Origin of the sequence: Serratia odorifera (assembly GCF_041448735.1) — a bacterium.
Classification (GTDB): Bacteria; Pseudomonadota; Gammaproteobacteria; order Enterobacterales; family Enterobacteriaceae; genus Serratia_F; species Serratia_F odorifera.
This window is the reverse complement of sequence record NZ_JBGMUT010000017.1, coordinates 1-50,411: the sequence shown is the minus strand read 5'-3', so window position 1 is coordinate 50,411 and position 50,411 is coordinate 1. Positions and strand designations below refer to the sequence as shown.

The following is a 50,411-nucleotide window of genomic DNA, read 5'->3' as shown; positions in this document are numbered from 1 at the left end:
GTGGCGGTCTTAGCCCGGAACAGTTTGAAAACCAAAACCTCGCTTAGGGCCGTGTCCACATTACGTGGGTAGGATCAGGCCGCCATGGGCCCCCTGCTGCTGGGTAAAGTGCATGATTGGTCCGGCGGCTGAGCTGTGCCGCTGCTGGTGACTGCGGCGGTCGCGGTGGCCGGCGCCGGTACCGGCATGGCTGCAGGACGAAACGCACATCTGGAACCCGCATCCTCATGGAGTTGAATCTTGGCCTCTGTCTTCAGGAGACAGGTCGTCCTCCTGATGTTTTCCAGGCTGGAGGATGGCGACTGTGTGACCCCGCTTTCTTCCCTGTGTTTGTTCAAACACGCTTACATTTATCCCCTTCTGAGCGCAGAGGGGATGCTCTTCGTATTTACTGGCCGGGGCTGGCGTTGTGGATCAGCCCGGCTACCCAGTCAGCAAAGACGCGCACGGCGGGAGAAAGAAAACGCTGATGCGGATAAAGCAAATTCACCGGTATTGACGGTGGCTGCCAGTCAGCCAGAACCTCGATTAACTTCCCCGCCTGCAGATACTCTGAGACCACGCTCTCGGCAAGCTGCACCAGTCCGAAACCATCAAGACACATTTTGATGTAGAGGCCCGTTTCATTAACGGCGGTCCCCCCATTCATAGGTATGGATCGTGTTTCAGCGCCGCGGGCAAAGCGCATTTCGTTCGCACGTTTGGCTTGACCGGAAAAATAGTGGATCGCCCGATGCCGGGACAATTCTTCAGGCGATTGCGGAATGCCGTATTCCCTGAGATAGTCCGGCGATGCACAGGTGACCCAGCGAAACCGGCCTAGCGGGCGGGCGACCAGCGTTGAGTTATTGAGCTCTCCAACCCTGATCACACAGTCCACGCCCTCCTGAATCAGATCGACCTGACGATCGTTTACCCCGACCATCAGGTAGATATCCGGATAACGTCGGAAAAAGTCTTTCAGGTTTGGCATGACAATGAAATGGGCGATTCCACCGGGCATATCTACCCGCAAGCGCCCCTGCGGCCGCTTTACCGAATCCGTCAGACTGGCTTCCGCATGGTCGATCAAGAAGAGTATTTCCCGACACTGCGCGAGATACTGTAACCCTTCAGGGGTGAGGCTCACCCGCCGCGTTGTCCTGTTAAGCAGACGCACCTGCAGGTATTTCTCCAAGCCTTTTATGGTGCTGGTTACCGTCGACGGAGGCAGTGACAGCGTTTCCGCCGCGCGCACGAAGCTTCCGGCTTCGGCCACCCGCGTAAAGATCTGCATAGCCTGAATACGATCCACATTCCTTCTCCCCAGTGCCGATAAATCTGCCCATAGTTAACATCATTATTCGTGAATTATGAATAATGAAAACGCGTTAAGCATCTTTTTCATATTAATAGAGTGACGTATCTTTTCCCTGTTGATGAGAAAAGAGACACTTTAAATGACCGATTACATTAGAAATATTGTTAATAATCAGACTGAAAACCCACCGGTAACGTTGATCCGTGGCGCAACCATACTGAGCATGGATGATAATGTGGGTAATATTGAGCGCGGTGATATTCTTATCACCGGATCAACCATTACCGCCGTGGGTCAGAACCTGGACGCGCAAAGTGCCCACGAGATAGATGCCACGAACATGATTGCCATGCCGGGGATGGTGGATTCTCACCGTCACGCATGGGAAGGACAGTTGCGCCGCATCAACCCTAATGCCACCTGTCTAGACGACTACAGCAACGCCACGCATTTCTCTTTCGCCAAATACTATCGCCCCGGCGATATTTATATCGGTAACCTGCTGACTGCCCTGGGAGCTATTGACGCGGGCATAACTACAATCATTGATAATTCCCATAACAGTCGTACCGCTGCGCATTCGGACGCCGCCGTAGAGGCCTTGCTTGACTCGGGCATTCGTGCCATCCATGCCTCCGGAGCGCCGGTATCAGGTGACTGGGACAGAGCGCACTGGCCGGGTAACTGGCAGCGTCTACAGGAAAAGTATTTCACGAACAATTCTGAAAGCCTTGTTTCTCTTGGTGGCATGGCTCAGTTGGAGCCAGAGTTGTGGGCCGAAGCTCGCAGGCTGGGACTGCCAATCGTCACTGAATTCTTTGGCACTGAGATGGCGTCAGAGCTTGAATCGCTGCATCAACAGGGCCTTCTTGGCACAGACAATATTTTCAATCACTGCACAGCGCTGCCTGACGAGGGATGGAAGATCCTGCGGGAAGCGGGTGTGCGAGTGAACGTCTGCCCGCGCTCCGATGCGCACTATGGCATCGAAGACGGTATGTTTGCTATTGAAGCTGCGCAACGTCATGGCATCAACCCCGGTCTGAGCGTTGACAATGAAACGTCCTACAGTACCGACATGTTTATGGAAATGCGCGTGGCATTTTACCTACAGCGGGTGATGGGCATGCATAAGCAGCACTGCTGTGATTCAGAGCATTCGCTGACAACACTCCCGGCAGCGCAACTTCTTAACGCGGCGACCGTCGATGGCGCTGCCTGCGCAGGACTGCAGGACAAGATTGGCAGCCTGACGCCGGGCAAACAGGCTGACCTGATCCTGATTAACGCCGGCGACATCAACCTCTATCCGTCCGGCAATGCCTTTGGCACGGTGGTACATGCTACAGAACGCAGTAACATTGATACCGTCATGATTGGCGGGCGCATCGTCAAGCAGAACGGAAAAGTCCAGGGCGTGGACAGCGCGCGTCTTCGCGCCGCGATTGATGAATCGCGTGAACATCTGTTTGCCGCCGCCGGGCATGCGCCTGACATTTTTGCGGAAACCTTCCTGCCGCTGAAGCCGGCGCACTGACAGGGACAACACGCATGGGCATGACCTATTACGTAATCGCTTTTGCCGCAGGTCTCGGGATTACCCTGCAGACGACGTTGAACAGCCAACTGGCTCAAGGACTCGGAGGCGATTCGGTCACCGCCGCACTGTTCTCCTTCGCGGCCGGGGCATTTAGCCTTGGGGTTTATTCGCTGCTGCGCGGGGGATTATTCACCTCGCTGACGACCATTCCGTCTCAGCCTTTGTGGAGTCTGACTGGCGGTCTGATCGGTGCCTGCGCATTGTTCAGTTATGTCGTGCTCGCGCCGAAAATCGGTTTTTCAGCCCTACTCGGGCTGGCAATTGTCGGACAGTTGATCTCGTCTCAGATGATCGACCATTTTGGTCTGCTGGGCGCCATACGACGACCGGTTTCGTTGCTCAAGCTGGGGGGAATGCTGGTCATGCTGACCGGTCTTGTCATCATGTTGTTCGGCGATCGGCTGTCTGAGCGTTTTCTGCACTGACAGAGTGCAAGACTGGCCTCTATGATCTGAATCCCCAGATTTTTACCGCTGTGACGGCATCAGCAGGGACTGGCGGAACACGAATAGACGATGGGCGTTGCGATCGCTCGGGAAATTTTGTCTTTAGCACCATGGATGAAGGTTATCCGCTGAAAGTCGTCGGTAAATTTCACAGACTTATTAACATGGCTACGCTAACGATTGAGACGCCTCCTCAGCCCGAAGTCGCTATCCCGAACAGCGTCTGGTTCAGGCCGGATGGCGGCACGATGTATTACTGCGACGTATTCAGACTCCCCCACCCAATCCCCCCAGTCCAGACAGACCCGGTGGCAATAACGAAAAAGCCCGCATTCCTATGGTTTGCAGGCTTTTTTGTGCCTAACGCCTGGCATTACTCACTCCGACGCCTCCAGCAACGCCGGTGCGACCGCCGCTGCCAGCATGCCGCCATGGCCCTGCTGTGGCCATGCGTGATAATTCACCCGTAGCCCGTTGAGCGTCGACAGCCGCTGCGCCAGTTGCTGTGTCCCCTCGGACGGCGAGGCGTTGCCTGCCCCGGGAGGTGCATCTCCGCTCGCCCTTTGCTGCTGACGCCGGGTACCCTCCCATAATGCCAATTGCACCCGTAGCGCCGGCCGCTGTTGCATAAAGGCCTGCGCCTCTTTGAGGATAAAACCGTTTCCCCACCACAGCGACGGCTCCACGGCGATATAGCGCTGGAACGCCTGCGGTTGATTGAACAGCGTGTGCAACACAAAAACGCCGCCATACGAATGGCCCCACAGCGTCTGTCGCTGGGGATCGACCGCCACCTGCGCAGCTACCGCCGGTTTTATTTTCTGTTCAATCAATTGCAGGAACTCATCGGCTCCGCCGTTGGGCCAATGCGGCATCGGCACAGGCTTTTGCTGCGCTTCCTGCGGGGGTTGCGGCGTGTAATCGTACGCCCGGCTCGGCGCGTCAATCCGCAAGTCATTGTCATAACCCAGCATCACCAACAGCGGTGGATGCGCCCCGGCCGCCAGGCGGGATAGCAGCTTGGTATTTAACTCCATTAATACCGCGTTGCCATCCAGAAAATACACCACCGGATACCCTTGCGCCGGCGGCGCCTGGTTCGGCTTGGCGATACGAATGCGATAGTGGCGCTTGCCGTCTGCCGAGTCCAGGCGCAGGTCGCTGAAGCGGTAATCACGCGCGCCGGTATCCGCCACGGTCACGCCTATCTTGCGCTGCAGATCGGGCTTGGCCATGGCCATTGCCGGTAATAGCGTCCCCAACAGCAAGCTGGTTACTACCCACTTAAAACGACAACAAAACAACGGCATAAGATTTCCTGATCGGTACGATTCATTCGGGGGGAGCCCCGACAACAATGCTAATGAGACGTAATATCAGTTAGCTATTCCCTCGTCAATGCGAAAAAGACCTTGCAGAATCCAGGTTATTTCCGCAGCGTCTCCAGCATATCCTTTTCAAAATTGCCGTTTGAGCGACATTCGGCCGGTTTAATCTTGTCGTTACCATCTGCAGCGGTTAACCGTGCCGTTCCACTGGCCTGCGCGCTGACTCGGCTGCCCTCCCCAGCGCTGTACGCCTGTACCACCAGCCGATATTGTCGCTGCAGCGGCTGCGATTGTCCTAACGCAGAGCAATCAAGATAGCTCTGCGCCAGCGCCGGGGAGTCGCCAATCGTGGCAATGATGCCGCTCTGCTCATTGCTGACCACCGGCGTGATCCCTTTACTGGCAAACCATGCTTCCGCCTTGCTGAACAGTTCGTCCGGCCGCCGGTTGCCAATCAGCGTTGTCGCGTCAACGGGCGCCACCGCCGGAGAGGCACTCGCATCAGACTGCGGCACGTTGCCGCTTTTGGTCGGGCCATACACGCAGACGCAGCCGCTTAACCCCAACGCGGCAAACAGTATGATTTTTTTCATTCGTTCACCGGTAATAAAGCGAGGCGCAGGCCGTTAATGACAGCACCAGGCACAATAATAAAAAATGACGCATCCTTGCTCCTTAGCGATAATACGCAGCGACGCAGCCAGATAATGTCAAGCAGCCCGCCAGCAATAGATAAATATAAAGTCGCATCCCGTTCTCCCGTGATGTATTGGTACGTAATCCGTTAACGCCCGAATAAGGTAACGTGCCAGCGGAATAACAAACCAGCCAAAGCCGACCTGTCAGCGCTGGCACAACCTAATCAGAACGCTACCCTGCCGGCATGATTGAGAACCAGGATGCCAACGCGTATTCTCTGGCAGCTGCCGCAGCATGCGGCACGGTAAAAAAGGAGTCTCTATGTCACAAAATATCTATGATAATCAGCGCTTCTTTGACGGCTACGCCCAACTTGAGCGTTCGGTCAACGGCCTCGACGGCGCGCCGGAATGGCCAACCATTCGCCGTATTCTGCCGGACCTGCACGGCAAGCAGGTGGTCGATCTTGGCTGCGGCTATGGCTGGTTCTGCCGTAGCGCGCGCGAGCAGGGTGCCGCCAGCGTGCTGGGGCTCGATCTGTCGCAGAAAATGTTGAATAAAGCGCGGAAAATGACCAACGATGCGGCGATTGACTATCGCCAACAGGATCTGGAGGCGCTGCAACTGCCGGCGGAGCGTTTTGATCTGGCCTACAGCTCGCTAACGCTGCATTACATCGTCAACCTGCAGAAACTGTTCGCCACGGTATTTCAGTCGCTGGTACCGGGCGGGCAGTTTATCTTCACCGCCGAACACCCGATTTATAGCGCCCCCAGGCAGCAGGGCTGGCTGGTCGCCGAAGATGGGCAACAATCGTGGCCGGTCAATAGCTATCAGCAGGAGGGCGAGCGTATTTCCAACTGGCTGGCGGAAGGGGTGATCAAGCAACATCGCATGTTGGGCAGCTACGTCAATATGTTGATACAGCAAGGATTTACTATCACCTATCTGAATGAATGGGGGCCTTCAGCACGGCAAATCCACGACAACCCGGCGCTGGATGAAGAAAAGGAGCGCCCGATGATATTTATTCTTGCCGCGCAGAAACCCGCTCAGTAATGCTCGCCATAAACTAAACACCATTAACACATCCATTATTGGGGAGGTCGCCTCCCCCAGTATTCGGCCGCCTTGGCAAGTTTATGCGCGAATATCCTGATAAGCCGGCGTGGTGTCAAACTCATGTTTGGCAAATGGGCACAGCGGAATAATCTTGCGCCCTTGCTGGCGCATTTTTTCCACTACCCGAGCCACCAGCACTTTCCCTACGCCCTGACCCTTTAGCTTTTCGTCTACCCAGGTATGATCGATAATGGTTAATCTGTCACCGCTAGGCACAAAAGAAATCTCGGCAATAGCGTTACCCTGCTGGTCATTAATAAAGAAACGGGTGTCGTCTTGTAATATTTCCAGGTCCATATTTTCATCTCACGGTTTAAAGGATGCTGCCGGCTGAGTGCGTTTACCCAGTGCTGAATTGGTTTAAGTATAGCCAACAAACCCTCGGCCCCGTCAGCGGCGTAAAAACGTGCGCAATCCCCTGCTGTGCCTAGAAAAACCGGCCAACTGGTCTACGCTTTAATCAGCAGTGCAACAATAATTTTCAGCAGTGGCTAAGGAGTTCAACATGGGTGATAGCTCAAAAGACGGCGTTATTCTGCTCTCCAGAATATTGCTGATGATCCTGTTCATTATTTTTGGCTGGATGAAACTGACCAATTTTGGCGGCACGGTCACGTCAATGGAAGGCTACGGCACGCCAATGCCGTATTTTGCCGCGATTATTGCCGTGGTGGTTGAATTTATTTTCGGCATCGCGTTAATCGTCGGCATTTTCACGCGACCTATCGCGGTTATTTTTGCTCTGTATGTTTTGGGTACGGCGTTTATCGGCCACCCGTTCTGGAATATGACCGGTGCGGAGATGATGGGCAATGAAATAAACTTCTTTAAAAATATCAGCATCATTGGCGGCCTGCTGCTGTTGGCGGTTACCGGTGCCGGGCGTTATTCCCTGGATCATAAACTGTTCGATAAATAATTAGCCACGGCCAATAGCCGAGCACGCTATTGGCCGATTTAATCCACCTCAACGACGACGCGCTTTACCATGAAGATAAATAAACTGGACCACCTGGTGTTAACCGTGGCAGACATTGAACGCAGCTGCCGCTTTTACCAACAGGTATTGGGATTCGATATCATCACTTTCGCCGACGAGCGCAAGGCGCTGGCCTTCGGTCAGCAAAAGATCAATCTGCATCAGGCTGGCAACGAGTTCGAACCAAAGGCCTATCGCCCGACGCCCGGCTCGGCGGATCTGTGCTTTATCGCCGCCACCCCGCTGGCGCTGGTCATGGAGGAGCTGGACGATCTGGGGGTGATTATTGAAGAAGGTCCGATAGAACGCACCGGCGCCAACGGGCCGATCGTCTCGATCTACCTGCGCGATCCGGACAACAACCTGATCGAAATAGCCAATCCGCTGCCGGCCTGACGCGGGTTGCCCGCTTAGCGGCTGCGCTTGGCATGGCGCTCAAAGTTATCCGCTTTGGCCTGCGCCGATTTACGCAGCGTTACGTAACAGGCTCCATCGCCGCCGTCGCGCGGCAGTGCGCGACAAAACGCCTGCACCGGTTCCAGTTGCGCCAGCCATTTGGCCAGGTAACTGCGCACAATGTTGGCATGACTTTCATCTTCACGACCACGGCCATGCACCACCAGCAGCGAACGCAGGTTTTCCTGCTGCGCCAGTACGATAAAGCGGAACAGCTCCTGACGACAGCTTTCCACCGGGCGTTTCAGCAGGTTCAGGCTGGCCTGCGGCGCATAACGGCCATGGCGCAGCTTCTCCAGCACCCCTTGCTGAATACCCTCGCCCCGGTATTCGAGTGGCACATCGCAGGGAATAATCTCCAGCAAGTCGCTGCTGAGCGGATTTTCCTGTTGCAGCGCCTGCGCGGCGCGGCGCGCGCGCTGGTCCTCCCGATGGTCGGCTTTTAGATACAGCGTCTGTTGCCGCCCAGATAAGGGGGTAACGTCGGCCATTGCCTGCTCAAAAAAACCTTTTTCTTCGTTGTTCATCTCGCTGCCACTCACCTAGAAGTTAATACCGAAAACGACCGAGGTTCCTGTATTGCGGGGGGATGAGCTTGATTGTAAGACGCCATGGCGAGGTTGCAAGTGACGATTTATCGCTGGGGATTGTCTGCTTTTGTCACCAGCGGGTGAGCTTGCGCGTAGTTTTCGTTATACTGCCAGCCAATATTGAGTGCCGCAAAGGATCGAGCCCATGACAATGCGCGAACTGGAAATCCAGTTTCAGAATGCAATGAATGAGTTGCAGGCCAGCTTCGAAAAGCAGCACCGCGAATGGCAACAACGCTATCACGCACTGCAACAACAATTGCTGGAAGCTCAACAACGCGAAGCTGCCCTTCGTGCACAGAACGAACAGCTGGCGCGGAAACTGAGCACCGCCAGCTCGGTGCCGGAACAGCATGCGCTGGTGAAGCAAATCAAAATGCTCGGCGCCCACCTGGATGCGCTGGCCAAGGATGCCGCCACCTTCAATCACCGTGTGCATAATCAGCCACCACGGGCAGCGGATAATTTCAGCGGCGAACAACACTGACATCACCGGCGCCGTCAGCGGCGCCCCTGGCCAGTTGCTGGCAACTAACGAGTACAAGACACCCCAATGACGTGGATTATTATCGCCGCCCTGATCGTGGTCTTTATTGTCGGTTACCGCCTGCTGACCTCCGATACCCGCAAGGCCATTGATTCTCTGGCGAACTGGCTGAAGGTCAAACCGATGCTGGTTGAATCGATGGTGCAGGAAATGGGCGGGCACAACGGCCAACGCTTCATCCGGATGCTGAACAACGGCTACACCGAAGAAATGCACCGTGCGGCCTACCTGCTGTTTATTTATGTCACCTTTATCAAACAGGCGGACGATACGCAGATAGGCCTGTGGCGCGAAACCCTGATCCGCGCGGGTCTGTCGCCGCAGTTGCACGCCGAACACACCGAGTCGGCGCTATTTTACTTTGCTGAACTGGATTTGGATGCGTTTGAACTGGCGCAGTTTCGCCGCGCCTATAACGAGCGCTTCAATCTGGATGCCATCGTCAACGGGTGAGCCATGGGCGCAGCGGACTGCGCTCCCTGGTTACAGGAACATACTGTAAAGATAGCGGGACAGCGCTTCGCGCGAGCTGAAGCCGTGCGGAATGCCGTAACGCAGGTTTGGCGTGTCGCCGGTGAGATCCAATGGGAATTCAGTATATTGTTCGCTGGTACGCACTGGCGACGTCGGGGTCGCAAAGTGCACGCTGCGCTCTTTTAACGCAGGGTGTATCACCAACGCAGTTCTGCCCATCCGCGCTTCGCGGTTAACATACACATAGTGATCGCCCTTGCGGTAGCCGTAGGCTTGATCGGTGACATAATCACGTTCAAAACCGGTACTCTCCAACACTCTAGCCACTTCATCCGGCCGTAAATACATCGATTCCTCCTCTCATTCTGAACCGCAGTGCGACCTTACCGGAATCATTGGCTGAAACAATAAATTTCTCAGAGTGCATCCGGGTTTCGGAATAATCCTTAATCATCAGCTTGAGCCAAGGCTGGCGTGGCTGTTTCACGCATCGCAGGCAGCTAACGATACACGGTCATTCCCCAATGGGAGCGAGGATTGCGCAGGCAACGCTTTGGTTGGCAACGACAGCGCTGGCTACCTGCCACCGGGAATCCCCCCTCGCCCCCAAGCGGCGGTAAACCGGGATCATAGCGACGGCCAGACCATTATTGCTTGGCTAACGCATGCCGTTTGCGCCATTCGCTGGGGTTGAGGCCCAAAATGCGCTGAAATTCGCGGTTAAAATTGGATTTAGTGGTAAAACCGGCCTCCAGCATAATGTCGGTAATCGGCCGATCGCTTGCGCTTAGCCAATGAGCTGCCTGATGAATGCGCATTTGGTTCACAAATTGCGATACGTTCATCCCGGCATGCTGATTAATCGCCTGGGACACCTTGCGTGCCGGCAAGCCAACCTTACGCGCCAGACGAGTCAGGTTAAGCTCAGCGTCCAGATACAGGCCATCCTGCCTGAGGCGGCGCTCAATCAGCGCGAACCATTCCTCGGTCGGCTTGTGCTGCTCGGCTTCAACTGGAGGCTCCTCCACCGTATGCGCAGGTAAATGCGCCCGCAGCAGAATGGCGCCAAGCCCCAGCACCACCAGCAGGCTGCTCAAGGTAGCGATGGCACCAGCATGCTCCCCGGCGTGAAAGGCAAAATCCCAGGCGATGGCCGTTTCAGCTAAGCCACCGGCCAATAAAAGCATGCCAAGCGCGCGCCAAAGGCGCAGACTCAGCCAACTTTCCGTCAGCGCTACCCTGGGTAAGCTGTTTTCCCCCTGCCGTAAAAACAACAGCATGGCGAGGGCAAACCCCAGATAGGCCGCAATGATCAGACCATCCAACAGCCAGGGTGCCCACAGCTGCGCCCAACCAGCAATCGCCAACGGCATCGCCACCACCAGACCATAGTGCCAACGCCCGCCTTGCGCGCTCGCGGTAAGCGCCAGATAAATCAGCGCGGGAATGGCGATAGCGCCATAGGGTTGTAGCGCGTTGAACTGGTTGAAATGATAGCCATAACGCACTCCGACCAACAGACTTTGCCAGATGCACAATAGCAGTAACAGATGAAATACCCAGCGCTGACGCTGGGGAGCCCCCAGGCGAATCAACAGTGCCAGATACACGGCAGCAAAGACAAATGTCAGTGGAATAAGCGGCATGGCCAGGGTTCGCAATAACCGGGAAGGTGTCCGCGAGTGTAAAATCTTAAGCTTGCAAAAACAAACCGTTAACGACCTAAATCGCGATCGAGGTCGCCACAACCTATCCCCCTGCTGCAAATTGGCCGCTTTCCCTGTCAAGGAAGCATCATGAAGACATTCGTTATCTTGCTGGCATTGATCGGTTCATTCGCCAACGCCGCCCCTTATCAACTTGCCGACGCACAACACACCTTTCATGCTAACGGCAGAGCACTCGACAGCCGCATTTACTACCCCACCGAGGATAGCGGCCCGCAACATGTGCTGGCAGCCAACCCGGTGTTTGCTGGTATCCCGAGTAGGATTAATGCGCCCGTTGCCCAGGGCCGATTCCCGCTGGTGATCCTGAGCCACGGCAGCGGCGGTAACAACGCCAGTCAGGCCTGGCTGGCCAAGGCTCTGGTTGAACAAGGGATAATCGTAGTGGCGGCCAATCATCCCGGCAGTACTACCGGCAATTCTCTCCCGGCGCAGTCTGCCCGCTTATGGTTGCAAACCGAGGATATGTCCGCGCTGATCGGCGCCATGCTCGACGATGCGCGCTGGAGCCAACGGATCGATGCCAACGCCATTGGCGTTATCGGGCATTCCAAAGGCGGCTACAGCGCCATTGCACTGGTCGGCGGGCGCCTTGATCTACGCCAGTTTATTCACGGCTGCCATCGCGCACCGCATTCAGCCAACTGCCAGTTTTATACGCAGGCCAAGGTTGAGTTGCGGCAGCTGTCAGCCCAGCGCTTCAACCATGACTATCAGGATCGCCGCGTTCGCTTTGCCATTGCGCTCGATCCCGGCATGGCACCCTACCTGTTGCCCGCCAGCCTGGGCTCGCTTTCCGCCCCGCTGCTGATTGTCGAAGCGCAGCGCTATCTGGCAACGGCGGACGGTCTGGGGGGGGCGTCGCTGGCGAAGTATGCCGGCAGGCACCCCATTACCAGCGTGCAAATCCCTGACAGCAGTCATTTTGATTTCTTGCCCTTATGCACCCCACGGGCAAAAACCGTGCTGGCGCAGGAGGGGGAAAGCTTTATTTGTGACTCGACAACGGCGCAGCGTGCAGCAGTACATCAACAGACCATTGCCACGGTATTGCAGTTTATTCACCCTTGGCTAACCAGGACCGCAAAAAATCGATAAATGCCCGCACCTTCTCCGGTACGTGGCGCGTATTGGGGTAAAGCGCATAAATACTCTGTGTCGGGAAGCGGTGGTCTGGCAACAGCTGACATAATTGCCCGCGCTGCAGTGCCGGGCGAGCCAGCCAGTCCGGCAGCAGGGCAACGCCGGCGCCGTGCAGGGCGAACGCCAGCAGCGCCGTCGCGCTGTCGGCCGTCAGCGCGGCAGGGGTTTCAACGTCGAACAGCACCGCCTGCCGTTGCGGCGTTACCACCTGCCAACTGAGCGGAGATGCTAATCGGCTGTGAACAATCCACTGCGCCTGCGCCAGTTGCGCCAGCGAAACAATCTGCTGTCGCGCCAGATAGTCCGGTGACGCGACCGGCAAAATGGCGAAATCGTCGAGGCGTGCCGCACGATGGTTTGAATCTGCCATGCGCCCCAGACGAATCGCCACGTCAAAGCGCTCGGCAATCAAATCCGCATGCTGAGAAGAAGAAACGTGCTGGATACGTAACCGTGGGTGCAGCTGGGCAAAAGCCGCCAGCGCCGGCACCACCGCGTGAGCGCCATATTCCGGCGTGCTGGTAATGCGCAAGGTGCCGCTCAGGCCGTGGTGGTCGCGCCGCACGTCATCCAAGACGTTTTCTGCCTCTTGCAACAGGCGCAGACTGCGCTGATAAAACCGTTCGCCGGCGTCGGTCAGCGACAGTTTCCGCGTGCTGCGCGCCAACAACGATACGCCAAGCTCGCTTTCCAACTGCTTGATATTAAAGCTGACCACCGCTTTGCTTTGCCCCAGCGTGTTTGCCGCCGCGGTGAAATTACCGGCCTCGACCACGGCAACAAAAATAGCCAGCCGCTGTAAATTGAGCATGGAATCCTCGATGACTGTCAAAATTATTTTGACAGTGTAACCGCCTGGCGCCGATTTATCCGCTGCTTTCCCCCCGCTACACTGCACGCCTTCAACCGGAGGCCCTATGCCGTATCGTACTCGCGTCGCGCTCGTCTATCTGCTTGGTTTTTTTGTCGATCTGATCACTATGTTCATTGCCAACATCGCCTACCCGGCGATTGGCCGCGCGCTGCACGCCAGCGTCAACCAACTGGCCTGGGTCAGCACCGGCTATATTCTCGGCCTGACGCTGGTCATTCCCCTCAGCGCCTGGCTGGCGCAGCGCATCGGCGCACGACGGGTGTTTCTGTTGTCACTGACCGTATTTATCCTCGCCACCGCCGCCGCCGGTTTTGCCGGCACGATTGGCGCGCTGATTGGTTGGCGAGTATTGCAAGGCATCGGCGGCGGCCTGCTGATCCCGATCGGTCAGACGCTGACCTATCAGCTGTATCGCAGCCATGAACGCGCCCGGCTGTCTGCCGCCATCATGCTGGTGGGTCTGCTGGCGCCGGCGCTGTCCCCGCTATTGGGGGGGCTCATCGTCGATCGCCTGGAGTGGCGCTGGGTATTCTTCGCCAATCTGCCGCTGGCGCTACTGGCGTTGCTGCTGTCCGCCCTGTGGCTACGCCGTGATGCACCGTCGCCGCAGCGTTCGCCGTTGGATGTCTGGGGATTGCTCAGCGCCTGCGCTACCTTGAGTTTATTGCTGCTTGGTCTGAGCCGGTTGGGCGAACCACAGACGCAACGCTCGGCGGCGCTGCTGCTGGTCGGCGCTGGCGTGGCTATGGCTATCTATCTGCGCCATAGCCTGCGCCACCCGCACCCACTGCTCGATCTGCGCCTGATGCAAAACCCGCTGCTACGTATTTCGATGCTGGTTTACCAGACCATTCCCGGACTGTTTCTCGGCGTCAATCTGCTCGCCATGTTGTACCTGCAAAATCAGCTGGCGATGTCGGCCGCCGCGGTGGGCGCGCTGATGATCCCCTGGTCTCTGGCCTCTTTGCTGGCGATTACGCTGACCGGCAAAAGCTTCAACCGTCTTGGCCCACGCCCGTTATTTATTCTCGGCTGCATCATGCAGGGGCTGGGGATCCTGACGCTGGCGCACATCAGCGCCGCCGACCAGCTCGCATGGCAACTTGCCGCCTTTGCGATGATGGGATTTGGCGGCAGTTTATGCAGCAGTACCGCACAGAGCAGCGCCTTCCTGACCCTTGACGACGCGCGTCTGGCCGACGCCAGCGCACTATGGAATATCAATCGTCAGCTCAGTTTCTGCTTTGGCGTGGCGCTGCTGAGCCTGGCGTTCAACCTGCTGCAACGTTATGCCCCCGGCGTTAACGCTTACCAAACCAGTTTTTATCTGGCCGCCGCAGCAACGCCAATCCCATTGCTGCTGTGCCTGCGCATCGCCAATCGGGCGGTGGTGCGCCATATCCATCTGCAACAGGAGATATCATGAACCGTTATTTTAACGAAGTGTTGGACGCCCACGTGGCGATCGAAAACTGGCTGGGGCAAGGCGAAGGCCAGCTCGACGCGCTACTGGCACGATTTGATGCCGATTTTACCCTGATTGCGCTCAACGGCAGCAAACTGGATTTTCCAGCGCTGCGCGGTTTTTTTCAGGCTCATCATGCGGCCAAGCGTGGCTTGCGCATCGCCATTGAAGAGATGACGCTGCTGGCGCAATGGCCGGGCGGCGCGGTGGTGAACTACCGAGAGCGGCAAACGCTGCCTGGCCAGACGGCTACGCTGCGTTATTCTACCGTAGTATTTACCCAGCTTGACGCGCAGATTCAGTGGCGACATCTGCACGAAACACCGCTGGTTGGCTAATTACAGGAAGTTCTCGGCGAACAACGGCCAGGCGACGATCGCGCCGCACAGCGCCACCGCGCTAAACATCAGCTCGAACAGATAGCGGTTTATCATAGACGCTCCAATAAAAAACACCCGGAAGGGGCCGGGTGTTGGCATCGGGCTATATCAGACGACGCCCTGACGGCGTCGTTGGGGCCGAGAGATTAAGCGGCAGGTGCTGCGGCTTTCTTGGTGGCTTTTTTATGGTGCTTTTTTGCTGCCTGTGCTTTTTGAGCAGGTGCTTTTTTGCTGTGTTTCTTGGCTTTGGCGGCCTGCGCTTTTTGCACAGCGGCTTTCTTGCTCGACTTCTTGTGGGTTTTCTTGTGGGTGGTTTTCGCCGGAGTCTTGCTCACGGCAGCTGCGCTGGTCGTGGTGGTCGCAGCCGGTGCGCTAGCAGGCGCCGCGGTGGTTTCGGCAGCGAAAGCCATAGAAGACAGACCCATAGTGGCGGCAACAACCAGTGCTAATACTTTTTTCATCTTTGCTTCCTCAGAGTGTTTTTCGGCAAGCCCCGGTGGGGCCGTTGCAGCAGATACTAGTGCAAGCGATGTTGCCGTTCAGTGAGTGATTGGTTTCGCCGAGTAACCAAATGTACAACCTGACAGTCCGCGCCAGGCCTCAAAATAAAATTCGGTATTTTGTGCGATCGCCGACACATTTTAAGAAATGGTCTACACTTAAAGGACATGTGTCCAAACGGAGAGTCGAATGTTTAAGAAAACAGAAAAAGTTGAACGAGACATCGATCAGGACCTTACCTTGTTGGCCGATACACTGGATGAAGTGTTAAAAGCTTCAGGCGACAAGACCAAAGAGGAACTGAGTGAGCTGCACAATAAAGCCAAAGGCGTATTACGCGACGCCCGTGCGCGTTTTAATGGCTCCACCAGTTTGACACAGCACGCACGCGATGCGGTCGGTCACGCCGACGATTATGTGCATGACAAACCTTGGCAGGGCGTGGGTATCGGAGCCGCTGTTGGCATCGTACTCGGCGTTCTGCTCGCCCGGCGTTAACACCCCTTGCAGTCATCATAAAGATAAGACAAATGTGCGTCTGGCCCGCGGGAAACCGCGGGCCGTTTAATTAAGGCTGACCAACGCCGCCGCCAACCTCGCCACCGCCTGCTCCGCCTCCCACTGCTGGGTAAAATTGGTAAACCCCAACAAGATGCCCTGCTGCAGCGCGGACGTCTGCTGCCAGTCAGACAGCGCCTGCACCGCCAACCCGTCACGCCATGCCGCCGCCGCCAGCGCGCTATCGCTTCCCGCTGTCAATCGCGCCAGCAATTGGATCCCTCCCGCCTGCGCCGCCACGCTCAAAACGCTGCCTAACTGCTGCTGCAATGCGTCAGCCAACCATTGTCGGCGTTGGCGGTACAGCGGCCGCATGCGCTTCAGATGTCGGTAAAAATGCCCCTGGCTGATAAATGCCGCCACGCTGGCCTGTATCAACGGAGGACTGCCGCACAGACGCTGGCGGGCAACCTGCTCAAACGCCGCCACCTGAGCTGCCGGCACGACCAGATAAGACAGACGCAACGACGGGAACAGCGTTTTGCTGAACGAACCGGCGTACAGCACCCGCTGCTGGCCATCAAGACTCTTTAACGGTGGCAATGGGCGGCCGACATAACGAAACTCGCTGTCATAATCATCCTCGACAACCCACGCCTGCCGTTGCTGTGCCCATTCAAGCAGCGCCATACGCCGAGCCAGACTGAGCGACACACCTAACGGGCTTTGGTGAGTCGGCGTCAACACCGCCATGCGGGCGTCTGGCCGCCGGGCCATACCGAGGTCTATATTCATGCCTTGCGAATCAACCGGTACTGGCACCGTCTGTATGCCGGCGGCGTGTAACAACGGTCGCGTAATCGGGTAACCGGGATCCTCCAGCCACACCGCATCGCCCGGCTGCAACAGCGTATTGACGATCAGATCCAGTTGAGCCTGATAGCCGCTGCAGATAAAGATCTGATCCGGACCACAATGAATACCGCGCGACAACGCCAGATAGTGGCTAATCGCCTCACGCAAGGCGCTCAAACCACTGGCTGGCGGGTGCGCCAACGACAGCGCCGTGGTAGCGCGCAGTTGCCGCGCGACGATCCGTTGCCACACCGCACGTGGAAAGGCGTCCAGCGCCGGCAATCCCAGTTGGAACGGCGCCAGCGTTGCGCCATCCGGGCTGAACGGCGACGCAGGCGGTTTGACCGTCGGCATCGCCATCGCCGCCGCCAACGTCAATTGCCGCGCTAGCGGCGGCAATTGCGCCGAGACATAGGTGCCCGCCTGGCCGCGACTTTGTAAAAATCCTTCGGCAACCAGTTGCGCATACGCGCTTTCCACCGTCGCGCGCGCCACCCCCAGATCGCTCGCCAAACCACGCACCGACGGCAAACGGCTGCCTGCCGGCAGCGCGCCTTGTCCTATCGCCTGTTTGATACGTAGATAAATCTGCCGATACAGCGGTTCAGCCAGTTGGCTGTCCAGCCGCAGGGAAGCAAAGAATGGTCGCATTATGGCCTGGTTAAATAATCATTTTATGGCTCTATAGCATAGTCCATATCGTGGTTAAAGTGGCTGCCGACACCTAACCGAGAAGAGAACTCCGATGATTACGCCACGTTTAAACTATGTCGAACTGTCGCCGGCGCCGTACAAAAGCATGGTCAGCGCCCTGCTCGCTCTAGAGCACGGCCCGCTGGAAAAACCGTTGATCGAGCTGATATTCATGCGCGTTTCACAGCTTAACGGCTGCGCCTACTGCCTGGAGATGCATGGCAAGGCGCTGCGGGAAAGCGGTGCCAGTCACGGCAAAGTGGACATGCTGGCCGGCTGGCGGGTCAGCAACGCGTTCAGCGAGCGTGAGCGCGCAGCGCTGGAATGGGCGGAATCGGTGACGTTGATCGCCGCCAGCCATGCGCCGGACAGCGTCTTTGAGCCGCTTAAAGAGCATTTCAGCGCGGCCGAGATCAGCGATCTGACGTTCGCCATCTGCATCATGAACGCCTTCAATCGCCTGGCGGTCAGTATGAAGAAGTGATGTTACCGGGCCGGCACTGCCGGCCCACTGACCGACAAAAATAAATTTCCCCGCCTAAATCCAGTCCTGCTGCGCCCTGCCATCAAATTGCGACAAAACACCATATATGGTGCGGTTGATAAAATCAGGATCAATATATAGTATTTAAAACGTCAACCACAGGGATGCTTACCGGTTGATTACACCGCCAGAAACTGCCCTTTGAACGAATTATTTCTGGCTTATCCGCCTTTCCTTCAAGATAAAAGGTGAATACGAATCATGATGATTATTATTTACAGCAAACCTGACTGTGTCCAGTGCAATGCGACCTATCGGGCGTTCGATAAGCAGGGACTGGACTATCAGGTGGTCGATCTCACTCAGGATCAGCAGGCGTTGACCCATGTAAAATCATTAGGTTACCAGCAGGTTCCGGTGATTATCGCCGGTGACGATCATTGGTCGGGATTCCGCCCGGATAAAATAGGCGCACTGGCCCACGCCACGGCATCGTGAGGTGTGACCATGAATCCATTGGTCTATTTCTCCAGCAGTTCGGAGAACACCCACCGCTTTATTGAGAAACTCGGCCTGCCGGCGATGCGTATTCCGATCGCCGGCAGCCGCAGCCCGTTGCTGATGGCTCAGCCCTATATTCTGATTGTGCCGAGCTACGGCGGCGGTGGCAGCACCGGCGCGGTGCCCACCCAGGTGATCCGTTTTCTAAACCAGCCACAGAACCGCAGTTTCCTGCGTGGCGTGATTGCCGCCGGGAACACCAACTTCGGCGCAGCGTATGGCATTGCCGGCGATATCATCGCCAAAAAATGCCAGGTGCCTTTTTTATATCGTTTTGAGCTACTTGGCACCGCACAAGACGTTGCAAACGTTCGACAGGGAGTAACCGCATTTTGGCAACGACAGAACTGACCCCCGCAACCAACGCGCAGGATTACCATTCGCTTAACGCGATGCTCAATCTTTACGATGCCAAAGGTCACATCCAGTTCGACAAGGATCGACTGGCGGCGCGGCATTACTTCCTCCAGCACGTCAATCAGAACACGGTGTTCTTCCATAACCTGGAAGAAAAGCTGCGCTATCTGGTGGAGGAAGGCTACTACGAGCCACAGGTACTGGCGCAGTACGACTTCCCCTTCATCAAGCAGCTGTTCAAGCAGGCGTATGCGAAGAAGTTCCGCTTTGAAACCTTCCTTGGCGCCTTCAAGTATTACACCAGCTACACCTTGAAGACCTTCGACGGGAAACGCTACCTGGAGCGCTACGAAGATCGGATTTGCATGGTGGCCTTGACGCTGGCGGCCGGCGATCGCCAACTGGCGCAAGATCTGGTGGAAGAGATGATTTCCGGGCGTTTCCAACCGGCGACGCCGACCTTTCTCAACAGCGGCAAACGCCAGCGCGGCGAACTGGTTTCCTGCTTTCTGCTGCGTATTGAAGACAACATGGAATCCATCGGCCGCGCGGTCAATTCGGCGCTGCAGCTGTCCAAGCGCGGCGGTGGCGTCGCGTTCCTGCTGAGCAATATTCGCGAGGTCGGCGCGCCGATAAAGCGCATCGAAAACCAGTCTTCCGGCGTGATTCCAATCATGAAAATGCTGGAAGACGCGTTTTCATATGCCAACCAGCTGGGCGCACGCCAGGGTGCCGGCGCGGTGTACCTCAACGCCCATCACCCGGATATTTTGCGCTTCCTTGATACCAAGCGTGAAAACGCCGACGAGAAGATCCGCATCAAAACGCTGTCGCTGGGGGTGGTGATCCCGGACATTACCTTCGAACTGGCAAAAAACAACGAAGAGATGTACCTGTTTTCGCCGTACGACGTAGAACGGGTTTATGGCATGCCATTCTCGGACATCAGCGTCAGCGAAAAATACCGCGAGATGGTTGATGACAAGCGCATCCGCAAGTCACGCATCAACGCGCGCGATTTCTTCCAGGTGCTGGCGGAGATTCAGTTTGAATCCGGCTATCCGTACATGATGTTTGAAGATACGGTAAACCGCGAAAATCCGATTGCCGGTCGTATCAACATGAGCAACCTGTGCTCGGAAATCCTCCAGGTCAATCGCGCCAGCAAGTATCATGACGACCTCGGCTACGCGCAGGTCGGCAAGGACATCTCCTGCAACCTTGGTTCGTTGAACATTGCGAAAACCATGGATGCCGCCGACTTTGGCAAAGCGGTCAACACCGCCATCCGTGCCCTGACCGCCGTGGCGGAGATGAGCGACATCCGTTCGGTGCCATCAATCGCCGAAGGCAACCGCGCCTCGCGCGCCATCGGCCTTGGCCAAATGAACCTGCACGGCTACCTGGCGCGTGAACGTATCTACTACGGTTCGCCAGAAGGCATCGATTTCACCAATATCTATTTCTACACCGTGGCCTATCACGCCATCCGCGCGTCCAATCAGCTGGCGATTGAACGCGGTAACGCCTTTGACGGCTTTGAACACTCGGCCTATGCCAGCGGCGACTACTTCGCCAAATATGTCGATCGTCAGTGGCAGCCGCAAACCGAGCGGGTGCGGCAGCTGTTTGCCGAGGCCGGCGTAGAGATCCCGACGCAAGAGCAGTGGCTGGCGCTGCGCCAGTCAGTGATGCTGCACGGCTTATACAATCAGAATCTGCAGGCGGTGCCGCCAACCGGATCGATTTCGTACATCAACAATTCGACTTCCAGTATTCACCCGATCGTCTCGCGGATCGAGATCCGCAAAGAGGGCAAAATCGGTCGCGTTTACTACCCTGCCCCCTATATGACTAACGACAACCTGGATTATTACCAGGATGCCTACCAGATCGGGCCGGAAAAGATCATTGACACCTATGCCGCTGCGACTCAACACGTCGATCAAGGTTTGTCGCTGACGCTGTTCTTCCGCGATACCGCCACCACCCGCGACATCAACCGCGCGCAGATTTACGCCTGGCGTCAGGGGATCAAGACTATTTATTACATCCGCCTGCGCCAGATGGCGCTGGAAGGCACCGAAGTTCAGGGCTGCGTGTCCTGCGCGCTGTGAGGGATCTTATGAAAATGCAACGCATCCAGGCAATCAACTGGAACAGAATCGAAGACGACAAAGATCTGGAGGTATGGAACCGACTGACCTCCAATTTCTGGCTGCCGGAAAAGGTGCCGCTGTCGAACGATATCCCGTCATGGGCGACGCTGACCGCCAAGGAGCAGCAGTTGACCATTCGCGTGTTTACCGGTCTGACGCTGCTGGACACTATCCAGAACACCGTCGGTGCGCCGACGCTGATTGACGACGCCATCACCCCGCATGAAGAAGCGGTATATTCGAACATCAGTTTTATGGAAGCGGTACATGCGCGTTCGTACAGCTCCATTTTCTCGACGCTGTGCCAGACCCGTGACGTAGACGATGCTTACCGCTGGAGCGAAGAAAACCGCGCGTTGCAGAAAAAGGCCGACATCATATTGGCGCACTACCGCAGCGACGATCCGCTGTTAAAGAAAGTCGCCAGCGTGTTCCTTGAGTCGTTCCTGTTTTATTCCGGCTTTTATCTGCCAATGTACTGGTCGAGCCGCGCCAAACTGACCAATACCGCCGATCTGATCCGCCTGATCATCCGCGACGAAGCGGTGCACGGTTACTACATCGGCTACAAGTTCCAAAAAGGACTGGAACAGGTGAGCGCAACGCGACGCCAGCAGGTGAAAAGCTTTGCCTTCGATCTGCTGCAGGATCTGTACGATAACGAAGTGCGCTACACCGAAGAGCTGTACGACGACGTTGGCTGGACCGAGGACGTGAAAACCTTCCTGCATTACAACGCCAACAAGGCGCTGATGAACCTGGGTTACGAGGCGCTGTTCCCGCCGTCGATGGCGGAGGTCAATCCAGCCATCTTGTCGGCGCTGTCACCCAATGCCGATGAAAACCATGATTTCTTCTCCGGTTCCGGTTCGTCCTACGTGATGGGCAAAGCGGTCAACACCGAGGACGAAGACTGGGAGTTCTGATCGCCTGGCTGCCGGCAGTCGGACTATCGCCTGCTGGCGGCCCACATGGCGGCCACTCCCGCGCTACCATGTGGGTGCGGCATCCGATCAGATAATGCCGCCGTTGACCCGCAGAGTCTGGCCATTGACCCAGGCGCCGTCAGGCCCGGCCAGGAAAGCCACCGTGGCGGCGATGTCCTGCGGTTCGCCCAGCCGTTCCAGCGGTGCCATCTTGGCCAGCCGTTCGATCAATTCTGGCGTTTTACCTTCCAGGAACAAATCGGTTGCCGTTGGGCCCGGTGCGATGGCGTTAACGGTGATATTGCGCCCGCGCAGCTCTTTCGCCAGCACGCTGGTCAGCGCTTCAACCGCCGCTTTGCTGGCGGCATACACGCCGTAAGTGGGTTGCAATAACCCCACCACGCTGGACGAAAAGTTGATGATGCGGCCATTGTCACGCAGACGTTTGGCGGCTTCACGCAACGTGTTGACGGTACCCTTCAGGTTGATGTCGATCACCCGATCGACCTCGGTATCGTCGATCTCCGCCAGAGGGGCCAGCGCAATCACGCCGGCGTTGTTTACCAGCACATCGACGCCGCCAAAGGCCTGTTCGGCACGCTCAAACATCCGTGCCACCGCCGCCGCGTCGCTGACGTCGGCCTGCGCGCTCAACGCCCGACCTCCTACCTGTTCAATCTTGCGTACCAGCGCGTCGGCCAGCGTCTGATTGCCGGCATAGTTGATAATCACGGTAAAACCATCGGCGGCCAGTCGTTCGGCGATCGCCGCGCCAATGCCGCGCGATGCACCAGTGACGATAGCAACCTGTTGCTGTGGACTGTTCATTGGATACTCCTGGTGGTGAGTTAACGGTGTTTACTGCGCTAAAAACATCATGCCTCTTTCTGCTTGGCGGATAATCCCCTAATATTCGTTATCACTATCCGAAATCAGCGAACAATGGCAATGGACAGAATCGATGCAATGCGGCTTTTCACCCGGGTGGTGGAACAACGCAGTTTCACGCAGGCGGCGCAGGATCTGGCGCTACCCCGTTCGACCGTCACCGATGCCATCAAACAGCTGGAGGCGCGGCTCAAGGTACGGCTGCTGCAACGTACCACGCGCCACGTCAGCCCTACGCTGGATGGCGAAGCGTACTATCAGCGCTGCCTGCGCATTCTGGCGGATATCGAGGATGCCGAAATGGCGTTCGCCGGCGCCAAACCGCGCGGCCTGTTGCGTATTGACGTGCACGGTACGCTGGCGCGTCATTTTCTGCTGCCGGGGCTGCCGGACTTTTTAGCCCGCTATCCGGACATCGAGCTGTTTATGAGCGAAGGCGATCGGCTGATCGACCCACTGCGTGAAGGGGTCGACTGCGTGGTGCGCGTCGGCAAGCTGAAGGACAGCGATATGGTAGCGCGCCACATCGGCGCCCTGAGCGAAACGACCTGCGCCTCGCCGGACTATCTGCAGCGCTTCGGCGTACCGGATTCACTTGAGGCGCTGGCCAACCACCGGATGATCGGCTTCCGCTCTTCTGCCACCGGCAGCTTGATGCCGCTGGAGTTTCTGGTCGATGGCAAGCCACGCTCAATCACGCTACCGACCACGCTCACCGTCAGCAGCGGCGACAGTATGGTGGCGGCGGCGCGGCTGGGATTGGGGATTATTCAGGTGCCGCATTACCACCTGCAGCAAGATCTGGCTCGCGGCTCGCTGCTGCCGTTGCTGGCGCAGTATCCGCCCACGCCGATGCCGGTATCGTTGCTGTACCCGCGCAACCGCCAACTGTCGCCGCGGGTGCGCGTATTTATCGACTGGTTTAGTCAGGCGTTTGCCGCGCGCAATCAGGCATAAAAAAGCCCCGCGGGGGCGGGGCAAGGCAAAGAACAGGTTGACTAGAAAAAGTGTGACAGTACCAGTAATGACAGCGAGACGTTGATTGCCCCGCCGATGCGAGTGGCTATCTGGGCGAACGGCATCAACGACATCCGATTGCCTGCCGTGAGAATGGCAACGTCGCCGGTACCGCCCTGACCGCTTTGGCAGCAGGAAACAATTGCCACATCAATGGGATGCATACCGATCTTTTTGCCCACCACGAAACCGGTGCCTACCAGCGCGCTCACGGTACAGACAATCACCGCCAGGTTTTGCAGGGTGAACGCGTCCACCAGCTCCTGCCATGGGGTAATCGCCACGCCGACGGCAAACAGAATCGGGTAGGTGACTGCGGTACGGAAGAATTTATACACCACCTGCGAGCCTTCCTGAATGCGCGGTGAAACCCCGTGCGCCAGTTTCACCGCCACTGCGGCAAACAGCATGCCGACCGGCGCTGGCAGCCCAATCATACGGTGCAACAACATGCCGACCATATACAGCAGTATTGCCAGCAGCGCACCGCAGGCCAAAGTGCTGACGTCGACATTGCCAATGGTTTTATTGCTGGCCGACACCACCTCGCCCGCGGTTTTGCTTGGCATCAGGCTGCCTTCGCCGGTCAGATGAGGATAACGCTTGCCCAGTTGGTTAAGCAGACCGGCAATCACGATCGCCGTCAGACTGCCGAGCATCACGATAGGCAGTATGCGACCCAGCGCCACGCCCTGTTCCATATGCAAGATCGCCGCGTAGCCCATCGACAGCGGGATCGCGCCCTCGCCTACCCCGCCGGCCATGATCGGCAACACCAGAAAGAAGAAGATCTGGAACGGCTCCAGTCCCAGCGCCATACCAACGCCCATACCCACCAGCATACCAACCACCTCGCCGCACAGCATCGGCACAAAGATACGCAGGAAACCCTGAATCAATACCTGGCGGTTCATGCTCATGATGCTGCCGACGATGATGCAGCAAATGTACAGATACAGAATGTTGGTCGACTTGTAGAACACCGTGGTCGATTGCACCACCACGTCCGGCAGCAGGCCATAATGCACCAGCGCCGACGGGATAAAGGTAGCGCAAATCGCCGCCGCTCCCATCTTGCCAACCAGCGGCAGGCGTTTACCGAACTCACCGCAGGCAAAGCCAAAAAATGCCAACGTAGCGACCATGACCACAATATCGCTCGGCAGTTTCCCGGCCAGGCAATCGAGTAAAATAAGTACGCCGGCCAGAATAAAGAACGGCAACGGAATGATGCCTATCTTGTAATTATCCAACACCCGCCACCATTTTTCGCGCAGGGGAACCTCTGCGGCTTTATCATTGGCGACGAGATAAGAATCATCAGTTGTGCTCATAATCCGGCCTCTTATTGGTTTGTTCAGCCATCATAAGAAAAGGCACGGATTATCGGTTGTGATGCTGTTCAAAGTTAAAAAGGGTTTTTAATGGTGTTAATGGATTGTATGGTGTTTATTCTGATTATGTAAAATATGACGTGGATTCTATGGCGTTAATGCTACGGAGAATATAAACATTACAGGATTATTAACACATCGCTGACGGCGGCGAACGCTCAGTATAACGTAACGCGCACAATCGCAATTTGATCGCCCTCAATCTTGCCTCTGGCGTGTATCATGCCTGCCTGTCTTTTGGCACGCTTGAGGGTGAACGGCCGGCATGCGATTAAACTTATCCTTTCAGATCAAGCTGTTTATTTGTCTGGTAGCGTTCTCCAGCCTGCTGTTGACGCTGATTGGCGCCTATACCTACTATCGGCTTGATGCCCAGTTGCACCGCGATCTGGGTGCCCGCGCCCAGGTGCAGGCGCGGGAGATCGCGCTGATCCCGACCTTGAGCGCGGCGGTGCAACGTCACGATATTATCGCCATCGATACGCTGATGAAAAAAATCCGCGCCCGCAGCGATGCCAGTTATATTGTCATTGGCGATCGACAGGCGCGACATTTATACCATTCGCAGTATCAGGATCGTCTCGGCACGCCGATGGTCGGCGGGGATAATAAGGACGTCCTGGCAGGAAAAAGTATTATTTCGATTCGCAAAGGCGGCATAGGAATATCGTTACGCAGTAAAGCACCTATTGTGGACGAAAATAATCAGGTGATCGGCATTGTTTCCGTCGGCTACCTTAAATCCCATATTGATAACGTCAATGCCCGCACTCTGACACAAATTGTCGGCGCTATCGCCCTGCTGCTGGTTGCGCTGTTTATTTTTTCCTGGCTACTGTCAAAAAACCTGAAGCGGCAAATGTTCTGGCTGGAACCGAAAGAGATTGCGCTATTGGTACGCCAGCAAAAAGCGCTGCTGGAAGCGATTTACGAAGGCGTGATTGCCATCGATCCACAGCTGCGCATTATTACCTTCAACCGTGCCGCGCGCGAATTATTGAATTTGCGCCAATCGGAGAGCGACCCGATCGGCCGCCGCATCGGCGAAGTGATTCAGGCACAGCCGGATTTCTTTGCCGCCGCGCAGCTTGGGCACGATACCCACGATGAGGCGTGTCGCTTCAACGGTATTCGGGTAATCGCCAGTCGGGTGCGCATAATGGAAGCCGACAGCTTGCAGGGCTGGGTGATCAGTTTCCGCGATAAAAATGACATCAATACCCTCAGCAGCCAACTCAGCCAGGTTAAACGCTATGCCGATACGCTGCGCATCCTGCGTCATGAACAGCTGAACTGGACGGCGACCCTGGCCGGCCTGTTGCATATGCAGCGTTACGACGAGGCGATTCGCTACGTCGAGGCGCAGTCGGAAGGTGCCCAGGAAGTGCTCGACTTTATCTCGCAGCGCTTCAATTCCTCGGCACTGTCGGGGCTGTTGCTGGGCAAGTATGCCGCCGCACGCGAAAAAGGGGTAGAACTGCGCTTTGACCCCGCCTGCCAACTGCAGCACATTCCGGCGGCGCTGAATGAAACCGAGCTGATGTCGATCGTCGGTAACCTGCTGGACAACGCGGTGGAAGCAACCTTGCGTTGCGCCGCGCCGCATGACGCGGTAGAACTTTATATCAATGACAATGGTAATGAACTGGTGATTGAAGTGGCGGACCACGGCACCGGTCTGGCACCGGAGATCCGTGAAACCCTGTTTGAACACGGCGTCACCACCAAGGAAAAAGGCGATCATGGCATCGGCCTGCACCTGGTAGCCAGCCATGTGACGCAGGCCCATGGCAGCATAGAAGTGTCGGACAACGATCCGCACGGGGCCATTTTTTCGTTGTTTATCCCGAAAGCCTGAACATTTGGAAGAATGAATGATGCATCATCAAGCACTCGACGTTCTGATTGTCGAAGACGAACCACAGCTGGCAACGCTGCACGCAGAATTTATCGAAAATAACTTTAACCTGCGCGTGGTAGCCTACGCGACTACCCTGGCGGAAGCCAAAAGCCAGGTCATTAGCCATCAACCGCGTCTGATCCTGCTGGACAACTACCTGCCTGACGGTCAGGGCATCGAACTGATGGAACAGCCAGCGGTGAAAACACCCGGCTGTTCGGTGATTTTCATCACCGCCGCCAGCGACATGCATACCTGCAGCCAGGCGATCCGCAACGGCGCCTTCGACTACATCATCAAGCCGGTGTCCTATAAGCGGCTGCGCAACTCACTGGAGCGTTTTATGCAATTCGTGCAGACCCAGCGCAGCTTCAAGGTGATCGACCAAAGCAGCGTCGACGCGCTGTATAACCTGCAGTCCAAGCAATTCTCCAACGAGCCCAGCGCCAAGGGCATCGAACCCAATACGCTGGAACGGGTACAGACGCTGTTTGTTAACCAGCCGGATCGCGCTCTGGCGGTGGAGGATATCGTTGAACAGGCTGGGATCAGCAAGACCACCGCCCGGCGTTATCTGGAATATTGCGCCAATACGCAATTTGTCCGAGTGGAAATGGTATACGGTAATATTGGTCATCCGAGGCGATTATATCGTAAGGCATCAGGCGACATCTGACTGTCATATTGGCCTGTTGGCATCGGTGCCGCGATATCTGCCCGGTGTCGCTATCTGTGGTTGAATACTGATGAATTTTGCCCGGTCGTTTGCCGGGTTTTTTATTGCCTGTGACGCCGGAGAAATGGCGAAATATCCCTTGTTTATCGCACAATTATTTTCGTTAAAAAACCGCCGCTTCACGCCCATTATTCCGCCCGACGAAGCACGATAAATTTGATTGCTCGCCACATTACCATAACTAATGGAAAGTATGATGTAAACCACCGTTCGACACATTTGCGGGATATTGAGGCTTGTCTCAGATACTCACTGTGATAGGGTATAGGGCACTATTATTTTCTACTAGGAAGTTTTTTATCGTTTGAAATACACCAGAGGAAACAGCAAATTGCATGGCAATTAAACTCGAAGTAAAGAACTTATATAAAATATTCGGCGAGCATCCAGAACGGGCATTTAAACTGATAGACAAAGGTCTCAATAAAGACCAGCTATTTGAAAAAACCGGATTATCGCTCGGCGTTAAAAATGCCAATCTGGCCATTGAAGAAGGCGAAATATTTGTCATCATGGGCCTTTCCGGTTCCGGAAAATCCACCCTGGTACGCCTTCTCAATCGTCTGATAGAACCCACTCGTGGTGAGGTGCTGATCGACGGAGAGGATATTGCCAAAATATCAGACTCCGCGCTGCGTACCGTACGCAGAAATAAGATCAGCATGGTATTCCAGTCATTCGCGCTGATGCCGCACATGAACGTGCTAAATAACACTGCGTTCGGTATGGAATTAGCCGGCGTGCCGCAACAGGAGCGGCAGGAAAAAGCGCTGGACGCATTGCGGCAGGTGGGGCTGGACAACTACGCCCATTCTTATCCCGACGAACTTTCCGGTGGTATGCGCCAGCGTGTCGGCCTGGCTCGCGCGATGGCCAATGACCCGGATATTCTGTTGATGGATGAAGCCTTCTCGGCGCTCGATCCGTTGATCCGTACCGAAATGCAGGATGAGCTGGTAAAACTGCAGGCCAAACATCAACGCACCATCGTGTTTATTTCCCACGATCTGGACGAAGCGATGCGCATTGGCGACCGTATTGCCATTATGCAGGGCGGCGAAGTGATTCAGGTCGGCACGCCGGATGAAATACTGAACAATCCGGCCAACGATTATGTCCGCACCTTCTTCCGCGGCGTCGATATCAGCCACGTGTTCAGCGCGAAGGATATCGCCCAGCGCCGACCGGTCACCCTGATTCGCAAAACCCCCGGCTTTGGACCGCGCTCGGCCTTGCAGCTACTGCGCGACGAAGACCGCGATTATGGTTACGTCCTCGAACGCGGCAAACGGTTTATCGGCGTGGTGTCGATAGACTCGCTGGAAAAGGCGCTGTCGGAGAACAAAAAACTCGACGACGCGTTGCTGGATGCCCCCGCGCCGGTTCCGGCCGATATGCCGCTCAGCGAACTGATTTCGCTGGTAGCACAGGCGCCCTGCGCCGTGCCGGTCGTCGACGACGAAAACAACTATATCGGAATCATCTCCAAAGCCAAGCTGTTGCAGGCTTTAGATAAAGAGGGCCCAGCGCATGAGTGATACTACCCAAGATCCCTGGGCGGCCACTTCCGCCGCCCCAACCCAGGATGCCGCGGCTCAGGCTGCGCCTGCCGCCGCCAATAGCGATCCCTGGTCAAATGCCGCCGCGGCCGACGCGCCGGCACAAACTCCCGCCGCCAGCGGCGGTGCCGATGCCTGGTCATCCAATCCACCTCCGGCGACGCCGGATGCCGCCCACCCTGCGGCGCAAGGAGCGGATTGGCTCAACAGCGCGCCGGCGCAGCCGGAACACTTCAACCTGCTCGATCCGTTCCATAAAACCTGGCTGCCGCTGGACTCCTGGGTTACACACGGCATCGACTGGCTGGTACTGCATTTCCGCCCGCTGTTCCAGGGCATCCGTGTCCCGGTCGATTTCATTCTCAGCGGCTTTCAGCAGTTGCTGCTTGGCATGCCGTCTCCGATTGCCATTCTGGTGTTCTCGCTGATCGCCTGGCAGTTGTCGAGCCTCGGCATGGGCGCGGCAACGCTGGTGTCGCTGATCGCCATCGGCGCGATTGGCGCCTGGTCGCAGGCCATGGTGACGCTGGCGCTGGTACTGACCGCCCTGTTCTTCTGCATCATTATCGGCCTGCCGTTGGGGATATGGCTGGCTCGCAGTCGGCATGCGGCCAAAGTGATACGGCCGTTGCTCGATGCCATGCAAACCACCCCGGCGTTCGTCTATCTGGTGCCAATAGTGATGCTGTTCGGTATTGGTAACGTGCCGGGCGTAGTGGTGACCATTATCTTTGCGCTGCCGCCGATCGTGCGTCTGACCATTCTGGGGATCAACCAGGTACCGGCAGACCTGATCGAAGCGGCGGAATCCTTTGGTTCCAGCCCGCGTCAGCTACTGTTCAAAGTTCAACTGCCGTTGGCGATGCCGACCATCATGGCCGGCGTCAACCAAACGCTGATGCTGGCGCTGTCGATGGTGGTGATCGCCTCGATGATTGCCGTCGGTGGTCTGGGCCAGATGGTGCTGCGGGGTATTGGCCGTCTGGACATGGGGTTAGCGGCGGTTGGCGGCGTTGGTATCGTCATTCTGGCCATCATTCTCGATCGCCTCACCCAGTCGCTGGGGCGCGATCGCCGCTCCAAGGGCATGGGTCGCTGGTACGCTCATGGCCCAATCGGCTTGCTCAGCCGCCCCTTCATCAAGAAGTCTTGACCGCTCCTGCCCCTGGCCGGCATTAGCGCCGGGGGCAGAGGCTGCATCGTTAAAACGTGAGGAACCACTATGCGCTCGACAGGAATTTGGGCCTTTGCCCTGACTTCATTGCTAGGCACACAGGCGTTCGCCGCCGATCTCCCCGGCAAAGGCGTCACGGTGAAACCACTGCAAAGCACCATCGCCGAAGAAAGCTTCCAAACCGAACTGGTCAATCGCGCGTTGGAAAAACTGGGTTATGACGTCCAGCCAACCGGCGAAGTCGATTACAACGTCGCCTATACCTCGATAGCCTCCGGTGACGCCACCTATATGGCGGTGAACTGGGATCCGTTGCAGACCGACATGTTCAACAACGCCGGCGGCGAGCAAAAGTTTTACCGTCAAGGCGCGTATATCACTAATGCGGCACAGGGTTATCTGATCGATAAAAAAACCGCCGACAAGTATCACATTACCGATATTTCACAGTTGAAGGATCCCAAGCTGGCGCAGCTGTTCGATGCCGACGGCGACGGAAAAGCTGACTTGGCCGGCTGCGAGCCGGGCTGGGTATGTGGCCGGGTGATTGACACGCAAATCAAGTCTTACGGCCTGAGTGCCACCGTCACGCAGAATCAGGGCAACTATTCCGCCATCATCGCCGATACCCTGTCGCGCTTTAAGCAGGGCAAACCGGTGTTGTACTTCACCTGGACCCCCTACTGGGTCAGCGACGAACTGGTTCCCGGCCGCGACGTGGTGTGGCTGACGGTGCCGTTTTCGGCCAACCCCGGTTCGCTGAAGGATCTGGATACCGCACTGCCAAACGGCAAGAACTACGGCTTCCCGGTCAATAACGAGCATATCGTCGCCAATAAACAGTGGGCCCAGGCCAACCCGGCTGCCGCCAAGCTGTTCGCCATCATGCAGCTGCCGCTGGCGGACGTGAACGCGCAAAATCTGCGGATGCATAACGGGGAAAACAGCGCCGACGATATTCAACGCCACGTAGATGGCTGGATCAAGGCCCACCAGGCCACCTTTGACGGCTGGGTCAGTACGGCTGCTGCGGCAGCGAAATAGCCCTTACGCGCCGGAAATCCCGGCTTAACATCATTATTAAAGGTATTTCACTATGCGCAAGACAGGAATATGGGCCGTGGCCCTCACCACACTTATCGGTTCACAGATGACCTACGCCGCCGATCTGCCCGGCAAGGGCGTCAGCGTACAGCCGGTACAAAGCACCATCTCTGAAGAAACCTTCCAGACGCTGCTGGTCAGCAAGGCGCTGGAAAAACTGGGTTATGACGTCAAAGCGCCACGTGAAGTGGATTACAACGTTGCCTACACCTCGATCGCCTCCGGTGACGCCACCTTCCTGGCGGTGAACTGGGATCCGCTGCATGCCGATCAGTACAAGGCTGCCGGCGGCGATGCCAAGTTCTATCGTGAAGGCGTTTATGTCGACGGCGCAGCGCAGGGCTACCTGATCGACAAGAAAACCGCCGAAAAGTATCACATCACCAACGTCGAGCAGTTAAAGGATCCGAAAATCGCCAAACTGTTCGACTCCAACGGCAACGGCAAGGCCGATCTGACCGGCTGTACGCCGGGCTGGGGCTGCGAGGCGGTAATCAATCACCATCTGAAGGCCTATGACCTGAGCAACACCGTCGAGCACAACCAGGGCAACTACGCGGCGATGATCGCCGATACCATTACCCGCTACAAAGAAGGCAAGCCGATCCTGTACTACACCTGGACTCCGTACTGGGTCAGCGACGTGCTGGTACCGGGCCGCGATGTGGTATGGCTGCAAGTGCCGTTCTCCTCTCTGCCAGGCGAACAGAAAAACGTCGATACCAAGCTGCCTAACGGCGCCAACTACGGCTTCCCGGTGAACACCATGCGCATCGCCGCCAACAAGCAATGGGCACAGGCCAACCCGGCTGCCGCCAAACTGTTTGCCATCATGAAACTGCCGATTGCCGACGTGAATGCGCAAAACCTGCGGATGCATGAAGGCCAGTCGTCCGAAGCGGATATCGAAAACCACGTCAATGGCTGGATCAAGGCGCACCAGGCCACCTTCGATGGCTGGGTGAAAAGCGCGGAACAGGCCGCGAAACAATAATTGCCGCGGGGCGCGCAGGTTGCTGCGCCCCAACGCTATTGCGCCATATCTATCCCGCTGAACTGTAAAAAACGCTCGGCGGTTCTGGACTGCGGTTGCGGCCACACGCAATACACCTGCCGCCGCGGTCCCTCCTCAATCGGAATCGACACCAGCGAATTCAGGCGCTGCGCCGTCGAGATCGGTACAATGCCCGCCGCCAGTCCTCGCCGCACCAGATTCTCCAGCCATTCGATATGGTCGATTTCAAAACTGACATGCCGCTTGATACCTGCCGCCTGAAACGCGCGATCGGTCTGCCGCCGGGCGCCGGTACCGCTGTAAAAGTCCACCAGCGGCACTTGTGACAGGGTATGCAAATTGACCTGCTGACGGTTGGCCAACGGATGCTGTGCCGCCACCAGCGCCACCAGCGGCTCATCGGTCAACTGCCGATGCGACACCGGCAACATGTCAATATCTCCCGGCCAGATACCAACAAACGCCACGTCGGTTTTTTGCTGGCGGACATCCTCCAGCAGCGCTTCACTCATCCCCACATACAGCCGGATATTCACCGCCGGATAATGGCGGTGGAAATTCCCCAGTTTCTCGGTCAGATCAATCGCGTTTATGGTTGATATGGTACCAATGGTCAAGGTGCCAGACACCGTGCCGCTGGCCGCAACCACCTCTTCGACCAGCGTCTGTTTCGCCGCCAGCAGCCGCTGCGCCGGTTGAATAAACGCCTGTCCGGCGGTGGTCAGTGTAACCCGCCGCGAGGTGCGTTCGAACAATGCACATCCCAGTTCTTCCTCCAGCTTGGCAATCTGGTGGCTAAGAGCCGATTGCACCGTATGGCAGCGTTGTGCCGCCCGGGTAAAGCTCTGCTCTTCGGCCACCGCCAGCGCAAAGCGGATCTGTTTCAGGTTCATGGCATTTATCGCAAAATGAGATTAATCAAATGAAAATTATACATTGGTTTCGCACGTCGTCCTGCCTGATACTTCGGCTAACTTTTTTCCTTGATTGATATCTTATGAGCCAACAACCTTCACAGCCGGGCCTGAGTCCGGTATTGATCGCCCTGATTGCCGTCGCTACCGGTCTGGCGGTCGCCAGCAATTACTATGCCCAGCCGCTGCTGGAAACCATCGCGCAGCATTTCAACCTGTCGGTCAATCAGGCCGGTTTTATCGTCACCGCCGCCCAGTTGGGCTATGCGGTCGGCCTGCTGTTGCTGGTACCGCTCGGGGACATGTTCGAACGACGCGGGCTGATCGTCTTCATGACGCTGCTGGCCGCCGGCGGCATGCTGATTACCGCCAGTTCCACCACCCTGCCGATCATGATCCTGGGCACCGCGCTGACCGGCCTGTTTTCCGTGGTAGCGCAGATTCTGGTGCCGTTGGCCGCCACGCTGGCCCATCCGGAAAAACGCGGTAAAACCGTCGGCATCATCATGAGCGGATTGCTGCTGGGCATCCTTCTGGCACGTACCGTCGCCGGCGCCCTGGCCACCCTTGGCGGCTGGCGAACCATCTACTGGGTAGCCAGCGTGCTGATGATTGCCATGGCGCTGATTCTGTGGCGCGCCCTGCCGCGCTACAAGCAGCATAGCGGTTTGAATTATCCACAACTGCTGAAGTCGATTTTTTCCCTGTTCGGCGGTACGCCACTGCTGCGTACCCGAGCGTTGTTGGGAGCGCTGTCGTTCGCCAACTTCAGCGTGCTGTGGACCTCGATGGCCTTTCTGCTGGCAGCGCCGCCGTTTGGCTATTCCGAAGCGACCATCGGCCTGTTCGGTCTGGTGGGTGCCGCCGGGGCACTGGCCGCCACGCGCGCCGGGCATCTGGTTGATAAAGGCAAGGGCGGGCTGACCACCACCGTCGGCTTGATTTTGCTGCTGCTGTCGTGGATACCCATCGCCATGGCTAAACAATCACTGTGGGCACTATTACTCGGCATTGTGGTTCTGGATCTGGCGGTGCAGGCGGTTCACGTGACCAATCAGAGCGTAATTTACCGCATCATGCCCGACGCCCGTAATCGGCTGACCGCCGGCTACATGACCAGCTATTTTATTGGCGGAGCGCTGGGTTCGCTGCTGTCGGCCTTTGCCTATCAACATGCCGGCTGGAACGGCGTGGCGGCGTCGGGCGGCATGTTGTGCGTATTGAACCTGCTGACCTGGTGGCGCGGCAAACGCCATGAGGCCCCCGGCACGGCGAGCATCTGATTAGCAAGCGAACAATCACAACGGCAATTTATTAGCGGCACAGGGTATAAACATTACGCCCACTCTGGTAATGTTCTGAAGATAAACTATTGACCTCCTATCTACCCTGTGTCCGATAACATGCAAAGCCAAGCCGCAGAGAATTTGCTTCCCCCAGCCGTGCGTTCCACCTTCGCCAATGGCGTGGTCGATAGCCTGCCGATCGTGGTTGGCTATATTCCGGTCGCTTTCGCGTTTGGCCTCAGCGCCGTCAAACTGGGCTTTACGCCGCTGGAAAGCCTGCTGTTTTCCTGCATCATTTACGCTGGCGCCAGCCAGTTCGTGATTACCGCGCTGTTAAGCGCCGGCATGTCGCTGTGGGTCGCCGCCCTGACGGTGATGGCGATGGACGTTCGCCATGTTCTGTACGGTCCGGCGTTGCGCCACCGCATTGTTTCACGCCTGTCACCCGGTAAAACTGCGCTTTGGGCCTTCGGCCTGACCGACGAAGTGTTCGCTGCCGCCACTGCCAAACTGATGCGCGACAACCGCAGTTGGAGTGAAAACTGGATGCTCGGCATCGCGCTTTGCTCCTGGCTGTCCTGGGTAGCCGGCACCGCGCTGGGCGCGCTGTTTGGCAATGGGCCATTAGCGCAGTTTCCGGTGATCGAAGCCTCTCTTGCCTTTATGCTGCCGGCGCTGTTCCTCAGTTTTCTGCTGGCGGCATTCACACGACCGCAAAGTTTGATTATCACCCTCTCACTGATCGGCGCCCTGCTTGGCGTGGTGTTTTTCTCCATTCCGGTGGCCATTCTGGCCGGGATCGGCGCCGGCTGCCTGGCTGCGCTATTGCAGCCGACGCGGGCGGAGATCGTTGATGAAAACTGAAGTGATCGTCATCAGTCTGTTGGTGGGCGCAGCCAATTATCTGTTCCGTTATCTGCCCTTGCGTCTGAGCTCGACGCGCCAGCGACAACCTGGCCTGAAACGGGGCAAAACGGCGCTGCTGCTCGACAGTATCGGCATCGCGTCGATCTGCGCGCTGCTGGTAGTCTCCAGCACCCCAGTGGTAATGCGCGAACCTGACAAACTGCTGCCGACGCTGGTGGGTTTTGCCGCATTAAGCCTCTGCTTCTATCGCAGCAAAAGCATCATTTCCTCCACCTTGGTTGGTGCGCTCTCGTTTGGCATTACATTAAAATTATTTATGATTTTCAGTTGACGTGATGGGCAATTTCGTGCGCCAGCGCCCAAAATGCTGCCATTTCCAGCGTTAGGCATTTACAAACGGCTTACAAATGACACGAATTGCTAAATTATTCACCGTGCTGAACGTTTACATTATTAATCACTATCGTTACTATATCGAACGAAATTAATGAGGCCAAAAACTATGGAAAGCTCGTTTACTCCCATTGAAAACATGCTGAATTGCCGTGCAAAACGTCAAAAGAACTTCCCCTACCAGGAAATTCTGCTGACGCGCCTTTGCATGCATATGCAAAGCAAATTGCTGGAAAACCGCAATAAAATGCTGAAGGCGCAAGGGATTAACGAAACTCTGTTTATGGCACTGATTACCCTGGATGCGCAGGAAAATCATAGCATCCAGCCTTCCGAGCTCAGTTCGGCGCTCGGCTCGTCGCGCACCAATGCTACGCGTATCGCCGACGAACTGGAAAAACGCGGATGGATTGAACGCCGGGAAAGCGACAATGACCGCCGCTGTCTGCATCTGCATTTGACGCCGCAAGGAGAAGAATTCCTGGCTCAACTGCTGCCGCCACAGCACCAATGTCTGCATTTCCTTTGGTCCACCTTGAATAACGATGAACAGCAACAGCTTGAGCAATTGACGCGCAAGCTGCTGGCACGTCTGGATCAAATGGAAGTCACAGAACAGTTATCCTAATCCTCAATTTCTGTTCAGGTAACCAAACTTATGCGATCCCCGTTTAACTGGAGATTCACCCCGCTGTTCGCGGTATTACTGCTGGCGGGTTGTGCATCTACCGACAATATAGCGCCCCAATCGACCCTGATGGATACGCAGCAGCTGCAATTGGCACAGCCGAAAGTCAGCTCGCTGGCGATCAGCCCACAGTGGTGGCGCTCACTCAACGATCCTCAACTGGACAGGTTGATGACCCAGGCGCTGCAAAGCTCCCCGTCGCTGAGACAGGCCGCCGCACGCGTGCGCGAAGCCCAGAGCGTGATGGGTGAAGCCAGCGCCGCCAACGGGCCGAACCTGGACCTTAACGCCGGCACTACCCGTCAGCGCATTCCGCAAAACGTCAATATGGGGCTGGGGTATCCGCACAGGCCGATCTATGAAAGCTCCAACTCGCTGGGGCTGAATCTGGCCTATGAATTTGACTGGTGGGGTAAATACCGCAACCAGGTCAAAGCCGCCAAGGCCCAGGTCGACGCCGCACGTGCCGAGCAGGAACAGGCAGCCCTCACGCTGACCAGTTCGGTGGCTTCCGCCTATTACCTGTTGCAAAGCAACTATGCGCAGGAAAAACTGCTCCAGCAGGAAGTGAATAACAACGACCGCCTGACCCAGCTGCGCCAGCAGCAATATCAGGCCGGCCTGTCCGGCGTTGACGTGCCGCAACAAACCAAGGCGCAGTCTGACAGCGCCAAGCAGCAGATTCTGCAACTGCAATCGCAGATAGAACAGCTCAAGCACCAACTTGCCGCCCTGACCGGTCACGGGCCGAACGCCATGCAGCAACTGCGTCCGGTGAGCTTGCCGGCAGACAGCCTGCTGGCGCCGAAAGGGGAACTGACCGCCGATCTGCTGGGTAAACGGCCGGATATTGCGGCGCAGCGCCAGTTGGTCGAGTCGTATAGCCAGCGCGTTTCTGCCGCTCGCAAAGAGTTTTACCCCAGCCTGACCATTTCCGCCTTCGCCGGCCTGACCACCACCAATACCAGTGGTACCAGCCCGAACCTGTTTGAGGCCGCCAGCCAGGCCTGGAATATCGCGCCGGCCCTTTCGCTGCCGATCTTCCACGCGGGCGCGCTGCGCAGCAAACTGGGCGAAGAGTCCGCGCTGTACGATCAGGCGGTAGAAGGCTACAACCAGACTATCCTGAATGCCGTACAGGAAACTGCCGATGCCATTACCGTTCAGCAAAGCACTGCCCAGCAGTTGCAGCAGGCGGCATCAGCGTCCCAATCGATGCAACAGGTGTACCGTGTCGCAAACGCTCGATACCAGGCAGGGATTATCGGGCGCGACGAGCTGTTATCCAGCCAGACGCAGCTGATTCAGCAGCAACAGGCGGAAGTTGTCGCCAGCAGCAATATGATGCAGGCGAAGATAGGATTGATCCGTGCCCTGGGCGGTGGCTATCAGGCCCCAACCAATGCGGATTCGAAAGCATAATAATAGATATCCCTTCAAGGGAATTAGAGCGTGGAGAACACCATGAGCGTAAGCGCGGAGACTCAAACCCCGCAGCAACCGAAAGGCAAAAAGAAGCAGCGTAAATTCTGGCTGCTGCTGCTGACGGTTATTTTCATTGTTATTGGGGTGGCTTATTTAGTGTATTGGTTCCTGGTGCTGCGTCACCATCAGGAAACCGATGATGCCTATGTTGCCGGTAACCAGGTCCAGATCATGGCCCAGGTTTCCGGCAGCGTAAACCGTGTTAATTTCGATAACACCGATTACGTCAAGCAGGGAGATGTGCTGGTTACGCTCGATCCGACCGATGCCCAACAGGCGTTCGAGCGGGCAAAAACCGCGCTGGCCAACAGCGTGCGCCAAACCCACCAGCTGATCATCAATAGCAAACAGTATCAGGCCAATATTGCCCTGCGCAAAACTGACCTGAGCAAGGCGGAAAATGATCTCAAGCGCCGTGTGATACTGGGCAACGCCGACGCCATCGGCCGCGAAGAACTGCAACACGCCCGTGACGCGGTCGCCAGTGCCAAGGCCGCGCTCGACGTGGCGGTGCAACAGTACAACGCCAATCAGGCGATGGTGCTGGACACGCCGCTGGAACAACAGCCGGCGATCAAACAGGCGGCGGCACAAATGCGTGACGCCTGGCTGGCGCTGCAACGTACCAGCATCATCAGCCCGATCACCGGTTACGTATCGCGCCGCAGCGTGCAGGTTGGCGCGCAAATCGCCGCCGGTTCGCCGTTGATGGCGGTGGTACCGGCCGATCACGTCTGGGTTGACGCCAACTTTAAAGAAACCCAGATCGCCAATATGCGCATCGGTCAATCCGCTACCGTGGTCAGCGATGTCTACGGCGACGACGTGGTGTATCACGGCAAAGTGGTCGGTATCGATATGGGTACCGGCAGCGCATTCTCGCTGCTGCCAGCGCAAAACGCCACCGGCAACTGGATCAAGGTGGTTCAGCGCCTGCCGGTACGTATCGAACTGGATGCCAAGCAGATAGCCGATCATCCGTTACGCATCGGTTTGTCTACGCTGGTAACGGTCGACACCACCGATCTCAACGGCCGTGTGCTGTCTGATGTGGTGCGCGACAAACCACGCTACCAGAGCGATGCGCTGGCATTGAACCTGGCGCCGGTTGACCAGTTGATCGCCGATGTCATTCATGCGAACGCCGGTTAAGCGCGCGGGAGGCTACCTTGGCACAAAAACCGCTTGAGGGAGCCCAGCTAACCTGGATGACGATCGCGCTTGCCATGGCGACCTTTATGCAGGTACTGGATTCCACCATTGCCAACGTTGCGATACCGACCATCGCCGGTAACCTGGGATCATCCAACTCCCAGGGGACCTGGGTGATCACCTCGTTTGGGGTGGCCAATGCCATCTCCATTCCGATCACCGGCTGGCTGGCGAAGCGTTTCGGCGAAGTACGCCTGTTCCTGTGGTCCACGGCGCTGTTCGCCCTCGCCTCGTGGCTGTGCGGCATCTCCAACAGTCTGGGCATGCTGATCTTCTTCCGCGTGGTGCAGGGTCTGGTGGCCGGGCCGTTAATTCCGCTGTCGCAGAGCCTGTTGCTGAACAACTATCCGCCGGCCAAAAGGGCCATGGCCCTGGCGCTATGGTCGATGACGGTGATCGTCGCGCCGATTTTCGGGCCAATCCTCGGCGGTTATATCAGTGACAACTATCACTGGGGCTGGATCTTCTTCATCAACATCCCGATTGGGCTGTTCGTGATTTTGGCCGCCATGGCGACGCTGAAGGGGCGGGAAACCAAAACCGAAATCAAGCCTATCGATACCGTCGGCCTGATTCTGCTGGTAGTCGGCATCGGTTCACTGCAGGTAATGCTCGATCAGGGCAAGGAACTGGACTGGTTCAATTCGACCGAGATCATCACCCTGACGGTGGTAGCGGTAGTGGCGCTGCTGTTCCTGGTGGTGTGGGAGCTGACGGATGACCATCCGGTGGTGGATCTGTCGTTGTTCAAGTCGCGTAACTTTACCATCGGCGTGCTCTGTATCAGCCTGGCGTATATGCTGTACTTCGGCGCCATCGTGCTGTTGCCGCAGCTGTTGCAGGAGGTGTATGGCTACACCGCCACCTGGGCCGGACTGGCGTCGGCGCCTATCGGGCTGATTCCGGTGCTGCTGTCGCCGATCATCGGCAAATTCGGCAACCGGCTGGATATGCGCCGCTTAGTGACGTTCAGCTTCATTATGTATGCCGTGTGCTTCTATTGGCGCGCCTACACCTTTGAACCGGGTATGGACTTTGGCGCCTCGGCCTGGCCACAGTTTGTCCAGGGCTTCGCCATCGCCTGCTTCTTCATGCCGCTGACCACCATCACGCTGTCAGGGCTGCCGCCGGAACGTATGGCGGCGGCGTCGAGTCTGTCGAACTTTGTGCGTACGCTGGCCGGCTCGATTGGTACCTCGATTACCACCACGCTGTGGACACAGCGTGAATCGCAACACCACTCGCAGTTGGCGGAATTTGTAAACCCTTACAATCCGCAGTCGCAGGAGATGTACCACAAACTGGAGCAGCTCGGCATGAGCCAGCAGCAGTCGTCGGCCTACATCGCCAACGAAATCACCGCGCAAGGGCTGATTATCTCGGCTAACGAGATCTTCTGGCTCGCCGCAGGGGTCTTCCTGATCCTGCTGGCGCTGGTGTGGTTCGCCAAACCGCCATTCAGTTCCGGCGGCGGCGGCGGTGGCGCGCACTGATCGCAGACCAAATAAAACGGGCGCTCTTGAGCGCCCGTTTCTTTATGCGAAAAACCGCGGTTATGCCTGGTTCTGACGCCACCAGTCGGCTAGCAGAATGCCGGTTGCCACCGATACGTTGAGGCTTTCTACCTTACCGGTACCACCGATGGAGATGCTCATGTCGCCCTGCTGCCATGCACTGTCGCTCAGACCGTCGCGCTCCTGGCCCAGCACCAGCACCATTTTGGCCGGCAGTTTGGCCTGTGCCAGCGTAGTCCCTTTATGGCTGGAGGTAGTGACGATGGTGTAGCCTGCCTTGCGGAAGGTATCCAGCACCGACAGGAAGTCATCTGCATTGATTGCCTTGATATGCTCCGCGCCACCCTCGGCGGTACGCACCGCTGCGCCAGACTCCAGCAGCGCCGGATCCTGCAACAATACGCCGTTCACGCCGAAATGCGCGCATGAACGCACGATAGCGCCCAGGTTGTGCGGGTTGCCGACTTCTTCCAGCGCCAGCACGCAGTCTTTCGCCGGCGCGCTTTGCAGATAGGTCTGCGCATCCAGCCCCTGACGTTTTTTGATCAGGAAGCATACCCCGCCGTGGTGTTCGGTGCCGGACGCCTTCGCCAGCTCTTCTTCATCCACCACGTGGTAGGCCTTGCGGTTGGCCGCCATCCAGCGCAACGCTTCACGAAAACGCGGCGTGACCGACTGCACGAACCAGGCACGCACAATGGCGTCCGGGCGGCTGGCGAACAGCGCCTGACAGGCGTTTTCACCGTAGACGCGCGTTTCTTCCGCACGCTGGCGACGCAGCTGCTCCGGGTCGATAAAACTTTTTCCACTGATGCCACCGTGATCGAACGCCGCTTCGTCGTCCGGGGCGCGGGACACGGTTTTCCACGGTGAATCATAACCACCACGCTCTTCGCTGCGCGCCGGGCGACGAGGACGATCGCCATCACTGCGGCGCGAATCGCTGGTGCGACGATCGTTGCCGCCACGCGGTTTATCCTGGCCACTACGGGCGCCGCGTGCATTGTCTGCCGGACGGCCCTTGCCTGCCGGACGTTTGTTTTTGTTACGGTCGTCGCCGCTGTCATCGTCACTGCGGACGTACATCACTTTAACTTTGCCGTTCTTGCCACTAAATGAGTCGTTCATTGTCTTCTCCACCAACGCGCAGGGCGCGAAGATTACCTGATGTCGGTGCACTTAGCCACTAACTTGCGCCATGCGCAATAATTCGCGTCGCATTGCCGCAGCACCTGCGCGTATCCCTGCCCCGACGGGGCAGGATCCCTTGCCGAGCCGAGTCACCGTCACCGACAGAGAGACATGCGGCAGTATGACGGCGATAAAAGCCCCCGACTATTAAATTCATTGAACAAACCACTTTGTTCAAATACATCATTTTAACGATAATAGACACTATTACAGAAGCATACCTGCGCCCTGCCGGGGCGGTATGCCAGCTTGCGTATCCGAGGTAACCATGAATACAGTTTGTGCAGCGTGTAACGCCACCAATCGCGTTCCGGAAGATCGTCTGACAGACGGCGCCAAGTGCGGACGCTGTGGCCATGAATTATTCGACGGTGACGTCATCAACGCCACTGCCGCGACCTTTGACCAGTTGTTAAAAGACGATCTGCCGATCGTGGTCGATTTCTGGGCACCGTGGTGCGGCCCGTGCCGCAACTTTGCACCGATTTTCGAAGACGTAGCCGAAGAACGCGCCGGCAAAGTTCGTTTCGTCAAGATCAACACCGAAGCCGAACCGGAGCTGAGCGCCCGTTTCCGCATCCGCAGCATTCCAACCATTATGCTTTTCCGCGATGGTAAAATGGTCGACATGCTCAACGGTGCCATGCCCAAAGCGCCATTTGACAATTGGCTCAATGAGCTAGTCTAACGCATAAACGCCCTGTACGCCGCCGGCCATTATGTACGGCGCCCAGGCGAACTTAAGCCCGCGCGCACTCCCGCCGGGCTTTTTTCTACGCTACAATAGCGGTTTTATTCAGGACTGCTATGACCGACAACGCCGTACTTCGCCTGCGTCAATTCCGTCTGGATCGTTCAACCCGCCCGTTTCTGGCGCGCGGCTGCCGCGTGGCGCGTTGTCAGGGCTGCCTGCTGCCGCAAAAAAACTGCCTTTGCGATACCATTACGCCGCAGCAGGCCACCAGCCGCTTCTGCCTGATCATGTTCGGCGCCGAGCCGTTAAAACCCAGCAACACCGGCCGGCTGATTGCCGATATTCTGCCAGATACCCAGGCGTTTCTCTGGTCCCGTACCGAGATCGATCCTGCGCTGCTGGCTGCCATCAACGACCCCGAGCGCCAGCCCTATGTGGTGTTCCCGGCCTCTTACGCCGATCCCCAACGGCCGGTATGCAGCGAGCTGCCCGCCAACGCTAAACCGCCGCTGTTCATCATGCTCGATGGCACCTGGGCAGAAGCGCGCAAAATGTTTCGCAAAAGCCCGTACCTCAATAGCTTTCCGGTGTTTTCATTGAACGTTGCCGCCGCCTCCGACTATCAGCTGCGCGAAGCCAGCCGAACAGAACAGCACTGTACCGCCGAAGTGGCCGCAGCCTTGCTGCTCCAGGCAGGTGACGGCGCCGCTGCGCAGGGGCTCAGTCAACACTTCAGCCATTTCCGCCAGCAATATCTGGCCGGCAAACCTACGCGGCCGGCGGCTCCGACGCTGCACGCCGTGCCGCAAAGCGATCCTGGCTGACGTGCTGCACTACGTGGCCCGCGCTCAGGTCAGCAAAACGACGCCAACTCTGTGACCGGAGCGAGCAAAGGCGACCAACAAAGATACAGCGCAGGGAATAAGGGTATAGAATCAGGCAACAACGTTTCCGCTAAGGAGTGAGGTTATGAGCCAGCGAGGCCTGGAAGCGCTTTTGCGTCCCAAATCGATTGCCGTGATTGGCGCATCCCAACAGCCTGGACGTGCCGGATTCCTGATGATGCGCAATCTGCTGAACGGTGGCTTTGGCGGCCCGGTGTTGCCGGTCACGCCGCGTTATCACGCGGTATGTGGCGTAATGGCCTATCCTGACGTCGCCAGCCTGCCGCTAACGCCCGATCTCGCCGTACTCTGCACCCACGCCAGCCGTAATCTGGAACTCCTTGAAGCGCTCGGCGAACGCGGCTGCAAAACCGCCATTGTGCTGTCGTCACCACCGGCGCAGTTCCCACAGTTGAAAGCCTGCGCGCAGCGTTACGCCATGCGGCTGCTCGGCCCCAATAGCCTGGGGTTACTGGCGCCGTGGCAAGGCATCAACGCCAGTTTCTCGCCGGTACCGATACAGAAAGGCAAACTGGCGTTTATTTCACAGTCCGCCGCGGTGGCCAACACCGTTCTTGACTGGGCACAACAGCGTGAAGTCGGTTTCTCTTATTTTATCGCGCTCGGCGACAGCCTGGATATCGACGTTGACGACCTGCTGGACTTTTTGGCACGCGACGGCAAAACCAGCGCCATTTTGCTGTATCTGGAAAATATCAACGATGCCCGCCGCTTTTTGTCGGCATCGCGCAGCGCTTCGCGCAATAAGCCCATTCTGGTGATCAAGAGTGGCCGTAGCCAGCAGGCGCAGCGCCTGCTCAATAGTCAGCAAGGGTTGGACGCGGCCTACGACGCGGCAATACAACGCGCCGGGCTGTTGCGGGTTCAGGACACTCATGAACTGTTTTCCGCGGTAGAAACCCTAAGCCACATGCATCCGCTGCGTGGCGAACGCCTGATGGTCGTCAGCAACGGCGCCGCGCCAGCGGCTATGGCGCTGGATGAACTGCTGCGTCGCAACGGCAAACTGGCGGTGCCGAGCGAAGCCACCCAGACAGCAATCGGCAACGTGCTGCCTGAGGTCATCCACCTCGGCAACCCGATCGATCTGCGTGACGACGCGACACCGGCCCGCTATCTGGCCACGGTTGAAGCCCTGCTCGACAGTACGGATTACGATGCCTTGCTGTTGATCCACGCCCCCAGCGCCGCCGCACCGGGCACCGACACCGCCGAGACGCTGATTGACGCCATACGCCGCCATCCACGCGGCAAACGCATTACGCTGTTAACCAACTGGTGCGGCGAATACTCCTCGCAGGAGGCACGGCGGCTGTTTACCGAAGCGGGCATTCCCACCTACCGCACTCCGGAAGGGGCGGTGACGGCGTTTATGCATATGGTGGAGTATCGCCGCAATCAGAAGCAGTTGAAGGAAACGCCCGCGCTGCCCATCGGCCTGACGGCCAACACTGCCGAAGCACATCAGTTGATACACCAGGCGCTGGAGGAAGGCGCCAAGCAGCTCGACACCCACGAGGTACAACCGATCCTGCAAGCTTATGGTCTCAGCACGCTACCCACCTGGATTGCCGGCGACAGTGCCGAAGCGGTGCATATCGCCGAGCAGATCGGCTATCCGGTCGCATTGAAGCTGCGTTCGCCTGACATCCCGCACAAGTCGGAGGTTCAGGGTGTGATGCTGTATCTGCGCACCGCGGTTGAAGTGCAGCGCGCCGCAGACGCCATTCTCGATCGCGTCAAACGTACCTACCCGCAGGCCAGGATCCACGGCCTGTTGGTGCAAAGCATGGCGAATCGCGCTGGTGCGCAGGAGTTGCGCATCGCGGTGGAGCAGGATCCGATCTTCGGCCCACTGATTATGCTGGGCGAAGGCGGCCTTGAATGGCGTCAGGAAAATCAGGTGGCGGTTGCCCTGCCGCCGCTCAATATGGCACTGGCGCGCTATCTGGTGTTGCAGGCGGTAAAAGGCGGCAAGATCCGTGGGCGCAGCGCCTTGCGCCCGCTGGATATTCCTGGTCTGAGCCGGCTGCTGGTACAGGTTTCCAACCTGATCCTCGACTGCCCGGAAATCACCCGGCTGGATATTCACCCGGTACTGGCCGCTGGCGACGAATTCACCTTGCTCGACGTTTCAATGCAGCTGGCACCGTTTAGCGGCGATCCTCAGGCCCGGCTGGCGATCCGCCCCTATCCACATGAGCTGGAAGAAACCATCACGCTGAAAGACGGATCGCACTGCCTATTCCGGCCGATCCTGCCGGAAGACGAACCGGCATTGAAACACTTTATCGATCGCGTCACCAAAGAAGATCTTTATTATCGCTATTTCAGTGAGATCAACGAGTTCACCCATGACGATTTGGCTAACATGACGCAGATCGACTACGATCGGGAGATGGCTTTTGTTGCCGTTCGCCAGGGGGAGGAAATTATCGGCGTAACGCGCGCGATGTCCGACCCCGACAACACCGATGCCGAATTCGCCGTCCTGGTGCGTTCCGACCTTAAGGGATTGGGACTGGGTCGCCAGCTGTTGGAAAAGCTGATCGGTTACGCCCACAGCCACGGCCTGTTGCGCCTGACCGGTATCACCATGCCGAATAATCGCGGTATGGTGGCGTTGGCCGAAAAGCTGGGCTTTGCGGTTGACGTACAGCTTGAAGACGGCATCGTCAATTTGACCCTGCCGCTACGGACTGGCACCGAGAAGTGACCGGCGTCGCAATGCGCTACGAATCCATTACTTAACGCCAAAACATACGCACAATCGAGGCAACTAGTGGTATTATCGCCCGATTATTTATTTTAATGTTTTAATGCATGTGGCGTTCCGGCCATCTAATTATGAGAGAAGAAGCGCACTGTGATGTTGTCAAAATTTAAACGTAGCAAACATCAACAACACCTTGCACAATTGCCAAAACTCCCCCAGACGGTGGCCGATGTCCGTACTCTATACACGCCGTCTGATTATCGCGCCGCCCTGCTCGATGCTATCGCCAACGCAACGCAACGCATTTATCTGGTGGCTCTGTACCTGGAACACGACGATGCCGGCCGCGATATTCTGAACGCGCTGTATCTTGCCAAGCAAAACCGTCCTGAACTGGAAGTTTGCGTACTGGTCGACTGGCACCGCGCACAACGCGGGCGCATTGGCGCCGAGGCGACCAATACCAATGCCGACTGGTACTGTTCAATGGCAGACCAGCACCCTGACGCATCGGTCCCGGTATACGGCGTGCCGGTAAATACCCGCGAAGCCATGGGCGTACTGCACCTGAAGGGTTTTGTCATTGATGACACCGTGATCTATAGCGGTGCCAGCATTAACGACGTGTATCTGCATCAGCATGAAAAATACCGCTACGACCGTTACCAGCTGATCAGCAACGTCGTGCTGGCCGACACCATGATCGATTACATCAAACAGCATTTACTGACCGCCGGGGCCGTGCAACGCCTCGATCGCTGCGATCGCCCCAGCAGTCCGGAGATCAAAAACGAAACACGGAACTTTCGCTTTGCGCTACGCAGAGCGGGCTACCACTTCCGTGGCAAGGCGGGTAATGATGAACTGGCGGTAACGCCACTGGTGGGTTTAGGCAAGCAAAGCGTGTTGAACAAAACCATTCATCACCTGATGGCCTGCGCCGACCAAAAACTGACGCTATGCACACCATACTTCAACCTGCCGGCGTTGCTGGTACGCAATATCATTTATCTGCTGCGTCAGGGTAAACAGGTAGAAATCATCGTCGGTGACAAAACCGCCAACGATTTTTATATCCCGGAAGATCAACCGTTCAAGATCATCGGCGCGCTGCCATACCTGTACGAAATCAACCTGCGCCGTTTTCTGACGCGCTTGCAGCGTTATGTCGATACCGGACAACTGATTGTTCGCCTATGGAAAGACGGCGATAACAGCTACCATCTGAAAGGCATGTGGGTCGATGATGAATGGCAGTTAATCACCGGCAATAACCTGAATCCGCGCGCCTGGCGCCTCGATCTGGAAAACGCCATCCTGATCCACGATCCCAAGCAGGAAATGCGCGAGCAGCGCCACAGAGAGTTGGAGTGCATCCGCACCCATACCACCGTAGTGAGCCACTTCCAAGAGTTGCAAAGCATTCAGCAGTACCCGATCAAAGTGCGCAAGCTAATCCGCCGTTTGCGTCGGATCCGCATTGACCGATTGATAAGCCGTATACTTTAATCCGGCTATACTTGCTGTAATCGACCCCGGCCGAGGCTGGGGTTTTTTATGCGCCATGACAACAGGATGTTTTCATAATGCATTTGCTGCGATCGACTGTTTTGCTTCCCTTGTTGCTGCTCAGTGGCTGTAGCCATTGGGCCAACGACGCGTGGACGGGAAAAGACAAGGCACAACATTTCATCGCCTCCGCCACCTTTGCCGCCGCCGGCAGCGCTTATGGCGATCGCCAGGGCTGGAGTGAGCCTCATAGCCGCAGTTTCGGCCTGGCGTTTTCCATCGGTCTTGGTGCCGCCAAAGAGCTGTACGACAGTCGCGCAGGCGGTTCCGGCTGGAGCTGGAAGGACTTCGCCTGGGACGTGGCAGGCGCCGCAACCGGCTATAGTCTCTACCACGCCACCCGTTAAGCTAGAGCTGAATCTCTTTCCCCTTGGCATGCAGCCGCAGTGAGACTATCAACGCCAACAGGCACATGCCGGACACATACCAGAAGAAGGCATTTTCGATACCAAACGATTTCAATGACAACGCCACGTATTCGGCCGAGCCGCCAAACATGGCGTTGGCTACCGCATAAGACAGCCCCACCCCCAGCGCCCTCACCTCCGGTGGGAACATCTCGGCCTTAAGCAGACCGCTGATAGCGGTATAAAAACTGACGATCAACAAGGCCACGACGATCAAGCCAAACGCCAGGTATGGATTGGTGACGCTTTTTAGCGTAAACAGGATAGGAACCGTCAGCAGCGTTGCCAGGGTGGCAAAGGTCAGCATCGAATTGCGGCGACCAATACGGTCAGACAGCCCGCCAATCACCGGTTGCAGCAACATAAAGACAAATAAGGCGGCGGTCATGATGCCGCTGGCCAGCTTGGCATCCATGCCCGCGGTGTTGACCAGATATTTTTGCATATAGGTGGTAAAGGTGTAGAAACTCAGCGAACCGCCAGCGGTAAAACCCAATACCATCAAGAAAGCCCGGCGATTCTTCCACAGCCCGGTTAGTGAACCCGCGTCCTTATGATTACGGGTTTTGGCATCAGAGGTTTCGTTCAACGCACGGCGCAGAAACAACGCGACAATCGCCAACACCGCGCCGAGTGCAAACGGGATGCGCCAGCCCCAGGCCTTCAATTCATCGGCAGACAACACCTGTTGCAGCGCCACCAGAACCAATAATGCCAACAACTGGCCGCCGATCAGAGTAACGTATTGGAAAGAGGCAAAAAATCCGCGACGACCGGCAATCGCCACCTCACTCATATAGGTAGCACTGGTGCCGTATTCGCCTCCGACCGACAGCCCCTGGAACAGCCGTGCGACCAGCAGCAACACCGGCGCCCAATAACCAATCGCGGCATAGCCCGGTAAACAGGCAATCGCCAACGATCCTGCACACATCATGCATACCGAAATCATCATCGAATTCTTTCGGCCATGTTTGTCGGCAATATAACCAAACAGCCAGCCGCCGATCGGGCGCATGAAAAAACCGGCGGCGAATATGCCGGCGGTTTGCAATAACTGGGTGGTGCTGTTACCTGCCGGGAAAAATGATGAAGCAAAGTAAATCGAACAGAAGGAGTAAACGTAGAAGTCAAACCACTCCACCAGGTTACCTGACGAAGCCCCCACAATGGCAAAAATGCGCTGTTTCTTATCGTGCGCCTCCGCCGCCGTGTTGTCTGCTACACCCGAGGTTGTTTCTGTCATTGCATATTCTCCAGGCCAAATGGCATCGCGCCGTTAATTGTGACTCTATTGTTGTTTATAAGTTAACAACAATAGAGTTAGCAGGCGAAGAAAATAAACATCACGGTTCAGAAAACCGTATGGTTGTGATGGCGATAAAAAATAATGTAATTGGGGCCAAAAAATTGCAGCGGAGAGGGTTTTGCCAAAGTAAAAAGCCCCACGCTTGCGCGTAGGGCTGGTTGTTTTATTTGATGCCTGACCGTGTCCTGCAATATTCGTCTTATCCCGAGGCTCACCCCCACCGGCCGCCGCCAGCGGGGTTCACATCCGTTCCAGACGGACAGAGCGCCTGCCCATACTCGAGCAATACAGCAGATAACAGACAAAACAAAAAGCCCTACGTTTTCACGTAGGGCTTGTTGCTTTATTTGATGCCTGGCAGTGTCCTACT

The 50,411-nt window shown here is 56.9% G+C and carries 51 protein-coding genes and 1 pseudogene; 36 read left to right on the top strand and 16 right to left on the bottom strand.

Features of this window, described 5'->3' with window-relative positions:
• Positions 1–60: 60 nt before the first annotated feature.
• Positions 61–210: a hypothetical protein gene (locus tag ACCC84_RS22480; protein ID WP_371902360.1), complete on the bottom strand. Its 150-nt coding sequence runs from the start codon at positions 208–210 to the stop codon at positions 61–63.
• A 178-nt stretch (positions 211–388) separates the two neighbouring features.
• On the bottom strand, positions 389–1,294 hold the full coding sequence (locus ACCC84_RS22475; RefSeq protein ID WP_273870117.1) for a LysR family transcriptional regulator: 906 nt from the start codon (positions 1,292–1,294) through the stop codon (positions 389–391).
• Between the two features lie 145 nt (positions 1,295–1,439).
• Between ACCC84_RS22475 and ACCC84_RS22470 the strand changes: the two genes are divergently transcribed.
• The 3 genes and pseudogenes from ACCC84_RS22470 to ACCC84_RS22460 form a co-directional block, all read left to right on the top strand.
• Positions 1,440–2,837, top strand: coding sequence for an amidohydrolase family protein (locus tag ACCC84_RS22470; RefSeq protein ID WP_371902359.1), 1,398 nt, complete (start codon positions 1,440–1,442; stop codon positions 2,835–2,837).
• A gap of 14 nt (positions 2,838–2,851) precedes the next feature.
• Entirely contained in the window at positions 2,852–3,325 is a 474-nt protein-coding gene (locus tag ACCC84_RS22465; protein WP_371902358.1) for a DMT family transporter, read from the top strand.
• 20 nt (positions 3,326–3,345) lie between these two features.
• A pseudogene (locus ACCC84_RS22460) lies at positions 3,346–3,609 on the top strand (SMP-30/gluconolactonase/LRE family protein); the annotation flags it as partial.
• 114 nt (positions 3,610–3,723) lie between these two features.
• Here the strand turns inward: ACCC84_RS22460 and ACCC84_RS22455 are convergent.
• Both ACCC84_RS22455 and ACCC84_RS22450 read right to left on the bottom strand, forming a co-directional pair.
• A complete protein-coding gene (locus tag ACCC84_RS22455; RefSeq protein WP_371902357.1) occupies positions 3,724–4,656 on the bottom strand; it encodes an alpha/beta hydrolase in 933 nt (310 codons plus the stop codon).
• A 116-nt stretch (positions 4,657–4,772) separates the two neighbouring features.
• Positions 4,773–5,267 (bottom strand): hypothetical protein, encoded by a 495-nt coding sequence (locus tag ACCC84_RS22450; protein WP_371902356.1) that lies wholly within the window; start codon positions 5,265–5,267, stop codon positions 4,773–4,775.
• Between the two features lie 367 nt (positions 5,268–5,634).
• Here ACCC84_RS22450 and ACCC84_RS22445 point away from each other — a divergent pair, with 367 nt between their 5' ends.
• Complete coding sequence (locus ACCC84_RS22445; protein WP_198773959.1) at positions 5,635–6,372, top strand: class I SAM-dependent methyltransferase; 738 nt, start codon at positions 5,635–5,637, stop codon at positions 6,370–6,372.
• An 81-nt stretch (positions 6,373–6,453) separates the two neighbouring features.
• On the opposite strand, the gene ACCC84_RS22440 is transcribed toward ACCC84_RS22445, so the two are convergent.
• Entirely contained in the window at positions 6,454–6,726 is a 273-nt protein-coding gene (locus ACCC84_RS22440) for a GNAT family N-acetyltransferase (protein ID WP_371902362.1), read from the bottom strand.
• A 214-nt stretch (positions 6,727–6,940) separates the two neighbouring features.
• Between ACCC84_RS22440 and ACCC84_RS22435 the strand changes: the two genes are divergently transcribed.
• Positions 6,941–7,354, top strand: a complete 414-nt coding sequence (locus ACCC84_RS22435) for a DoxX family protein (protein WP_198773958.1) — start codon at positions 6,941–6,943, stop codon at positions 7,352–7,354.
• A 69-nt stretch (positions 7,355–7,423) separates the two neighbouring features.
• The gene (locus tag ACCC84_RS22430) at positions 7,424–7,810 is read left to right on the top strand and encodes a VOC family protein (protein ID WP_004959445.1); all 387 of its coding nucleotides are present in this window, start codon (positions 7,424–7,426) and stop codon (positions 7,808–7,810) included.
• Positions 7,811–7,824: 14 nt separating this feature from the next.
• On the opposite strand, the gene smrA is transcribed toward ACCC84_RS22430, so the two are convergent.
• Positions 7,825–8,397 carry a DNA endonuclease SmrA gene (gene smrA, locus ACCC84_RS22425; RefSeq protein WP_004959443.1) on the bottom strand — a complete coding sequence of 191 codons (573 nt, stop codon included), beginning with the start codon at positions 8,395–8,397 and terminating at the stop codon, positions 7,825–7,827.
• Between the two features lie 208 nt (positions 8,398–8,605).
• Between smrA and ACCC84_RS22420 the strand changes: the two genes are divergently transcribed.
• Together ACCC84_RS22420 and ACCC84_RS22415 are read left to right on the top strand one after the other, a co-directional pair.
• Positions 8,606–8,947 carry an MbeD/MobD family mobilization/exclusion family protein gene (locus tag ACCC84_RS22420; RefSeq protein WP_004959440.1) on the top strand — a complete coding sequence of 114 codons (342 nt, stop codon included), beginning with the start codon at positions 8,606–8,608 and terminating at the stop codon, positions 8,945–8,947.
• 66 nt (positions 8,948–9,013) lie between these two features.
• Positions 9,014–9,460: a DUF1198 family protein gene (locus ACCC84_RS22415; protein ID WP_004959438.1), complete on the top strand. Its 447-nt coding sequence runs from the start codon at positions 9,014–9,016 to the stop codon at positions 9,458–9,460.
• 30 nt (positions 9,461–9,490) lie between these two features.
• Here the strand turns inward: ACCC84_RS22415 and ACCC84_RS22410 are convergent, their stop codons facing one another.
• Positions 9,491–9,829 (bottom strand): DUF2002 family protein, encoded by a 339-nt coding sequence (locus ACCC84_RS22410; RefSeq protein WP_004959435.1) that lies wholly within the window; start codon positions 9,827–9,829, stop codon positions 9,491–9,493.
• A gap of 299 nt (positions 9,830–10,128) precedes the next feature.
• A complete protein-coding gene (locus ACCC84_RS22405) occupies positions 10,129–11,127 on the bottom strand; it encodes a helix-turn-helix domain-containing protein (protein WP_198773957.1) in 999 nt (332 codons plus the stop codon).
• A 150-nt stretch (positions 11,128–11,277) separates the two neighbouring features.
• Here ACCC84_RS22405 and ACCC84_RS22400 point away from each other — a divergent pair, with 150 nt between their 5' ends.
• Positions 11,278–12,306 (top strand): alpha/beta hydrolase family protein, encoded by a 1,029-nt coding sequence (locus ACCC84_RS22400; protein ID WP_198773956.1) that lies wholly within the window; start codon positions 11,278–11,280, stop codon positions 12,304–12,306.
• Here ACCC84_RS22400 and ACCC84_RS22395 read toward each other — a convergent pair.
• Complete coding sequence (locus ACCC84_RS22395; protein ID WP_039991826.1) at positions 12,266–13,162, bottom strand: LysR family transcriptional regulator; 897 nt, start codon at positions 13,160–13,162, stop codon at positions 12,266–12,268. The two genes, ACCC84_RS22400 and ACCC84_RS22395, sit on opposite strands and share 41 nt — an antisense overlap.
• A gap of 106 nt (positions 13,163–13,268) precedes the next feature.
• Between ACCC84_RS22395 and ACCC84_RS22390 the strand changes: the two genes are divergently transcribed.
• Together ACCC84_RS22390 and ACCC84_RS22385 are read left to right on the top strand one after the other, a co-directional pair.
• Positions 13,269–14,651 (top strand): DHA2 family efflux MFS transporter permease subunit, encoded by a 1,383-nt coding sequence (locus ACCC84_RS22390; RefSeq protein ID WP_371902355.1) that lies wholly within the window; start codon positions 13,269–13,271, stop codon positions 14,649–14,651.
• Positions 14,648–15,028, top strand: coding sequence for a hypothetical protein (locus tag ACCC84_RS22385; protein ID WP_004959416.1), 381 nt, complete (start codon positions 14,648–14,650; stop codon positions 15,026–15,028). The genes ACCC84_RS22390 and ACCC84_RS22385 overlap by 4 nt, the downstream gene beginning before the upstream one ends.
• Before the next feature lie 188 nt (positions 15,029–15,216).
• Here the strand turns inward: ACCC84_RS22385 and asr are convergent, their stop codons facing one another.
• Complete coding sequence (gene asr / locus ACCC84_RS22380; RefSeq protein WP_004959410.1) at positions 15,217–15,531, bottom strand: acid resistance repetitive basic protein Asr; 315 nt, start codon at positions 15,529–15,531, stop codon at positions 15,217–15,219.
• A 229-nt stretch (positions 15,532–15,760) separates the two neighbouring features.
• Between asr and ACCC84_RS22375 the strand changes: the two genes are divergently transcribed.
• Positions 15,761–16,069, top strand: coding sequence for a DUF883 family protein (locus ACCC84_RS22375; protein WP_004959407.1), 309 nt, complete (start codon positions 15,761–15,763; stop codon positions 16,067–16,069).
• Positions 16,070–16,135: 66 nt separating this feature from the next.
• On the opposite strand, the gene pdxR is transcribed toward ACCC84_RS22375, so the two are convergent.
• Complete coding sequence (pdxR, locus tag ACCC84_RS22370) at positions 16,136–17,578, bottom strand: MocR-like pyridoxine biosynthesis transcription factor PdxR (protein WP_371902361.1); 1,443 nt, start codon at positions 17,576–17,578, stop codon at positions 16,136–16,138.
• Between the two features lie 91 nt (positions 17,579–17,669).
• Here pdxR and ACCC84_RS22365 point away from each other — a divergent pair, with 91 nt between their 5' ends.
• The 5 genes from ACCC84_RS22365 (at position 17,670) to nrdF (ending at position 22,104) form a co-directional block, all read left to right on the top strand.
• Positions 17,670–18,101, top strand: coding sequence for a carboxymuconolactone decarboxylase family protein (locus tag ACCC84_RS22365; protein ID WP_004959401.1), 432 nt, complete (start codon positions 17,670–17,672; stop codon positions 18,099–18,101).
• 261 nt (positions 18,102–18,362) lie between these two features.
• On the top strand, positions 18,363–18,599 hold the full coding sequence (gene nrdH / locus ACCC84_RS22360) for a glutaredoxin-like protein NrdH (RefSeq protein ID WP_004959397.1): 237 nt from the start codon (positions 18,363–18,365) through the stop codon (positions 18,597–18,599).
• A gap of 9 nt (positions 18,600–18,608) precedes the next feature.
• On the top strand, positions 18,609–19,013 hold the full coding sequence (nrdI, locus tag ACCC84_RS22355) for a class Ib ribonucleoside-diphosphate reductase assembly flavoprotein NrdI (protein WP_004959395.1): 405 nt from the start codon (positions 18,609–18,611) through the stop codon (positions 19,011–19,013).
• Positions 18,995–21,136 carry a class 1b ribonucleoside-diphosphate reductase subunit alpha gene (gene nrdE / locus ACCC84_RS22350; protein WP_371902354.1) on the top strand — a complete coding sequence of 714 codons (2,142 nt, stop codon included), beginning with the start codon at positions 18,995–18,997 and terminating at the stop codon, positions 21,134–21,136. The genes nrdI and nrdE overlap by 19 nt, the downstream gene beginning before the upstream one ends.
• A gap of 8 nt (positions 21,137–21,144) precedes the next feature.
• The gene (gene nrdF, locus ACCC84_RS22345; protein WP_004959389.1) at positions 21,145–22,104 is read left to right on the top strand and encodes a class 1b ribonucleoside-diphosphate reductase subunit beta; all 960 of its coding nucleotides are present in this window, start codon (positions 21,145–21,147) and stop codon (positions 22,102–22,104) included.
• 87 nt (positions 22,105–22,191) lie between these two features.
• On the opposite strand, the gene ACCC84_RS22340 is transcribed toward nrdF, so the two are convergent.
• A complete protein-coding gene (locus ACCC84_RS22340; RefSeq protein ID WP_371902353.1) occupies positions 22,192–22,932 on the bottom strand; it encodes an SDR family oxidoreductase in 741 nt (246 codons plus the stop codon).
• Between the two features lie 120 nt (positions 22,933–23,052).
• Here ACCC84_RS22340 and ACCC84_RS22335 point away from each other — a divergent pair, with 120 nt between their 5' ends.
• A complete protein-coding gene (locus ACCC84_RS22335) occupies positions 23,053–23,949 on the top strand; it encodes a LysR family transcriptional regulator (protein WP_039991824.1) in 897 nt (298 codons plus the stop codon).
• A 41-nt stretch (positions 23,950–23,990) separates the two neighbouring features.
• Here ACCC84_RS22335 and ACCC84_RS22330 read toward each other — a convergent pair whose 3' ends face one another.
• The gene (locus ACCC84_RS22330) at positions 23,991–25,343 is read right to left on the bottom strand and encodes a 2-hydroxycarboxylate transporter family protein (RefSeq protein ID WP_004959381.1); all 1,353 of its coding nucleotides are present in this window, start codon (positions 25,341–25,343) and stop codon (positions 23,991–23,993) included.
• Between the two features lie 325 nt (positions 25,344–25,668).
• On the opposite strand from ACCC84_RS22330, the gene ACCC84_RS22325 reads away from it, so the two are divergent.
• The 6 genes from ACCC84_RS22325 (at position 25,669) to proX (ACCC84_RS22300) (ending at position 32,870) form a co-directional block, all read left to right on the top strand.
• The gene (locus tag ACCC84_RS22325) at positions 25,669–27,261 is read left to right on the top strand and encodes an ATP-binding protein (protein WP_088499768.1); all 1,593 of its coding nucleotides are present in this window, start codon (positions 25,669–25,671) and stop codon (positions 27,259–27,261) included.
• Positions 27,262–27,280: 19 nt separating this feature from the next.
• Complete coding sequence (locus tag ACCC84_RS22320; protein ID WP_039992601.1) at positions 27,281–27,979, top strand: response regulator; 699 nt, start codon at positions 27,281–27,283, stop codon at positions 27,977–27,979.
• Between the two features lie 395 nt (positions 27,980–28,374).
• Positions 28,375–29,577 (top strand): glycine betaine/L-proline ABC transporter ATP-binding protein ProV, encoded by a 1,203-nt coding sequence (gene proV, locus ACCC84_RS22315; RefSeq protein ID WP_004959369.1) that lies wholly within the window; start codon positions 28,375–28,377, stop codon positions 29,575–29,577.
• Positions 29,570–30,751, top strand: coding sequence for a glycine betaine/L-proline ABC transporter permease ProW (gene proW, locus ACCC84_RS22310; RefSeq protein WP_004959366.1), 1,182 nt, complete (start codon positions 29,570–29,572; stop codon positions 30,749–30,751). Before proV ends, proW begins: the two co-directional genes overlap by 8 nt.
• Positions 30,752–30,820: 69 nt before the next feature.
• On the top strand, positions 30,821–31,816 hold the full coding sequence (gene proX, locus ACCC84_RS22305) for a glycine betaine/L-proline ABC transporter substrate-binding protein ProX (protein WP_198773951.1): 996 nt from the start codon (positions 30,821–30,823) through the stop codon (positions 31,814–31,816).
• A gap of 52 nt (positions 31,817–31,868) precedes the next feature.
• Complete coding sequence (gene proX, locus ACCC84_RS22300) at positions 31,869–32,870, top strand: glycine betaine/L-proline ABC transporter substrate-binding protein ProX (RefSeq protein ID WP_004959361.1); 1,002 nt, start codon at positions 31,869–31,871, stop codon at positions 32,868–32,870.
• Between the two features lie 35 nt (positions 32,871–32,905).
• On the opposite strand, the gene ACCC84_RS22295 is transcribed toward proX (ACCC84_RS22300), so the two are convergent.
• Positions 32,906–33,784, bottom strand: coding sequence for a LysR family transcriptional regulator (locus ACCC84_RS22295; protein ID WP_004959358.1), 879 nt, complete (start codon positions 33,782–33,784; stop codon positions 32,906–32,908).
• Positions 33,785–33,888: 104 nt separating this feature from the next.
• On the opposite strand from ACCC84_RS22295, the gene ACCC84_RS22290 reads away from it, so the two are divergent.
• The 7 genes from ACCC84_RS22290 (at position 33,889) to emrB (ending at position 41,229) form a co-directional block, all read left to right on the top strand.
• Positions 33,889–35,088 (top strand): MFS transporter, encoded by a 1,200-nt coding sequence (locus tag ACCC84_RS22290; protein WP_004959356.1) that lies wholly within the window; start codon positions 33,889–33,891, stop codon positions 35,086–35,088.
• Positions 35,089–35,208: 120 nt separating this feature from the next.
• Positions 35,209–35,955 carry an AzlC family ABC transporter permease gene (locus ACCC84_RS22285; protein WP_371902351.1) on the top strand — a complete coding sequence of 249 codons (747 nt, stop codon included), beginning with the start codon at positions 35,209–35,211 and terminating at the stop codon, positions 35,953–35,955.
• Positions 35,945–36,289 (top strand): L-valine transporter subunit YgaH, encoded by a 345-nt coding sequence (gene ygaH / locus ACCC84_RS22280; protein WP_004959351.1) that lies wholly within the window; start codon positions 35,945–35,947, stop codon positions 36,287–36,289. The genes ACCC84_RS22285 and ygaH overlap by 11 nt, the downstream gene beginning before the upstream one ends.
• Positions 36,290–36,460: 171 nt before the next feature.
• Entirely contained in the window at positions 36,461–36,979 is a 519-nt protein-coding gene (gene mprA / locus ACCC84_RS22275; protein WP_004959349.1) for a transcriptional repressor MprA, read from the top strand.
• A 30-nt stretch (positions 36,980–37,009) separates the two neighbouring features.
• A complete protein-coding gene (locus tag ACCC84_RS22270) occupies positions 37,010–38,461 on the top strand; it encodes an efflux transporter outer membrane subunit (protein WP_004959347.1) in 1,452 nt (483 codons plus the stop codon).
• A 42-nt stretch (positions 38,462–38,503) separates the two neighbouring features.
• Complete coding sequence (gene emrA / locus ACCC84_RS22265) at positions 38,504–39,676, top strand: multidrug efflux MFS transporter periplasmic adaptor subunit EmrA (protein WP_004959345.1); 1,173 nt, start codon at positions 38,504–38,506, stop codon at positions 39,674–39,676.
• A 17-nt stretch (positions 39,677–39,693) separates the two neighbouring features.
• Positions 39,694–41,229, top strand: coding sequence for a multidrug efflux MFS transporter permease subunit EmrB (emrB, locus tag ACCC84_RS22260; RefSeq protein WP_039991823.1), 1,536 nt, complete (start codon positions 39,694–39,696; stop codon positions 41,227–41,229).
• Between the two features lie 60 nt (positions 41,230–41,289).
• On the opposite strand, the gene ACCC84_RS22255 is transcribed toward emrB, so the two are convergent.
• Positions 41,290–42,378 carry a tRNA/rRNA methyltransferase gene (locus tag ACCC84_RS22255; RefSeq protein WP_004959340.1) on the bottom strand — a complete coding sequence of 363 codons (1,089 nt, stop codon included), beginning with the start codon at positions 42,376–42,378 and terminating at the stop codon, positions 41,290–41,292.
• Positions 42,379–42,709: 331 nt separating this feature from the next.
• Here ACCC84_RS22255 and trxC point away from each other — a divergent pair, with 331 nt between their 5' ends.
• From trxC to ACCC84_RS22230, 5 genes are all read left to right on the top strand, one after another.
• The gene (gene trxC / locus ACCC84_RS22250) at positions 42,710–43,129 is read left to right on the top strand and encodes a thioredoxin TrxC (RefSeq protein WP_004959337.1); all 420 of its coding nucleotides are present in this window, start codon (positions 42,710–42,712) and stop codon (positions 43,127–43,129) included.
• A gap of 119 nt (positions 43,130–43,248) precedes the next feature.
• Positions 43,249–43,959, top strand: a complete 711-nt coding sequence (locus ACCC84_RS22245; RefSeq protein WP_004959334.1) for a tRNA-uridine aminocarboxypropyltransferase — start codon at positions 43,249–43,251, stop codon at positions 43,957–43,959.
• A 145-nt stretch (positions 43,960–44,104) separates the two neighbouring features.
• Complete coding sequence (locus ACCC84_RS22240) at positions 44,105–46,756, top strand: bifunctional acetate--CoA ligase family protein/GNAT family N-acetyltransferase (protein ID WP_004959332.1); 2,652 nt, start codon at positions 44,105–44,107, stop codon at positions 46,754–46,756.
• 153 nt (positions 46,757–46,909) lie between these two features.
• A complete protein-coding gene (pssA, locus tag ACCC84_RS22235; RefSeq protein ID WP_164844331.1) occupies positions 46,910–48,265 on the top strand; it encodes a CDP-diacylglycerol--serine O-phosphatidyltransferase in 1,356 nt (451 codons plus the stop codon).
• Positions 48,266–48,342: 77 nt separating this feature from the next.
• The gene (locus ACCC84_RS22230) at positions 48,343–48,672 is read left to right on the top strand and encodes a YfiM family lipoprotein (RefSeq protein WP_004959327.1); all 330 of its coding nucleotides are present in this window, start codon (positions 48,343–48,345) and stop codon (positions 48,670–48,672) included.
• Between the two features lies 1 nt (position 48,673).
• Here ACCC84_RS22230 and ACCC84_RS22225 read toward each other — a convergent pair whose 3' ends face one another.
• A complete protein-coding gene (locus tag ACCC84_RS22225; RefSeq protein WP_039991822.1) occupies positions 48,674–49,978 on the bottom strand; it encodes an MFS family transporter in 1,305 nt (434 codons plus the stop codon).
• Positions 49,979–50,411 lie beyond the last annotated feature (433 nt).

Bases quoted from the DNA above. Each gene is read 5' to 3' on its own strand.
- ACCC84_RS22480 (WP_371902360.1), bottom strand. From the start codon at position 210: ATGTGCGTTTCGTCCTGCAGCCATGCCGGTACCGGCGCCGGCCACCGC.
- ACCC84_RS22470 (WP_371902359.1), top strand. From the start codon at position 1,440: ATGACCGATTACATTAGAAATATTGTTAATAATCAGACTGAAAACCCA.
- ACCC84_RS22465 (WP_371902358.1), top strand. From the start codon at position 2,852: ATGGGCATGACCTATTACGTAATCGCTTTTGCCGCAGGTCTCGGGATT.
- ACCC84_RS22455 (WP_371902357.1), bottom strand. From the start codon at position 4,656: ATGCCGTTGTTTTGTTGTCGTTTTAAGTGGGTAGTAACCAGCTTGCTG.
- ACCC84_RS22450 (WP_371902356.1), bottom strand. From the start codon at position 5,267: ATGAAAAAAATCATACTGTTTGCCGCGTTGGGGTTAAGCGGCTGCGTC.
- ACCC84_RS22445 (WP_198773959.1), top strand. From the start codon at position 5,635: ATGTCACAAAATATCTATGATAATCAGCGCTTCTTTGACGGCTACGCC.
- ACCC84_RS22435 (WP_198773958.1), top strand. From the start codon at position 6,941: ATGGGTGATAGCTCAAAAGACGGCGTTATTCTGCTCTCCAGAATATTG.
- ACCC84_RS22430 (WP_004959445.1), top strand. From the start codon at position 7,424: ATGAAGATAAATAAACTGGACCACCTGGTGTTAACCGTGGCAGACATT.
- smrA (WP_004959443.1), bottom strand. From the start codon at position 8,397: ATGAACAACGAAGAAAAAGGTTTTTTTGAGCAGGCAATGGCCGACGTT.
- ACCC84_RS22420 (WP_004959440.1), top strand. From the start codon at position 8,606: ATGACAATGCGCGAACTGGAAATCCAGTTTCAGAATGCAATGAATGAG.
- ACCC84_RS22415 (WP_004959438.1), top strand. From the start codon at position 9,014: ATGACGTGGATTATTATCGCCGCCCTGATCGTGGTCTTTATTGTCGGT.
- ACCC84_RS22410 (WP_004959435.1), bottom strand. From the start codon at position 9,829: ATGTATTTACGGCCGGATGAAGTGGCTAGAGTGTTGGAGAGTACCGGT.
- ACCC84_RS22405 (WP_198773957.1), bottom strand. From the start codon at position 11,127: ATGCCGCTTATTCCACTGACATTTGTCTTTGCTGCCGTGTATCTGGCA.
- ACCC84_RS22400 (WP_198773956.1), top strand. From the start codon at position 11,278: ATGAAGACATTCGTTATCTTGCTGGCATTGATCGGTTCATTCGCCAAC.
- ACCC84_RS22395 (WP_039991826.1), bottom strand. From the start codon at position 13,162: ATGCTCAATTTACAGCGGCTGGCTATTTTTGTTGCCGTGGTCGAGGCC.
- ACCC84_RS22390 (WP_371902355.1), top strand. From the start codon at position 13,269: ATGCCGTATCGTACTCGCGTCGCGCTCGTCTATCTGCTTGGTTTTTTT.
- ACCC84_RS22385 (WP_004959416.1), top strand. From the start codon at position 14,648: ATGAACCGTTATTTTAACGAAGTGTTGGACGCCCACGTGGCGATCGAA.
- asr (WP_004959410.1), bottom strand. From the start codon at position 15,531: ATGAAAAAAGTATTAGCACTGGTTGTTGCCGCCACTATGGGTCTGTCT.
- ACCC84_RS22375 (WP_004959407.1), top strand. From the start codon at position 15,761: ATGTTTAAGAAAACAGAAAAAGTTGAACGAGACATCGATCAGGACCTT.
- ACCC84_RS22365 (WP_004959401.1), top strand. From the start codon at position 17,670: ATGATTACGCCACGTTTAAACTATGTCGAACTGTCGCCGGCGCCGTAC.
- nrdH (WP_004959397.1), top strand. From the start codon at position 18,363: ATGATGATTATTATTTACAGCAAACCTGACTGTGTCCAGTGCAATGCG.
- nrdI (WP_004959395.1), top strand. From the start codon at position 18,609: ATGAATCCATTGGTCTATTTCTCCAGCAGTTCGGAGAACACCCACCGC.
- nrdF (WP_004959389.1), top strand. From the start codon at position 21,145: ATGAAAATGCAACGCATCCAGGCAATCAACTGGAACAGAATCGAAGAC.
- ACCC84_RS22340 (WP_371902353.1), bottom strand. From the start codon at position 22,932: ATGAACAGTCCACAGCAACAGGTTGCTATCGTCACTGGTGCATCGCGC.
- ACCC84_RS22335 (WP_039991824.1), top strand. From the start codon at position 23,053: ATGGACAGAATCGATGCAATGCGGCTTTTCACCCGGGTGGTGGAACAA.
- ACCC84_RS22330 (WP_004959381.1), bottom strand. From the start codon at position 25,343: ATGAGCACAACTGATGATTCTTATCTCGTCGCCAATGATAAAGCCGCA.
- ACCC84_RS22325 (WP_088499768.1), top strand. From the start codon at position 25,669: ATGCGATTAAACTTATCCTTTCAGATCAAGCTGTTTATTTGTCTGGTA.
- ACCC84_RS22320 (WP_039992601.1), top strand. From the start codon at position 27,281: ATGCATCATCAAGCACTCGACGTTCTGATTGTCGAAGACGAACCACAG.
- proV (WP_004959369.1), top strand. From the start codon at position 28,375: ATGGCAATTAAACTCGAAGTAAAGAACTTATATAAAATATTCGGCGAG.
- proW (WP_004959366.1), top strand. From the start codon at position 29,570: ATGAGTGATACTACCCAAGATCCCTGGGCGGCCACTTCCGCCGCCCCA.
- proX (WP_198773951.1), top strand. From the start codon at position 30,821: ATGCGCTCGACAGGAATTTGGGCCTTTGCCCTGACTTCATTGCTAGGC.
- proX (WP_004959361.1), top strand. From the start codon at position 31,869: ATGCGCAAGACAGGAATATGGGCCGTGGCCCTCACCACACTTATCGGT.
- ACCC84_RS22295 (WP_004959358.1), bottom strand. From the start codon at position 33,784: ATGAACCTGAAACAGATCCGCTTTGCGCTGGCGGTGGCCGAAGAGCAG.
- ACCC84_RS22290 (WP_004959356.1), top strand. From the start codon at position 33,889: ATGAGCCAACAACCTTCACAGCCGGGCCTGAGTCCGGTATTGATCGCC.
- ACCC84_RS22285 (WP_371902351.1), top strand. From the start codon at position 35,209: ATGCAAAGCCAAGCCGCAGAGAATTTGCTTCCCCCAGCCGTGCGTTCC.
- ygaH (WP_004959351.1), top strand. From the start codon at position 35,945: ATGAAAACTGAAGTGATCGTCATCAGTCTGTTGGTGGGCGCAGCCAAT.
- mprA (WP_004959349.1), top strand. From the start codon at position 36,461: ATGGAAAGCTCGTTTACTCCCATTGAAAACATGCTGAATTGCCGTGCA.
- ACCC84_RS22270 (WP_004959347.1), top strand. From the start codon at position 37,010: ATGCGATCCCCGTTTAACTGGAGATTCACCCCGCTGTTCGCGGTATTA.
- emrA (WP_004959345.1), top strand. From the start codon at position 38,504: ATGAGCGTAAGCGCGGAGACTCAAACCCCGCAGCAACCGAAAGGCAAA.
- ACCC84_RS22255 (WP_004959340.1), bottom strand. From the start codon at position 42,378: ATGAACGACTCATTTAGTGGCAAGAACGGCAAAGTTAAAGTGATGTAC.
- trxC (WP_004959337.1), top strand. From the start codon at position 42,710: ATGAATACAGTTTGTGCAGCGTGTAACGCCACCAATCGCGTTCCGGAA.
- ACCC84_RS22245 (WP_004959334.1), top strand. From the start codon at position 43,249: ATGACCGACAACGCCGTACTTCGCCTGCGTCAATTCCGTCTGGATCGT.
- ACCC84_RS22240 (WP_004959332.1), top strand. From the start codon at position 44,105: ATGAGCCAGCGAGGCCTGGAAGCGCTTTTGCGTCCCAAATCGATTGCC.
- pssA (WP_164844331.1), top strand. From the start codon at position 46,910: ATGTTGTCAAAATTTAAACGTAGCAAACATCAACAACACCTTGCACAA.
- ACCC84_RS22230 (WP_004959327.1), top strand. From the start codon at position 48,343: ATGCATTTGCTGCGATCGACTGTTTTGCTTCCCTTGTTGCTGCTCAGT.
- ACCC84_RS22225 (WP_039991822.1), bottom strand. From the start codon at position 49,978: ATGACAGAAACAACCTCGGGTGTAGCAGACAACACGGCGGCGGAGGCG.